The sequence below is a fragment of the Nocardiopsis halotolerans DSM 44410 genome (assembly GCF_000341065.1).
Taxonomy (GTDB): domain Bacteria; phylum Actinomycetota; class Actinomycetes; order Streptosporangiales; family Streptosporangiaceae; genus Nocardiopsis; species Nocardiopsis halotolerans.
Map to the genome: position 1 here is coordinate 1 of NZ_ANAX01000160.1, position 57671 is coordinate 57671.

The 57671-nt window shown below is 71.6% G+C and carries 45 protein-coding genes (1 of these 45 running past the window's edge); 28 read left to right on the top strand and 17 right to left on the bottom strand.

All coding sequences use genetic code 11. The annotated features are described in order from the left end of the window. Positions 1-35 precede the first annotated feature (35 nt). Together D455_RS0111870 and cofD are read right to left on the bottom strand one after the other, a co-directional pair. Positions 36-1331 carry a coenzyme F420-0:L-glutamate ligase gene (locus D455_RS0111870; protein WP_017570943.1) on the bottom strand — a complete coding sequence of 432 codons (1296 nt, stop codon included), beginning with the start codon at positions 1329-1331 and terminating at the stop codon, positions 36-38. After that, positions 1328-2317 (bottom strand): 2-phospho-L-lactate transferase, encoded by a 990-nt coding sequence (gene cofD / locus D455_RS0111875; protein WP_017570944.1) that lies wholly within the window; start codon positions 2315-2317, stop codon positions 1328-1330. The genes D455_RS0111870 and cofD overlap by 4 nt, the downstream gene beginning before the upstream one ends. A 244-nt stretch (positions 2318-2561) precedes the next feature. Between cofD and D455_RS35895 the strand changes: the two genes are divergently transcribed. The 4 genes from D455_RS35895 to D455_RS0111895 all read left to right on the top strand — a co-directional run bounded on the left by D455_RS35895 (position 2562) and on the right by D455_RS0111895 (position 9730). Next, complete coding sequence (locus D455_RS35895; protein ID WP_017570945.1) at positions 2562-3875, top strand: hypothetical protein; 1314 nt, start codon at positions 2562-2564, stop codon at positions 3873-3875. Between the two features lie 239 nt (positions 3876-4114). Continuing rightward, positions 4115-4402: a WhiB family transcriptional regulator gene (locus D455_RS0111885; RefSeq protein ID WP_013154770.1), complete on the top strand. Its 288-nt coding sequence runs from the start codon at positions 4115-4117 to the stop codon at positions 4400-4402. Positions 4403-4702: 300 nt separating this feature from the next. Next, on the top strand, positions 4703-8098 hold the full coding sequence (locus D455_RS30145) for a glycosyltransferase family 2 protein (protein WP_051064626.1): 3396 nt from the start codon (positions 4703-4705) through the stop codon (positions 8096-8098). Positions 8099-8101: 3 nt separating this feature from the next. Beyond that, the gene (locus tag D455_RS0111895; protein WP_017570946.1) at positions 8102-9730 is read left to right on the top strand and encodes a DUF5719 family protein; all 1629 of its coding nucleotides are present in this window, start codon (positions 8102-8104) and stop codon (positions 9728-9730) included. 56 nt (positions 9731-9786) lie between these two features. Here D455_RS0111895 and D455_RS0111900 read toward each other — a convergent pair whose 3' ends face one another. Continuing rightward, positions 9787-10182, bottom strand: a complete 396-nt coding sequence (locus D455_RS0111900; protein WP_026122546.1) for a metallopeptidase family protein — start codon at positions 10180-10182, stop codon at positions 9787-9789. Positions 10183-10419: 237 nt separating this feature from the next. On the opposite strand from D455_RS0111900, the gene D455_RS0111905 reads away from it, so the two are divergent. The 4 genes from D455_RS0111905 (at position 10420) to D455_RS0111920 (ending at position 14081) form a co-directional block, all read left to right on the top strand. Continuing rightward, on the top strand, positions 10420-10815 hold the full coding sequence (locus D455_RS0111905; protein WP_026122547.1) for a DUF3499 domain-containing protein: 396 nt from the start codon (positions 10420-10422) through the stop codon (positions 10813-10815). Positions 10816-10938: 123 nt separating this feature from the next. After that, positions 10939-12327 carry a phosphomannomutase/phosphoglucomutase gene (locus tag D455_RS0111910; protein WP_017570949.1) on the top strand — a complete coding sequence of 463 codons (1389 nt, stop codon included), beginning with the start codon at positions 10939-10941 and terminating at the stop codon, positions 12325-12327. 64 nt (positions 12328-12391) lie between these two features. Then, positions 12392-12568, top strand: a complete 177-nt coding sequence (locus tag D455_RS32845; RefSeq protein ID WP_017570950.1) for a Trm112 family protein — start codon at positions 12392-12394, stop codon at positions 12566-12568. A gap of 154 nt (positions 12569-12722) precedes the next feature. Then, positions 12723-14081 (top strand): protein kinase domain-containing protein, encoded by a 1359-nt coding sequence (locus D455_RS0111920; protein WP_026122548.1) that lies wholly within the window; start codon positions 12723-12725, stop codon positions 14079-14081. Between the two features lie 45 nt (positions 14082-14126). Here D455_RS0111920 and D455_RS0111925 read toward each other — a convergent pair whose 3' ends face one another. Both D455_RS0111925 and D455_RS0111930 read right to left on the bottom strand, forming a co-directional pair. Next, a complete protein-coding gene (locus D455_RS0111925; RefSeq protein ID WP_017570951.1) occupies positions 14127-15275 on the bottom strand; it encodes a hypothetical protein in 1149 nt (382 codons plus the stop codon). Positions 15276-15397: 122 nt separating this feature from the next. Beyond that, on the bottom strand, positions 15398-15808 hold the full coding sequence (locus D455_RS0111930; RefSeq protein ID WP_017570952.1) for a MerR family transcriptional regulator: 411 nt from the start codon (positions 15806-15808) through the stop codon (positions 15398-15400). A gap of 128 nt (positions 15809-15936) precedes the next feature. On the opposite strand from D455_RS0111930, the gene ahcY (D455_RS0111935) reads away from it, so the two are divergent. Then, positions 15937-17373 carry an adenosylhomocysteinase gene (gene ahcY / locus D455_RS0111935; RefSeq protein ID WP_017570953.1) on the top strand — a complete coding sequence of 479 codons (1437 nt, stop codon included), beginning with the start codon at positions 15937-15939 and terminating at the stop codon, positions 17371-17373. Between the two features lie 120 nt (positions 17374-17493). Continuing rightward, complete coding sequence (ahcY, locus tag D455_RS0111940) at positions 17494-18756, top strand: adenosylhomocysteinase (protein WP_017570954.1); 1263 nt, start codon at positions 17494-17496, stop codon at positions 18754-18756. A gap of 48 nt (positions 18757-18804) precedes the next feature. Here the strand turns inward: ahcY (D455_RS0111940) and D455_RS0111945 are convergent, their stop codons facing one another. Next, the gene (locus tag D455_RS0111945; RefSeq protein WP_017570955.1) at positions 18805-19662 is read right to left on the bottom strand and encodes an RDD family protein; all 858 of its coding nucleotides are present in this window, start codon (positions 19660-19662) and stop codon (positions 18805-18807) included. Between the two features lie 121 nt (positions 19663-19783). Between D455_RS0111945 and D455_RS0111950 the strand changes: the two genes are divergently transcribed. Further along, entirely contained in the window at positions 19784-20788 is a 1005-nt protein-coding gene (locus D455_RS0111950) for a stage II sporulation protein M (RefSeq protein WP_017570956.1), read from the top strand. 45 nt (positions 20789-20833) lie between these two features. Beyond that, positions 20834-21097 (top strand): DUF397 domain-containing protein, encoded by a 264-nt coding sequence (locus D455_RS0111955; RefSeq protein WP_017570957.1) that lies wholly within the window; start codon positions 20834-20836, stop codon positions 21095-21097. A 128-nt stretch (positions 21098-21225) separates the two neighbouring features. On the opposite strand, the gene D455_RS0111960 is transcribed toward D455_RS0111955, so the two are convergent. The 6 genes from D455_RS0111960 to D455_RS0111985 all read right to left on the bottom strand — a co-directional run bounded on the left by D455_RS0111960 (position 21226) and on the right by D455_RS0111985 (position 29016). Further along, on the bottom strand, positions 21226-23280 hold the full coding sequence (locus D455_RS0111960; protein WP_017570958.1) for a tetratricopeptide repeat protein: 2055 nt from the start codon (positions 23278-23280) through the stop codon (positions 21226-21228). Positions 23281-23363: 83 nt separating this feature from the next. Further along, on the bottom strand, positions 23364-24665 hold the full coding sequence (locus D455_RS0111965) for a DUF58 domain-containing protein (protein WP_017570959.1): 1302 nt from the start codon (positions 24663-24665) through the stop codon (positions 23364-23366). After that, positions 24665-25648 carry an AAA family ATPase gene (locus D455_RS0111970; protein WP_017570960.1) on the bottom strand — a complete coding sequence of 328 codons (984 nt, stop codon included), beginning with the start codon at positions 25646-25648 and terminating at the stop codon, positions 24665-24667. The genes D455_RS0111965 and D455_RS0111970 overlap by 1 nt, the downstream gene beginning before the upstream one ends. Positions 25649-25706: 58 nt before the next feature. Further along, positions 25707-26927, bottom strand: coding sequence for a DUF4350 domain-containing protein (locus tag D455_RS0111975; RefSeq protein ID WP_017570961.1), 1221 nt, complete (start codon positions 26925-26927; stop codon positions 25707-25709). Next, complete coding sequence (locus D455_RS0111980) at positions 26924-27553, bottom strand: DUF4129 domain-containing protein (RefSeq protein ID WP_017570962.1); 630 nt, start codon at positions 27551-27553, stop codon at positions 26924-26926. Before D455_RS0111980 ends, D455_RS0111975 begins: the two co-directional genes overlap by 4 nt. Then, positions 27550-29016 carry a glycerophosphoryl diester phosphodiesterase membrane domain-containing protein gene (locus D455_RS0111985; protein WP_026122549.1) on the bottom strand — a complete coding sequence of 489 codons (1467 nt, stop codon included), beginning with the start codon at positions 29014-29016 and terminating at the stop codon, positions 27550-27552. The genes D455_RS0111980 and D455_RS0111985 overlap by 4 nt, the downstream gene beginning before the upstream one ends. Before the next feature lie 415 nt (positions 29017-29431). Between D455_RS0111985 and mtrA the strand changes: the two genes are divergently transcribed. From mtrA to hpf, 5 genes are all read left to right on the top strand, one after another. Further along, positions 29432-30109, top strand: a complete 678-nt coding sequence (gene mtrA, locus D455_RS0111990; protein WP_017570965.1) for an MtrAB system response regulator MtrA — start codon at positions 29432-29434, stop codon at positions 30107-30109. 16 nt (positions 30110-30125) lie between these two features. Then, positions 30126-31943: an MtrAB system histidine kinase MtrB gene (gene mtrB, locus D455_RS0111995; protein WP_017570966.1), complete on the top strand. Its 1818-nt coding sequence runs from the start codon at positions 30126-30128 to the stop codon at positions 31941-31943. Further along, complete coding sequence (locus tag D455_RS0112000; RefSeq protein ID WP_017570967.1) at positions 31940-33814, top strand: LpqB family beta-propeller domain-containing protein; 1875 nt, start codon at positions 31940-31942, stop codon at positions 33812-33814. Before mtrB ends, D455_RS0112000 begins: the two co-directional genes overlap by 4 nt. Positions 33815-33955: 141 nt before the next feature. Then, entirely contained in the window at positions 33956-34744 is a 789-nt protein-coding gene (locus D455_RS0112005; protein ID WP_017570968.1) for a ComF family protein, read from the top strand. 746 nt (positions 34745-35490) lie between these two features. Then, a complete protein-coding gene (hpf, locus tag D455_RS0112010; RefSeq protein WP_017570969.1) occupies positions 35491-36159 on the top strand; it encodes a ribosome hibernation-promoting factor, HPF/YfiA family in 669 nt (222 codons plus the stop codon). 298 nt (positions 36160-36457) lie between these two features. Here hpf and D455_RS30150 read toward each other — a convergent pair whose 3' ends face one another. Next, positions 36458-36880, bottom strand: a complete 423-nt coding sequence (locus D455_RS30150; RefSeq protein ID WP_152487052.1) for a hypothetical protein — start codon at positions 36878-36880, stop codon at positions 36458-36460. Between the two features lie 603 nt (positions 36881-37483). Here D455_RS30150 and secA point away from each other — a divergent pair. Continuing rightward, entirely contained in the window at positions 37484-40330 is a 2847-nt protein-coding gene (gene secA, locus D455_RS0112020) for a preprotein translocase subunit SecA (protein ID WP_017570971.1), read from the top strand. Between the two features lie 159 nt (positions 40331-40489). Here the strand turns inward: secA and D455_RS0112025 are convergent, their stop codons facing one another. The 3 genes from D455_RS0112025 to D455_RS0112035 form a co-directional block, all read right to left on the bottom strand. Then, the gene (locus tag D455_RS0112025; protein ID WP_017570972.1) at positions 40490-41230 is read right to left on the bottom strand and encodes an MBL fold metallo-hydrolase; all 741 of its coding nucleotides are present in this window, start codon (positions 41228-41230) and stop codon (positions 40490-40492) included. A gap of 342 nt (positions 41231-41572) precedes the next feature. After that, positions 41573-43036, bottom strand: coding sequence for a PTS transporter subunit EIIC (locus D455_RS0112030; protein WP_017570973.1), 1464 nt, complete (start codon positions 43034-43036; stop codon positions 41573-41575). Between the two features lie 45 nt (positions 43037-43081). After that, complete coding sequence (locus D455_RS0112035; protein ID WP_017570974.1) at positions 43082-43819, bottom strand: GntR family transcriptional regulator; 738 nt, start codon at positions 43817-43819, stop codon at positions 43082-43084. A gap of 267 nt (positions 43820-44086) precedes the next feature. Here D455_RS0112035 and D455_RS0112040 point away from each other — a divergent pair, with 267 nt between their 5' ends. The 8 genes from D455_RS0112040 (at position 44087) to D455_RS0112075 (ending at position 55098) form a co-directional block, all read left to right on the top strand. Then, the gene (locus D455_RS0112040) at positions 44087-45127 is read left to right on the top strand and encodes an SIS domain-containing protein (RefSeq protein ID WP_017570975.1); all 1041 of its coding nucleotides are present in this window, start codon (positions 44087-44089) and stop codon (positions 45125-45127) included. A 37-nt stretch (positions 45128-45164) separates the two neighbouring features. Then, positions 45165-45476, top strand: coding sequence for a glucose PTS transporter subunit EIIB (locus D455_RS0112045; RefSeq protein WP_083922212.1), 312 nt, complete (start codon positions 45165-45167; stop codon positions 45474-45476). Between the two features lie 36 nt (positions 45477-45512). After that, entirely contained in the window at positions 45513-46001 is a 489-nt protein-coding gene (locus tag D455_RS0112050; RefSeq protein WP_017570977.1) for a PTS sugar transporter subunit IIA, read from the top strand. 121 nt (positions 46002-46122) lie between these two features. After that, complete coding sequence (locus tag D455_RS0112055) at positions 46123-47793, top strand: glycoside hydrolase family 3 protein (RefSeq protein WP_017570978.1); 1671 nt, start codon at positions 46123-46125, stop codon at positions 47791-47793. Between the two features lie 85 nt (positions 47794-47878). Further along, positions 47879-48535: an HAD family hydrolase gene (locus D455_RS0112060; RefSeq protein ID WP_017570979.1), complete on the top strand. Its 657-nt coding sequence runs from the start codon at positions 47879-47881 to the stop codon at positions 48533-48535. 52 nt (positions 48536-48587) lie between these two features. Then, positions 48588-49040: a DUF6912 family protein gene (locus D455_RS0112065; protein ID WP_017570980.1), complete on the top strand. Its 453-nt coding sequence runs from the start codon at positions 48588-48590 to the stop codon at positions 49038-49040. A gap of 77 nt (positions 49041-49117) precedes the next feature. After that, on the top strand, positions 49118-49867 hold the full coding sequence (locus D455_RS0112070) for an HAD family hydrolase (protein WP_017570981.1): 750 nt from the start codon (positions 49118-49120) through the stop codon (positions 49865-49867). A gap of 362 nt (positions 49868-50229) precedes the next feature. After that, positions 50230-55098, top strand: coding sequence for an NAD-glutamate dehydrogenase (locus tag D455_RS0112075; RefSeq protein ID WP_017570982.1), 4869 nt, complete (start codon positions 50230-50232; stop codon positions 55096-55098). Between the two features lie 320 nt (positions 55099-55418). Here D455_RS0112075 and D455_RS0112080 read toward each other — a convergent pair whose 3' ends face one another. Then, positions 55419-56201, bottom strand: coding sequence for an alpha/beta fold hydrolase (locus D455_RS0112080; protein WP_017570983.1), 783 nt, complete (start codon positions 56199-56201; stop codon positions 55419-55421). A 162-nt stretch (positions 56202-56363) separates the two neighbouring features. Here D455_RS0112080 and D455_RS32195 point away from each other — a divergent pair, with 162 nt between their 5' ends. Continuing rightward, positions 56364-57017 carry a TetR/AcrR family transcriptional regulator gene (locus D455_RS32195; protein ID WP_017570984.1) on the top strand — a complete coding sequence of 218 codons (654 nt, stop codon included), beginning with the start codon at positions 56364-56366 and terminating at the stop codon, positions 57015-57017. Positions 57018-57087: 70 nt separating this feature from the next. Beyond that, positions 57088-57671, top strand: partial view of a peptide chain release factor 2 gene (gene prfB, locus D455_RS0112090; protein WP_026122552.1) — the 5' portion only. 535 nt of this gene lie beyond the right edge of the window; only the first 584 of its 1119 coding nucleotides appear in the window; its start codon is at positions 57088-57090; its stop codon lies off the right edge, out of view.

Consider the following 57671-nt stretch of genomic DNA (forward strand, 5'->3'; position numbering starts at 1 on the left):
GGCGATGACGGGCCGAGGCAGAGCCCGCGTTCCGCCTACCGCACGGTGACGAAGTCCTCCGGGTCGCGCGGCGGCCTCTCCCCGGGCGCCTCGGCCGGGTGGCCCACGGCCACCGCGCCCATCGGCCGCCAGTCCCCGGGTACCTCCAGCACCTCGCGCACCACGTCCGCGCAGAACATGGTCGAGGAGACCCAGGCCGACCCCAACCCCTCCACGGCCAGTGCCACCAGCAGGTTCTGCACCCCCGCGCCCATCGCCACCAGGAACATCGACCGCTCGGCGTCGGCCCGGCGCTCGTCCGGGTAGGGGTGTGCGCCGTCGGCCACCAGGAACGGCACCACCAGGTACGGCGCGCCGCGCAGCACGTCCCCGCGCCTGGTGCGCCGGGCGATCTGCTCCTCGGTGAACCCGTCACCGCGCAGGTCCGCCACCCACGCCTGGAGCATCGCGTCCAGCAGCCGCTTCCTCGTGCGCGCCGACTCCACCAGCACGAACCGCCACGGTGTGGTGTGGTGCGGCGCGGGCGCCGTCACCGCCGCGGCCACCGCGCGGCGTACGAGCTCCCCGTCCACCGGGTCGTCGGTGAACGACCGCACCGTGCGCCGGGCCGGGACCACGTCCCGCGACCCGTAGCGGAACAGGTCGGCGTCGGCCGGGCGGACCAGTGCGGCGGCGCCCGGCCCGTCCTCCCCGGTGACCAGTCCGTCCAGGCCGCTGACGACCGCGACCGGTACCCCGCTCGTCTTGCCCTTGACCAGTTCGCCCGCCCCGGCGATCTCGTCGGCCACCGCGTTGACGGTCGCCTCCATGAGGTTGCCGTGGGCGTCGGTGGTGCCCCGCAGGTCCTGCACGGCGGACAGCCCGGCCACGCCGATGGCCACGTCGGTCTGCCCGACCCGCCACGGCCGCCCGAAGGTGTCGGAGACGATCACCCCGACGTTCACGCCCAGGCGCTCGCGCAGCCCCGCGCGCAGTGCGCGCGCGGAGGCGTCGGAGTCCTCGGGCAGCAGCAGCACGGTTCCGGGTTCGACGTTGGAGGCGTCCACGCCGGCGGCGGCCATGACCAGTCCCTGCCGGTTCTGCACGATCCGCGTCCTGCCCGCCCGGGCCACCACCCGCACGGTCTCGGAGGCGACGGCCTCCTCTCGGTCCATGCGCCGGGCACGGCCCTCGGCCTTGCTGACGATCTTGGAGGTGACGACGAGCACGTCGCCGTCGACCAGGGGGACTCCGGAGGCGGCCACGGCGTCGGCGACCAGGGAGGTCAGGTCGTCGCCCGAGCGCACCTCGGGAACGCCGTCGAGTCCGCGCACACGCAGTTCGGCGCTCAACCCCGCTCACCCCTCCGCTCCGCCAGTTCCACCGCCAGGTCCACGGCGGCCCGCGCGATCGCCTCGGTGGCGGCGGGGTCACTCATGTAGAGGGGGCGCGAACGCACCTCGACGCCCTCCACCTCGGTGCCCGCGTCGGCCTCGTCCACCAGCCAGCCGTCCAGCAGGTCGGCGCCCAGGTGCTCGGCGACCGGGCCCGCGCCGGTCTCCACCCCGATCGCGGTCAGGCAGGCGTCGGCCATGCCGCGTACGGGCGCGCCGCCGATGATGGGGGAGACGCCCACGACGGTCCTGTCCACCATGGCCTCGCGGATGCCGGGGACGCCCAGGATGGAGCCCACGCTGACCACCGGGTTGGACGGGGGCAGGATCACGGCGTCGGCCTCGGCGATCGCGTCCAGCACACCGGGGGCGGGTTCGGCCTTCTCGGCTCCGACGCCGACGATCTGTTCGGCGGGCAGGGCCGCCCGGTGTTTGATCCACCACTCCTGGAAGTGGATGGCCCGGCGGCCCTCGTCACCGTTGACGACCACGTGCGTCTCGACCTGGTCGTCGGTCATCGGCAGCAGCCGCACGCCCGGCCGCCAGCGGTCGCACAGCGCCTCGGTGACCGCGGAGAGGGGGTATCCGGCCGCGAGCATCTGCGTCCGCACGATGTGGGTGGCGGTGTCCCGGTCGCCCAGGCCGAACCAGGTGGGCTTCATCCCGTAGGCGAGGAGCTCCTCCTTGACGGTGAACCCCTCGTCGGTCCTGCCCCAGCCCTGTTCCTCGTTGATGCCTCCGCCCAGGGTGTACATCACCGTGTCCAGATCCGGACAGATCCGTAGTCCGAACAGGGTGATGTCGTCACCCGTGTTGCCGATGACGGTGATGCTGTGGTCCGTGGTCTGCTCTTCTGTGGCCGCCGTGCCGGTTCCGAGCGCAGCCCTCAGGCCGCGGAGGAACCGCGCGCCGCCGATACCGCCAGCCGGTACGACTATCCGCATGCGTCCAAGTCTGGCAGGCTGGGGGCGTGTATGGGTCGTCTGCCCCGCCGCGGGCGCGGCCCACACGTGACCGTTTCGGTACCGGGAGTCCGTGAACTCCGGTGCGTCGGTCGCCATCCCACACCTCGGCCCCGCCCGGTGTCCCCACACTCCGCCCCGGACGCGGCCGATTCACCTGACAGTCTGACGACATGCCGAGCCTCCGCCGAAGCGACGGCGAAGCAGCAGTAGAGGGGACCCTCTCTTGAAAAACGAAACTCTAGAGCGCCTGCGCCTCCCCGGGGCCTGGGTCCTGATCGGGGCGGTGGGCGCGTCCATGCTCTCCGGTCTGATCGGGCTGATCTCGGGGTCGAGCTACCCGGGTTCCTTCTCCTCGGCGATGACCGGGGCGGGAGGCGACTTCTTCGGCCTCGGCGTCGTGGTGCCCCTGGCCGCGGCGGTGGCCCTGGTGCTGACCAGCGAGCGCACGCGCCCCTCGGCGCAGCCGGTCGTCCTCGTCGCCATGGTCATGAGCGGCGTGGGCCTGCTGTTCGCCCTGATCAACCTCATCACCGTGTTCGTGTGGGCGTCCGAGATCGACAGCATGGGTTCGGGCTTCGCGGGCTTCGTGGACACGCTCGGCTCCGGCGCCGTGCTCGGGATCCTCGGCTTCGCCCTGCTGAAGGTCTTCACCGACCCCACCCTCATCCCCAGGGCCGCGCCCCAGCCGGGCGTCTACCCCCAGCAGTACCCGCCCGCCACCGGCGCCCAGCAGTCCTTCGCCCAGCCCGCCTACCCGGCGCAGGACGCCTACGGGCAGCCGGTGGTCGACCCGAACCAGACCGGTTCCGGTCAGCAGTACGGTGCGGACGCGGCGGCGCAGCAGCAGGCGGTCTACGGTCAGCAGGCCTACGACCCGTCGCAGCAGCAGTACGGCACGGGTGCCCAGCAGGCGTACGGGGCGACCTACGGGACGGACGCCGCCCAGCAGCAGTACGCGGACCCGAACCAGACCGGCTCTGGTCAGCAGTACGGTGCGGACGCGGCGGCGCAGCAGCAGGCGGTCTACGGTCAGCAGGCCTACGACCCGTCGCAGCAGCAGTACGGCACGGGTGCCCAGCAGGCGTACGGGGCGACCTACGGGACGGACGCCGCCCAGCAGCAGTACGGCACCGGTGCCCAGCAGGGCTACGGCCAGCAGTACGGCACCGACGCGTCCGGTCAGCAGGCCGCCTACGGCCAGCAGGGCGAGTACGCCTACGACCCCTCCCAGTACGCTCCGCAGGGCGCCGAGCAGCAGGTCGCCGGTGAGCAGGCGGCCCAGGACGCGATCCAGTACGGCTGGTACCAGGGTTCCGACCAGGGGCAGCAGGCCCAGCAGGCGCAGAACACCCCGTCCGAGAGCAATCTTGATCCTTTCTTTAACTCGGGCGAGAACACCGGTACCCAGACGCCCGGACAGGGTGGGGGAACCTACGGGGACCAGTACGGAACCGGTGCCGGATACGGCTCTGACCAGCAGGGACAGGGCGGAACTGGTGGACAGCAGGGCTGGTACGGCAGTGAGGACCAGCGCTGATCCGGTTCCGGGAGCTCACGCTCTCCACCACCTTGGAAGGTCGTGAATTGCGTGGTAATCCACAGAACGGACATCACTGGACTGCCGTTGGCGGGCCGTCGCATGATATTCAGTGGATTACCACGCAGGGCGCTTGACTCTCAGCAAGCGACCCACGTGTCATTTCAAGGTGGGATTGCCTCCGGCCCGGGGGACGAAAAGGGCCGGGGAGCATCTATGGGGGGCAACAGGAGGTGCGCATGAGCGAGGTCATCCCGCTGGCGCACGGCTCGGATGAGGATCTGGGCTGGCAGGAACGTGCCCTGTGCGCGCAGACCGACCCGGAGGCGTTCTTCCCCGAGAAGGGCGGCTCGACACGGGAGGCCAAGAAGGTCTGCCAGTCGTGCGAGGTACGTGCGGAGTGCCTGGAATACGCGCTTGAGCACGATGAGCGCTTCGGTATCTGGGGGGGACTCTCCGAACGCGAGCGCCGGAGGCTGAAGAAAGCCGCCGGGGGGGATTTCGATTTCCTGGCGGAGATGCTCTAGGGCCGCGTGAGTACGCGCGTCCGGGCCGAGGGCCCGGGCGCGCGTTTTTTCGTGTCCGCCGTCCTTCCCGGACACGCGGTGATTGCGCCGGGCACGATCGTGGTCGGGAATGCTCCGATATGGCCGGAGCACGTGACCTGTGACGAATAGGCACGCAATGGTGCCGGGTGGCGTATCGTGATGTCCCGCGCCCGCGAGCCGCACCGGCGCGCGGAAGGCGCCCTCCGGCCCCACGCGGCCGGACCCGCGGCGGACCCGAACGGGACCGCGCCCCTTTCCCGGAGAGAACCCACCACAGCCGTGCATGACCAGGATTTCGCCCGCCACGTCGTCACCGCGGTCATCGTGTCCCACGACGGCGCCCGCTGGCTTCCCGAGACGCTGGAGGCGCTCCGCGCCCAGTCCAGGCCCGTGCAGCGTGTGGTCGCCGCCGACACCGGAAGCACCGACGGCAGCGCCGACGTCCTGACCGGGTTCCTGCCCTCGGGGGCCGTCGTCGACCTGCCCGCGCGCACCGGGTACGGCGACGCCGTCCGCGCGGCCCTGGATCTGCCGCGCTCCACCAGCGCCGTACGCGGCTTCGACGAGGACGCCACCGAGTGGATCTGGCTGATCCACGACGACCTCACCCCCGAGCGGGACACCCTCTCCCACCTGCTGGCCGCCGCCGACCAGGATCCCAGGGCCGCGGTCCTGGGGCCCAAGCTGCGCGACTGGTTCGACCGGCGCCTCCTGGTGGAGGCGGGCGTGACCATCGACGGCGCGGGCCGCCGCGAGACCGGTCTGGAGCAGCGCGAGTTCGACCACGGCCAGCACGACGGCACCCGCCAGGTCCTCGCGGTGTCCAGCGCGGGCATGCTCGTCCGCCGCGACGTGTGGGACCGCCTCGGCGGCTTCGACCACTCCCTGCCCCTGTTCCGCGACGACATCGACTTCTGCTGGCGGGTGGGCGGAGCCGGGCTGCGCGCCATCCTCGTCACCGACGCGGTCGCCTACCACGCCGAGGCCTCCGCGCGACGCCGCCGCCCCATCACCGCCACCCGCAACCACCCGCGCCGCGTGGACCGCCGCCACGCCGTCTTCGTGCTGCTGGCCAACCTGCCCCTGGGCGGCATGGTGGCCGCCCTGCTCCGCAACTCCGTGGCCTCGCTCCTGCGCGTGGTGATGTACCTGCTCATCAAGCAGCCCGCCAACGCCCTGGACGAGGCCGCCGCGATCACCCTGGTGTACCTGCGGCCCTTCCGGCTGGTGCGCGCCCGCTTCCGGCGCCGCCGTGACCGCCGCCGCACCTACAGCGCCATCCGGCCCTTCCTCGCGCGCGGCGTGGCCCTGCGCCAGTTCCACGACGCGGTCACCGGCGTCCTGTCCGGCGAACCCGTCGGCAACACCCCCGGCCGCCACCAGGCCGTCACCGCCCCTCCCACCACCGAGGACGACGAGGCACCCACCGACACCACGAGTTTCGTGCGCAGAGTGCTCCTCAAGCCCGGATCTCTCCTGGTCATCGGGTTGACCCTGGTCACCCTCGTCGCCGAGCGCTCCCTCCTCCTGGGCGACCTCCTCGCGGGCGGCGCCCTGCCCCCGGTCGCGGGCACCGCGGGGGACCTGTGGGACCTCTACCTCTCCGGCGGCCCCGACAACGGCCTGGGCTCCGCGGGGCCCGTCCCGCCCTACGTCGGCCTGCTCGCCCTGCTGTCCACCGTCACCCTGGGCAAGCCCTGGCTGGCCGTCGCGATCGCCCTGCTGGGCTCCGTGCCCCTGTCCGGGCTGACCTCCTACCTGCTCGCACGCGAGGTGCTCGGCTTTCGCCCCGCGCGCCTGTGGATGGCCGCGACCTACGCCCTGCTCCCGGTGGCGACCGGCGCCATCGCCCAGGGGCGCCTGGGCACCGCCCTGGTCCACGTGCTGCTGCCGGTCATGGGACTGCTGCTGGTGCGGCTGGTGTCGATGCCGCCCAAGCCCTCCCGCAGGGCGGCCTGGGGGCTGGGGCTGGTCCTGGCGGTGACCACCGCGTTCGTTCCCATGGTGTGGTTGCTGTCCCTGGTCACCGGTCTGCTGGTGGCGGTGTCCTTCGGCCACCTGGGACGCCGGATCTACGTCAGCGTCACCCTGAGCCTGGCCGTCCCCGTCGTGCTCCTGATGCCGTGGACGCTCGAACTGCTCCTACACCCCAGCCTGTGGCTGCTGGAGGCCGGACTGCACCGCCCCGAACTGTCGGAGCCGGGCGCCACGGCACGCGAACTGCTCCTGCTCTCGCCGGGCGGCCCCGGGACCCCGCCCTTCTGGGTCACCGCCGGGTTCGCCGCCGCGGCCCTGTGCTCCCTGCTGCTCCTGCGCAACCGCATGTTGGCCGCCGCCGGATGGTCGCTCGCCCTGTTCGGCGTCCTCGTCGCCATTCTGACCAGCCGCGTCGTCATCGAGCCCTACTACGGGGGACCCCCGGCGCCGGTCTGGCCCGGCGCGGCCCTGGCCTTCGCCGCCACGGCGATCCTGCTGTCGGCGGCGACCGCCGCGCGCTCCTTCGGTGAGATGGTGCGGCTGGGAGGACTCCGGCGGATCTTCGCCCTGGCAGTGGGACTGCTCGCCCTGACCACCCCCGTCTGCGCCGCCGCCCTGTGGATGTGGAACGGCGTCCAGGGGCCCCTCACGGCCCACGCCGAGCCCGTCGTTCCCGGCGCGCTGACCGGGGCCAACGCGGACGGGACACGGCCGCGCACCCTCGTCGTCACCTCCGACGGGGCTGGTGCCGTGGACTACCTGGTGGTACGTGGACGCGAGCCGCACCTGGGCGAGGAGCACATCGTGTCCGAGCCCGGGATCCGGGAGGCGACGGATCGTGCCGTGGCCGAACTCTCCGCGGGCCAGGGCGGCGACCAGAGCCACGTCCTGGCCGACCTCGGCATCCAGTACGTGCTCTCCCCCCACCCGAACCTCAGCGGTCCCGCCGACGTCACCATGATCGACACCCTGGACGGCGCTCCGGGACTCGAACGGCAGTCGCTGTCGCGGCACTACGCCCTGTGGCGGCTGACCGTCCCGACCGGCGCCCTGCGCGTGGTCGCCGAGGACGGCGTCGACTCCGAGGCCCTCACGCTGGAGGGTTCCGGGGACGACATGACCGCCGAGCTCCCCGACGGCGACACCGGGCGGCGGCTCGCCCTGGCCGAGGCCGCCGACAACGGTTGGCGGGCCACCCTGGACGGCGTCGAGCTGCCCCCCGTCACCACCGAGACGGGCACCCAGGCCTGGACGCTGCCGGTGGACGGCGGCCAGCTGCGCGTCTGGCACACCGACCACGTCCGCGCGGCCTGGCTGCTCACACAGGGAGTCCTGCTCGCCGTGGTCGCCGTCCTGGCCGCCCCGGGGGTGCGCACCGAGGAGGAGGCGCGGCTGATCGGGTCCACGCCCGCGCCCCGGCCACGGCGTCCGGAGCGGCTGCGCGTCACCTCGCGGCGGGGTTCACGGGCCCCGACCCGCCGCTCCGGCGGCGACGGCCCGGACGAGGGCGGCGAGAGACCCGGGGAGGGCGGCGGCGGATCCGCCGCCGGGGTCGGGGACACCGGGGCCCTGCCCACCACCCGGGGCGGAGGCCGCCGCAGGGGTACGCGTGGTACGAGGCGCGCCCGGGGGCGGCGACGCGCGGACGGTGGGTCCGGCAGGGGCGCCGGGGCGTCCGGGAACGAGCGGGAGGACTAGGCGGTGCGACTGATCGTGGAGAACCGGTTCGCCCTGTTCGGGCTCGTCTCGCTCGCCCTGGCCGCGCTGTTCGGCGTCGCCTTCGTGACCGGACCGGTCACCGCCGAACTGGGCGTCACCGAGCCGGGCACCGTGCGTCCCGACCACACGGTGCGGGTCTGTCCCGTCCCGCACGAGTCGGGGGAGAGTTCCGTGGCCGCGTTCGCCCCGAGGGTGAGTCGCGACGACGAGGGCGAGCTGTGGGCCGAGCCGGTTCCCCCGGTCCCGGGGGAGAGCGACACAGAGGAGGGCACGGAGGGGAGCACCGGGGCCGCGGAGGGCGGTGAGGACGGCACGGACACCGAGGACGGCGGGGCCGCGGAGGGCGGTGAGGCCGCCGAGGGGGAGGCCGTCGGAGAGGACCTGACCGAACCGGGGCGCGTGTGGGGCGCCGACACCGACGGCGCCGACGAGCCCACCGCCATCCGCGCTCGGGGTTCCCTGGCCTCGGGTCTGGACGCCGCCCAGACCACCCTCTCGGACGGATCCGCCACCGAGGTGCGCTGCCTCGAACCCTCCATCGGAACCTGGTTCGCCCTGCCCGGTGGGGACGACACCGAGGGCATGCGGCTCGACTCGGTCACCGTCCACCTCACCAACCCCGAGGACTCCCGGGCCACCGTCAGCGTGGACGTCCACACCGAGGGCGGTCCCTCCCACTCCCCTGAGAGCCGGGGGATCTCCCTGCCCGCCGGGTCGTCCACCGAACTGGACCTGACCGAACTGGTCCGGGGTACGAGCGCCGTCGGGCTCCACGTACGCACCAGCACCGGCCGCGTCGCGGCCTCCCTGCTCGCCGAGCACTCCTCGGGCTCCGCCGACTGGGTGCCCCCCACGGCCGGACCCGCCCGGGAACACGTGATCCCCGGCGTCCCCGGCGGCGGGGGCCGCCGGAGGCTGTTCGTGACCGCTCCGGGCGACGCGCCCGTCGAGGTGCGCGTCCACACCGTCGCCTCCGTCCCCGAGGACGGTGAAGGAGAGGACGGCGAGGCCCGGGGAACGGCCGGGGACCCGGTGGCCCTCAACGTGCCCCCGGCGGCCTCGGCCTGGCTCACCCTGGAGAGCCTCCTGGGAGAGGAACCCGGCACGGTCGTGGTGGAGGCGGACGCGCCCGTGGTCGCCGGTGTCGCCGCGGAGGCGGTCGCCGGTGAGGGCGAGGACGTCGAGGTGGTCGAGACCGCCTACACGTCCGCCGTGCCGCCGCTCAGCTTCCCGCTGGACACCACGGCGGTCCTGCCCGACATCCCCGGGGGCGCCGACACCGAACTCCTGCTGGGCGCCGCCGGAGGAGACGCCACGCTGATGGCCACCAGGATCGGTGCCGACGGCACGCAGGGGGACGCCGTGCGCATGGAGGTCGCCGCGGGGACCACCGCCGTGGTCGGGGCCCGGGACGGGGGCTGGGGGGAGCCCCCGGGCAACGCCGAGGGCGGATACGCGGTCCGTCTGGAGATCCTGGACGGTTCCGCCCCCGTCCACGTCGCACGCGTGCTGCGCGACGGTGACGCGCTGAGCGTGCTGCCGGTGCGGCCCGCGCCGGTGCGGACCGCGCTCCCGGTGGTGCGCGACAGCATGGTCGGGGTGGTTCCCTGAGCAGCGTCGTCCGGCCGCCGGGCGTCACGGGCCGGGCGGGAGGGAGGAGCCGGCGGTCAGCCCTCGGGGTCGACCGACTCCGGTTCCACGCCGAGCAGGTTGGCGACCTCCTCGACCACCGTCTCGTGGACGAGGAGGGCCATCTCCTCGGGATCCTTCGTCCGGATCTCCACCGGACGCCGGTACACCACGATGCGGGCCCGGCCCGAGGGATCGTTCTCCAGCCGGGAGAACGGGATCGTCTCGGTCAGGGTCCCGTGGGGCGGGATCGGAGGAACGTCCTCCACGAGGAAGTCGACATTCGCCAGCTCGCGTGCCCACAGGCGTTCGAGGCGTTCGACGGCGTCCAGGACAAGGTCGTCGAAGGCCTGTGCCCGGCTGCGGAACACCGGCAGGTCAGAGGGCACGAGAGGACCGCGGATGCCTCGGCCGCGGCGGTCCCGGCGCCGCACTCGGTCTGGTTGGCCACTGGAAAGGCGCACTCGTCGCACACTTCGAGACTAAGCCATCACGGGCCTCGCGCGTAGCCCCGGTGACGGGGAAAGCGCCCAGGGGGCCGACACGGCTCCCGCGGGGCCGCCGGGCGCCGGTGGCGGGACGGCACGCTGGGGACGCCGGAGGAGCACAAACGGACCAGCTCATGGAACGATGCTGGCGTGTCCCTCAGTAAAGGCATACAGTCGAACGCTGTGAGCCCTGTTCGACGCTGCTCCCGTACCGCCTGTAGGCAGCCTGCCGTCTTCACGCTCACGTACGTCTACGCGGACTCAACGGCCGTCCTCGGCCCACTCGCCGCCTACGTGGAACCGCACTGCTACGACCTCTGCGCCGTGCACGCCGACCGACTGACGGCACCGCGCGGTTGGGAGGTCGTCCGGCTCCCGGTCGAGACGGCGGGCGGCGGCCCGGGCAGCGACGACCTGGAGGCCCTCGCCGACGCCGTACGTGAGGCGGCCCGCCCGCCTGCCCGCCAGGACCCCTCCGAGGACGTCGGAGAGGGCACCGAGACACTGCGCCGCAAGCACCTGCGCGTGGTCAGGTCCGACCTGGGCGAGCAGCAGTCCCCCCGCCACCCCGGAGGCTAGGCGGTGTCCTCGCCCTCCGGACGGGTGCCGGACCCCACGGGGACGGCTTGCTAGTTTTGTACCGCGCGCGGCCCGGCCGCGCGGGACCGAACGTGGAGCAGGACCGATCTGGCCGGAGAAGACGTGGCTGACCTCGCAAGCATCTTCAAGGCATACGACGTACGCGGAGTGATCCCCGACACCTTCAACGCGGACATCGCCCGGGCGATCGGGGCGGCCTTCGCCCGTGTGGTCGGCGGCGACGCCGTCGTGGTGGCCCACGACATGCGCCCCTCCTCACCCGAACTGGCCACCGCCTTCGGCGAGGGCGTCACCAGCCAGGGCCTCGACGTGGTGTTCGCCGGACTCGGCTCCACCGACCTGCTCTACTACGGGTCGGGCCACCTGGACCTGCCCGGCGCGATGTTCACCGCCAGCCACAATCCGGCCGAATACAACGGCATCAAGATGTGCCGAGCCGGGGCGGCCCCCATCAGCGGCGACACCGGCCTGGACGAGATCCGCCACCTGGCCGAGGAGAGCATGGCCGCCCCGGAGGCCCCCGGTGAGGCCGGTGGCCCGCTCGCCCACGACGGCCCCGCCGGGACCGTCACGCGACGGGACCTCCTGCCCGGCTACGCGGACTACCTGCGCGAGCTGGTCGACCTGTCGGGCATCCGACCGCTCAGGGTGGCCGTGGACGCGGGCAACGGCATGGGCGGCCACACCGTCCCCGCCGTCCTGGACAAGGGCCTGCCGCTGGAGGTCGTCCCGCTCTACTTCGAGCTGGACGGCACCTTCCCCAACCACCCGGCCAACCCCCTGGACCCCGACAACCTGGTCGACCTCCAGGCGAAGGTCCGCGAGACCGGCGCCGACATCGGTCTGGCCTTCGACGGCGACGCCGACCGCTGCTTCGTCGTGGACGAGAACGGCGACGCGGTCCCGCCCTCGGCCATCACCGCGCTGGTCGCCGCCCAGGAGCTGGAGCGCGAGCCGGGCGCCACCGTCATCCACAACCTCATCACCTCCAAGGCCGTCGCCGAGATCGTGCGCGAGAAGGGCGGCGAGCCCGTGCGCACGCGCGTCGGCCACTCCTTCATCAAGGCCACCATGGCCGAGACCGGCGCGATCTTCGGCGGAGAGCACTCCGCCCACTACTACTTCCGCGACTTCTGGCGGGCCGACACCGGTATGCTCGCGGCGATGCACGTCCTGCGGGTCCTGGGCACCGACGACCGGCCGCTCTCGCGGATCGCCGAGGCCTACTCGCGCTACGCCGGGTCCGGCGAGGTCAACTCCGAGGTCGCCGACGCCCCCGGGCGCATGGCCGCGGTACGCGAGGCGTTCGAGGGCCGGGACGGCGTCACCGTCGACGAACTCGACGGCCTGACCGTCTCCCTCTCCGACGGGGCGTGGTTCAACGTCCGCGCCTCCAACACCGAACCGCTGCTGCGGCTCAACGTCGAGGCCCCCGACGAGGCGTCCATGGCGGCTCTGCGCGACGAGGTCCTGGCCATCGTCCGCGCCTGACCGGGCATCATGGGTGGGGGAGGGCCCGGCTCCCTCCCCCACCCACCACACGAGGAACGAGAACATGAGCACGAAGATCGAGGACTGGCTGCTGGAGATCCTGGCCTGCCCGCAGAGCCAGGCCCCGCTGCGCCACGACCCCGAGACCGACGAGCTGGTCTGCGACGAGAGCGGTCTGGCCTACCCGATCCGGGACGGCATCCCGGTCCTGCTGGTCGACGAGGCGCGGAAAATCGGATGAGGCCGGAGGGAACGCCGCGGGCGTTCCATCAGTCATAACGATCGTGGCGGGGTGCGAGAGGTCCCCCGGGACGTGAGGGGACGCACCACCGCGTTCCCCGCAACCCGTACCCTGGTCATGCGCGCCCTCTCACCCGACCTCCCGGAGGACACCGATGCCCGGTCCCGAGACGCTACAGCCGAGCGACCCCTCCTCGTTCGGCGAGTACAGCGTGACAGGACGGCTGGGCAAGGGAGGCCAGGGCATCGTCTACCTGGCGGAGGACGCCGACGGCGAGCAGTACGCGGTCAAGGTCCTCAACGACCAGTGGTCACACGACAGTGACCTGCGCAGGCGCTTCGAGAAGGAGGTCCGCGCGGCGCAGAAGGTCGCCTCCTTCTGCACCGCCGCGATCATCGACGCCCAGCTCGACAACGACCCGCCCTACGTGGTCAGCGAGTTCGTGCAGGGCAAGGACCTCCAGGAGACCATCGCCAAGGGCAGCACGCAGAAGGGATCCACCCTCCAGCGGCTCGCGGTCTCCACCGCCACCGCCCTGGTCGCCATCCACAAGGCGGGCATCGTCCACCGCGACTTCAAACCCGGCAACGTGCTGCTCGGTCCGGACGGCCCCCGGGTCATCGACTTCGGTATCGCCCGCATGGACGACGGCACCGCCACCATGACCAACTCGATCGTGGGCACGCCCTCCTACATGGCGCCCGAGCAGATCGAGGGCCGCGGGGTCACCGACAAGTGCGACATCTTCGCCTGGGGTTGCGTCATCGCGTTCGCCTCCACCGGTCACGCCCCGTTCGGCGCCGACACCGTCCCGGCGGTGGTCCACCGCGTGGTCAGCGCGCCCCCGGAACTGACCGGCATGGACGAGACCCTGCGGCCGATCGTGGAGTCCTGCCTGGACAAGAACCCGGACAACCGGCCCAACGCCCAGACGCTCCTCATGCGCCTCCTGGGCCACGACGGGCCGGACACCTCCGGGCCCTCCACCGACGACGCCGTCAAGCAGGGTGAGCAGATCGCCCAGACCGGCCTCGTCACCGGTGGCCAGATGCCCTTCCACCCCCAGCAGCCGCCCACGGGGCCGCAGGCGGGCGCCGGGTACATGCGGCCCAACGCCCCAACGCCCCCTCCCGGGATGCCCGGCCACCCGGTCAGCTCCGATCCCCGCCACGGGTTCGGCCACCCCGGTGTCTCCAACCCCAGGCCAGGGATGCCGGGCCACCCGGGCGTCTCGAACCCGCAGCCGGGCATGCCCGGCCATCCGGGCACCTCCAACCCGCGTCCGGGCGCGCCCGCGTATCCGCCCCCGCCCCCCGGCATGCCCCCCGGCCCCGGGAACCCCATGGCCACGGGGGGAATGAACCCGAACCAGACCTACGCCCGGCCGCAGCAGCCCATGCGGGGCCCGGCCCAGCAGGAATCGGTGCTCCAGCAGAGCTGGGTGATCCCGGCGGTGCTCATCACCATCGTGATCCTGCTGCTGGTGCTGCTCCTGCTCGCCCTGAGCAACTGACCGCCCCGAGCGACCGGCCCCCGCTCCTCGGCCGACCCCGGGCCCTCAGACCCGGGTGAGCGCGTTCATGGCGCGGGACACGGCCTCGTCCACCAGGTCGCGCACCTGCGGCCAGCGGTCGTCCACGCAGTCCGTGGGCATCACCGTCACGCTGTCGGTGCCGGACATGCCCAGCGGGTCGCTCACCCCCTCCGGGGTGGCCAGCCGCGCGTCCGCCGTGACCGCCAGCACGCCCGTCCGGGGGCGGCCCACCTCCTGCACCACCACGAACAGGCTCAGCGACGCGTCGCCGACCGTCAGTTCCAGCGCCGTCCACCAGTGCGCGGCACCCGGTGTGAGCAACGTTCCGGACACGGCGTCGGCCGTGGTGCCGGGCTCGGCGTCGTCCGATCCGCCCGAGTACACCGAGGTGCGCGCCTCCGGGTCCAGCGCCCTCAGGATGAGGGCGACCGAGTCCCGGCGCGAGCGCACGTAGTCCAGGACGCGGCGCCGTGTCACCGCGGCCAGCGGCGACACGGGGGAGCGGGGCTCGGGAACGTGCTCGGGGGTCCAGCTCAGCTCGTCGAGCAGGGCCCCGGTCACCAGTCTCGCGAAGTGGCGGACCACCCCGGCGAGGCGTTCCTCGGTGTCCCGGCCGGTCCACGGCGGCGGCGAGAGGGGATCGGGCAGCAGCGGGGGGAAGTCCGCACGCCGCAGTACCAGGGACGCCAGTACCCAGGGCAGCGCCCACGCGTGCGTGTCGGTGGTGCGGTCCGGATCCAGTTCGCCCAGCACCGCCACGCACTCGGCGTAGGTCTGCGCGGCGCGCACCACCGGGTGGGCGGGCACCGACGCGGCCCGCGCCAGCCGTAACGCCTGTTCGGAGCCGACACGGCGCTCGGGGGAGCGCGAGGGGGAGTCCGCGGGCAGGTTCCGGGCGCGCTCGGCCAGTTCCGAGACGAACGCGGCGGTGATCGGCTGACCGGAGGTCCCGTCCACCGCGGTGGACACCAGCAGCTCCTCCAGGGCGGGGCCGCCGCCCAGAACCCGGACACGGCGGCGCGTCAGCTCCCGGCGCGCCGCCGCGCGCGCCTCCCGGGGCTGGTTCTGGCGGTGCTGTGCCCAGATCACCCGCAGCCGGTCGACGTCCATGAGCTCCTCGCGTACCAGGGCCGGGAGCCGGTCCAGGTCCGCACCGCAACGTAGGGTATCCACGCTGTCTCCGTAGCCAGCGGACAGTTGGCCAAAACCTGTCGGGGGACCCGAAACCGTGGCCGCTCCCGGACGCGGCCGCGTGTGAACCCCGGGGCCCGTGCGGACCAGGCGGACCCCGGCGTTCAGGGACGGTGGCCGTGCAGCAGCCGCATCGCCTTCTCCTTCTCGAAGTCCAGCGCGCGCGTGGGCGCGGCGGCGAGCCTGCCCAGCCGTTCCCCGTGCGCGCGCACCCGGGCCAGGACCTCGGGCTCGGCCAGGACGCGCAGGGCGAAGGCCAGCGCCGCGGGCGGGATGTCGAACTCGCGCTCCAACTCCAGGCCCACCGCGATCGTGCGCAGGTCCTCCTCGGTGAACCGGCGGTGGCGGTGGCCGCGCCCGGTCGGCTGCTCCTGGGTGCGGGGCAGCAGGCCCAGCCCCTCGCGGTAGCGGAGCATCCGGGCGGTGGTGCCCACCCGTTCGGCGGCGGTGGAGATCGGTACGGGACCGCCCGTGGAACGTTCGGGCGTGGTCGGGGCGTCGTCGAGGGCGGCCATGAACGCGACCCTAACCGAACTCCGCCACCGATGAGGGCAAACCTGACAATCGAATGTCAGCTTCGTGCCGTGGCCGGGCCGGCGGCCCTAGAATCGGGTGCGCCACGACCATCACGAGTGAGGAACGCATGGCTTTCGACTTCAAGGTCGCCGATCTCTCCCTGGCCTCCTTCGGGCGCGACGAGATCCGGCTCGCCGAGCACGAGATGCCCGGTCTCATGGCCACCCGCGCCGAGTACGGGGACAGCAAGCCGCTCCGCGGCGCCCGCATCATGGGTTCGCTGCACATGACCGTCCAGACCGCGGTCCTCATCGAGACCCTGGTCGCCCTGGGCGCCGAGGTGCGCTGGGTCAGCTGCAACATCTTCTCCACCCAGGACCACGCGGCCGCCGCGGTCGTCGTCGGTCCCGACGGCACCCCGGAGGACCCCAGGGGCGTGCCGGTCTTCGCCTGGAAGGGCGAGACCCTGGAGGAGTACTGGTGGTGCACCGAGCAGGCGCTGACCTGGCCGGGCGCCGAGGGTCCCAACATGATCCTGGACGACGGCGGCGACGCCACCATGCTCGTCCACAAGGGCGTCGAGTACGAGAAGGCGGGCGCGGTCCCCGACCCCGACAGCGCCGACAGCGAGGAGCTGAAGGTCGTGCTGCGCCTGCTCCGCGCCAGCCTCGACCGCGACGCCACCAAGTGGACCGAGATCGCCAAGGGCATCCAGGGCGTCACCGAGGAGACCACCACCGGCGTGCTGCGCCTGTACGAGATGCGCCGCGAGGGCACCCTGGAGTTCCCGGCGATCAACGTCAACGACTCGGTCACCAAGAGCAAGTTCGACAACAAGTACGGCATCCGCCACTCGCTGCCGGACGGCATCATGCGCGCCACCGACGTGCTCATCGGCGGCAAGGTCGCCGTGGTGTGCGGTTACGGCGACGTCGGCAAGGGAGCGGCCGAGGCCCTGCGCGGCCAGGGCGCCCGCGTGATCGTCACCGAGATCGACCCGATCAACGCCCTCCAGGCGGCCATGGACGGCTACCAGGTCACGCTCCTGGACGACGTCCTGGAGACCGGTGACATCTTCATCACCACCACCGGCAACTTCAACGTCATCATGGCCGACCAGATCGCCCGCATGAAGCACCAGGCGATCGTCGGCAACGTCGGCCACTTCGACAACGAGATCGACATGGCGGGCCTGGCGAGGATCCCCGGCATCACCAAGAAGGAGATCAAGCCGCAGGTCCACGAGTGGACCCTCCCCGACGGCAAGTCCGTCCTGGTGCTCTCCGAGGGCCGCCTGCTCAACCTGGGCAACGCCACCGGCCACCCCAGCTTCGTGATGTCCAACAGCTTCACCAACCAGGTCATCGCGCAGATCGAGCTGTTCACCAAGCCCGACGAGTACCCGACCGACGTGTACACGCTGCCCAAGATCCTCGACGAGAAGGTCGCCCGGCTGCACCTGGACGCGCTCGGCGTCAAGCTGACCCCGCTCACCAAGGAGCAGGCCGCCTACATCGGCGTGGACGTCGCGGGCCCGTACAAGCCCGACCACTACCGCTACTAGACGGTCCCTCCCCGGGGCTCCGTCCCCTCCGGGCGCCGACGGCTCTCCGTCCGCGCCCGGGCGGGGCCCGGTCCGGGGCTCCCACTCCACAAGGCATGACATGACGAATCCGGGTGGTACATGACACTCCCCCCGCACGAGGTGGCGGACCTCGACCTCGCGAGGGCCGGGGTCCGCCGCGTGGACTGGGCCGAGCGCTCCATGCCGGTGCTGCGCAGCGTGCGCGAGCGCTTCGCCGCCGAACGCCCCCTGGACGGACTGCGCGTGGCCTCGTGCCTGCACGTGACCGCCGAGACCGCCAACCTGCTGCGGGTCCTGCGCGCGGGCGGGGCACGGGTGTGGCTGGCGGCGTCCAACCCGTTGTCCACCCAGGACGACACCGCCGCCGCCCTGGTCGCCGAGTACGGGGTCTCGGTCCACGCGTGGGCCGGAATGGACCCGGCCGCCTATGACCGGAACCTGGTCACGGTCCTGGAGTCGCGCCCGCACCTGCTGCTCGACGACGGGTGCGACCTGGTCAACACGGTCCACCTGGCCCGCCCCGACCTGCTCGACGGGGTGCTGGGCGGCTGCGAGCAGACCACCACCGGCGTGATCCGCCTGCGCCGGATGAGCGCCGAGGGCGAGCTGCGGCTGCCCATGGTCGCGGTCAACGACACCGCCACCAAGCGCATGTTCGACAACCGGTACGGCACCGGTCAGTCCACCATCGACGGCATCCTGCGGGCCACCAACGCGATGCTCGCCGGACGCACCGTCGTGGTCGCCGGGTTCGGCTACTGCGGGCGGGGCCTGGCCGAGCGCGCGCGTGGCATGGGCGCCCGCGTGGTCGTCACCGAGGTCGACCCGGTCAAGGCCCTGGACGCGGTCATGCAGGGCTACACCGTCACCACCATGGACGAGGCGGCCTCCGAGGGGGACGTGTTCGTCACCGTCACCGGCAACCGCGACGTCGTCCGCGCCGAACACCTCGACCGCATGAGGGACGGCGCGATCCTGGCCAACTCGGGCCACTTCGACCTGGAGATCGACCTGAACGCCCTGGAGAGCCGGGCCGTGGAGGTCAACCGGGGCGTGCGCGAGCAGGCCGACGAGTACGTGTTCGCGGACGGGCGCCGCGTACTGCTGCTGGCGGAGGGGCGCCTGGTCAACCTGGGCGCCGCCGAGGGCCATCCGGCCGCGGTGATGGACATGTCGTTCGCCGTGCAGGCCCTGACCACGCGGTGGTTGGCCCTCCACGCGGCCGGTCTGGAACCGGGCGTGTTCGAGGTGCCCGCCGAGACCGACACCGAGGTGGCCCGGCTCGAACTGGCCGCCCTGGGGGTGCGCATCGACGCCCTGTCCCCCGAGCAGGAGGCCTACCTGAGCTCCTGGCACCTCTGACGGAGGACGTCAGGCCGGTGCGCCCGGAGTGCCCACCGCCCTTCGGGCTCACTGCTGGGGAGGAGCGCCGTACCACCGCTGCTGCGCACCACCGTGGGGACGGTCCTGCTGGGACTGCTGCGCGGCGGCCTCGTGGCGGCGGCGCCGCTCGGCGAGCACCGCGGACAGGAAGTAGGGCGGAGTGGTGCCGGGCGGCGGGGGCGGGCTGACCTGCGCGGCCACCGCGTTGGCCAGCCGGATGCCCATCTCGTGGCGGGTGTGCTCGGCCAGCTCCCCGTACCGGAGCACGTACTGTCGTGCCGCCGCCGCGTTCTCCGGGGACAGGCGCGACAGTTCGACGCCCGACGCCCAACCGGCCAGCTGCGGGGGCATCGGGATGACCTCCTCGCGGGGCCTGCCGCCGCGCTCCTCCACGACCATGGTCCCCGCGACGAAGTCGCCCACGCGGCGCCCGTCCCGGTTGATCATCGACGTGATCAGGGCGATCACGCCGCTCGTGGCCCAGATCTCCACGAACGCCGCCAGCGCCCTGCCCAGCGCCTGCCGGAACCTCTCCGGCGAGCCGTCGGTGCCGACCACGCGCAGACCCAGCGCCATCTTGCCCAGGGAGCGCCCGCGGGAGACGGTCTCGAAGACGGTCGGGTAGCCGACCAGGATCAGGATCGTGCTCGCCAGGGAGACGGCGGCGGTGAGCGCGGGGTCCAGCCCCCTGCCGATCCAGGTGACCAGGACGCCGAACGCGATCGTGGCGATGATCTGGACGAGGGCGTCGATGGCCAGGGCCGCGGCCCTGGTGGCGAAACCGGCCGGACGCAGGTCGAGGACCACCGCGTCACCCGTGACCAGCGGTGTCGCGCCGTAGACGTCGGCGCGTGCGTCGCCGTTGCCGGGATAGGACACCAGCACTCGCTCCCTCGGGCTGTCTGAAACCGTCATCCCGACATTACCCGGCACGTCGGGCGGGTGTTCGCGGAGTCCGAACCGAGCGCACGAACCGACCCCCGCGCGAAACGGTAGGGTCCCATGCGTGGATATCGACGTGTTCGCCGCGGTGCACGCCCCGGAGTGGAAACGGCTGGAAGAGCTGGCGCGCAGACGCCGTTCGCTGGACGGTGAGGAGATCGACGAACTCGTCGAGCTCTACCAGCGGGTGTCCACCCACCTGTCGGTGGTGCGCTCCTCGGGCCAGGACCCGGTGCTGGTGGGCAGGCTGTCGGCGCTGGTGGCGCGGGCCCGCTCGGCGGTGACCGGCGCGCACGCGTCCGCGTGGCGCGACGTCGGCGGGTTCTTCACCCGGGTGTTCCCCGGAGTGCTGTACCGGCTGCGGTGGTGGTGGATCGGTACCACCGCGGGCATGGTCGCGATCGCCGCGGTCACCGCCACCTGGATCGCGACCAGCCCCGACGTGCTGCACGCCCTGGGTACACCGGACTTCGTCGCGCAGTACGTCGACTACGAGTTCGCGAACTACTACATGGAGAACCCCCGGGGTTCGTTCGCCGCCCAGGTGTGGACCAACAACGCGTGGGTGTCGGCGCAGGCGATCATCTACGGGGTGGCCCTGGGGCTGCCGACCCTGGCGGTGCTGCTGCTCAACGCGGTCAACGTGGGCGTCGGGGCCGGGATCATGTTCGCCCACGGCCGGGGCGACGTGTTCCTCGGCCTGATCCTGCCGCACGGCATGCTGGAGCTGACCGCCGTCTTCATCGCGGGCGGGGTGGGCCTCAAGATCGGCTGGACGATCATCTCGCCCGGGGACCGCACCCGCATGCGTGCCCTGGGGGAGGAGGCGCGCGCGGCCATCGCGGTGGCCCTGGGGCTGGTGGTGGTGCTGTTCGTCTCCGGGCTCATCGAGGGGCTGGTGACCGGTAACGCGGCGGCCGGAGTCATCCCGATCCCGGTGGCGCTGGGCATCGGAGCGCTGGCGGAGGTGTTGTTCCTGGTCTACGTGTTCACGGTGGGGAGGAAGGCCTACCAGGAGGGCGAGACCGGAGACATCGAGAACGCCCCGGAGGCCGTGCCGGTGGCCTGAGGTCTCCGCCCCGGCCCGGCGCTTCTCCGTGGCATCATCCGGGATATGGAGACCGACACCCTCCGGTGGTTCAGGAGTTCCCACAGCGGCTTCGCATCCTACTGTCCGGAGGCCGCGTTCAGCCGCTCTGGCTGGTTCAAGAGCAGCCACAGCTCAGCGGAGAGCCACAACTGCCTGGAGGTGGCGTTCGAACGCACGGAGAACTGCGTGCGGGTGCGTGACTCCTTGGCGCCCCGGGCCGGGAACCTGGCGGTCAGCCGGGAAGAGTGGTCCTCTCTGATCCGGTCACTGAAGGCCGTGGTGGACTGACCCGTCCCGGGACGGTTGCCGGGGCAGCACGAGATCAGCGGTCGTGCGGGACCCCCTTACTTCAACAATAGGTCGGGAAGAGCCGCCGACGGCAGTCCCTCTCGACCCCTGTGGAAAACCCGGGGCCGTCAGCGATCCGGCTGCTCGCCCCGCGCGGCCCGGTCCCGCCATTCCCGGGTGCGCTCGGTGTCGGGGTGGTCCCTGCCCAGCGCCTGCTCACGTACCTTCAGGCAGGCCTCGAACCAGCCCCGGGCGGCTTCGGGGTCGCCGCTCTCGAAAGCGGCTCGCCCCAGGTAGTAGTCGGCCTGGGCGGTCAACGGGTGCCGTTCTCCCATGGTGCGCGCCCGGATCGTCCGTACCTCGTGGAACTCCCGTCCGGCGCTGACCGGGTCCCCCCTGCGCATCGCGGCGTATGCCAGGTTCTCCCACGCTGCCAGGGCTCTGGGGTCCTCCGGTCCGGACAGGTGGCGCCAGCGGTCGCGTACGGCACGGAACTCCTCCGACGCGGTGTCCCAATCCTCGCGCCGGATCGCTATCAGGGCGAGCTGGAACCGCGAGTCCAGGGTGTTCTCGTGGTCGGGTCCGTGGTGGGTCTCGTTGAGTTCGAGGAGGGCCAGGTACTCGGCCTCGGCTTCATCGACGAGCCCCTGGTTCAACCGGGCCTCGGCACGGTGGTGTCTCGCCCTGAGGGTGAGCGGGTGTGCGGGCCCGTAGCTCTCCTCAGCCGCTCCCCACAGTTGCGTGGCCTGTTCGTGGGCCCACTCCGTGAACCCCAGATGGATGAGCTGGCGATTGATCCGCCCGGAGTTCTCCATGAGCGATCGCACCAAGGATCCGGCGTTGGCGTCGATCGTCGGGAGACCATCCGGGCGGAGCTGTGTGCGCACCCCCAGGATGTTGATGTGTGCGCCCACCTCGACCAGGGGGTCGTGGTCCTGTTGCCAGGTGAGCAGCTCCTCCGCCTCCTCCAGCAGCGGAAGGTCGGCGGTGGTGAACCCGGCGCGGACCGTCTCCGAGACCAGCGGGTGGATGCGCAGGGCGGTCTCCCCGTTGGCCGTCACCACCGTGACCAGGCCCTGCACGACGAGGGAGTTCACGGCGCGCGCCAGCTCCGCCTCTTCCGTGAAGCCGAGGGGATCACCGCCCATCCTGGACACGGGCAGCCGACGCAGGGGGATCTCCCGGCCGTCCCCGCTGAGGACCGACAGCAGTCGCAGCAGCGGCACGGCCCCGGGCTCGCGCTCCTCCACCAGGCGCAGGGACAGCTCCCACACCCCCGACAGCAGCCTGCGCTCGACGTCGCCACCGGTGACGAAGGGCGCCGCCAACGCGTCCAGCGCGCCGATGCCCCCGCCCAGCCTGTCCAGCAGCGCGTGCGCGTCCGGGAACAGTACCCGGTGCGTGGCCAGGATGCGCCCGGCCAGCGACAGCGCCAGCGGCACCCCGCCCAGCCTCCCGGCCAGCTCCTCCGCGCCCGCGAGCTCAGCGACCACGCCCGTTCCCGCGTGATCGGCCAGGGCCTCGGCCGCCGCCGGGCCCTCCAGCTCTCCGATCCGGTGCACCCGCGCGGGCGCCCACTGCGCGGTGTCGTCCACCCGGCTGGTCACCAGCACGAACCCGCCCGGACTCGCCCGCATCCACCCCAGCTGGTCCCCGGGCCGGTTCTCCGGGTCCAGCTCCTCGGGCCGGTCGGCGTTGTCGATCACCAGCAGCCACGGCCGGGGAGCGGCGTCCAGGTGCCGCCACACCCACCGCGCCGCCTGGTGCCGCGTGCCCTTGACCTGCTCGGCCTCCTGACGGGAGCCGCCCAGCTCCACCGCGGCCTCGACCATGCTCGACGCCACGCTCCCGGGCCGCACCCAGAACACCGTCCACCCGTCGCGCCGCGCCCGCTCGGCCAGCGCCGCCGCCACCGTGGTCTTGCCGAACCCGCCCGGCCCGGTCAGCACGTACGGAACCGGCGCACCGGCCTCCATCGCCCCGCTGAGGGCCTCCAGGAGCTCCTCACGGCCGCGCACGGCGGTCGCCAGCCGGGGCGGGTCCAGGGACACGTCCGCGGGCGGGGGAGGCGCCGCCGGGGGCGCGTGGAGGGTCACGCCGCCGTGGATGTCGCGCACCTGGAGCAGCTGGCCGTGGACGGCACCGGAGGAGGTGTTGTCATGGGCGTCGGGGGGAGGGGCCATGTCCCCATACTGCACGACCGCGACGCCCCGCTGCCGAGGGAGGCCGGGGCCGTCCCGCCCACGGGACGGCCCCGGCCGCGTTCCTACAGCCGTCCCTGCGCCTTGAGGTTGATGTAGGCGTCCGCCAGCGCGGGCGCGATGTGCTCGGGGTCGGCGTCGACCACCTCCACACCCATCCGGCGCAGCTCGGCGGTCACCCGACGCCGTTCGCCCAGCGTCCGCTCCGCCGCGGCGGCCCGGTACAGCGCGTCCGCGCTGCCCCGCTCGGCGGCCATCCGGTCCACCGCCGGGTCGTTGACCGCCGCGACCATCAACAGGTGCCGGGAGGTCAGCGCGGGCAGCTTCGGCAGGAGCCCCTCCTCCAACGCGGTCGCGTTCAGATCGGTCAGCAGCACCACCAGCCGCCGGGCCCGCCCCTGCGTGCCCAGGATGGTCCCCACCAGCCCCGCCGGGTCGGACTCCACCAGCTCCGCCTCCAGCGGCGCCATGGCCTCCACGATCCGGTTCACCTGGCTGCCCTTGCCCGACGACCGCACCTGCGCGCGCGTGCGCCGGTCGTAGGCCATGAAGTCCACCCGGTCGCCCGCCCTGCCCGCCAGCGCGGCCAGCAGCAGGGCGGCGTCCATGGCGTGGTCCAGCCGCGGGGTGTCGCCCACCCGCCCGGCCGACGTGCGCCCGGTGTCCAGCACGATGAGGATGCGCCGGTCCCGTTCGGGCCGCCACGTCCGCACCACCACACCGTCGCCCCGCGCGGTGGCCCGCCAGTCGATCGACCGAACGTCGTCGCCGGGCACGTAGTCGCGCAGGGAGTCGAACTCGCTGCCCTGCCCGCGCACCATCGCCGTGTGCTGGCCCTCCAGCTCACGCAGCCGCGACAGCTTGCCCGGCAGGTGGCGCCTGCTGTGGAAGGGCGGCAGCGTGCGCACGGTCCACGGAGCGGGCAGCGTCCGCTGCCTGCCCGCCAGACCCATCGGCCCCACGCTGCGCACGGTCACCCCGGCGGCACGTGCGTCGCCACGCCGGGTCGGGGTCAGCGCGGTCGTCACCCGCCGCCGCTCCCCGGCCGGTACCCGCAGCGGCTGACCGCGCGGCACGGCGTGCGCGCTCGGCGGCCACGCGTCGCGCACCGATCCCCGCAGGCGCCGCCGCGTGGGGTTGGTGACGGTCACGTACACCGTCGCCGAGTCGCCCAGGCGCAGCGACGTGTCGCCGTCCCGGGACAGGCGCATCGCCTTCGGGCTCGCCGCCAACACGATGTCCAGGGCGAGCAGCAGCACCAGCACGGTCAGGGCGACCGCGGTCGCCTCCGCGCCGACCAGGCCGGAGAGCGCCACCGCGACCGTCGCGACCAGGGCCAGCAGTACCGCCCGGCCGGTGACCACCATCAGCGCGGCACCGGGACGGAGGCGAGCACACCGTCCAGGATTCCGTCGGTGGTGGCCCCCTCCAGCTCGGCCTCGGGGCGCAGCCCGATCCGGTGCCGAAGCGTGCCCTTGGCCAGCGCCTTCACGTCATCGGGGGTGACGTAGTCGCGGCCCGACAGCCACGCCCACGCCCGGCTGGTGCGCAGCAGCGCCGTCGCACCGCGCGGAGAGGCGCCCAGCTGGAGGGACGGCGACTGCCGTGTGGCCCGGCACAGGTCCACGATGTAACCGAGGACCTCGGGGGCCACCCGCACCCCCTCCGCGGCCAGCCGCGCGGCGTGCAGCTCGGCGGCGCCCGCCACCGCGGTCACCCCGGCCGCCTCCAGGTCACCCGGGTCGAAACCGTCCGCGTGGCGTCCCAGCATCTCCACCTCGGCCGCGCGCTCGGGCAGCGGGATGGTCACCTTGAGCAGGAACCGGTCCAGCTGCGCCTCGGGCAGCGGGTAGGTGCCCTCGTACTCCACCGGGTTCTGGGTGGCGGCCACCATGAAGGGGTCGGGCAGCGCGGTCGGCCTGCCCTCCACGGTCACCTGGCGCTCCTCCATGGCCTCCAACAGCGACGCCTGGGTCTTGGGCGGGGTCCGGTTGATCTCGTCCGCGAGCAGCAGGTTGGTGAAGACCGGCCCCTCCATGAACTCGAACTTCGCGGTGTGCTGGTCGTAGACCAGCGAACCGGTCACGTCACCCGGCATCAGGTCCGGGGTGAACTGCACCCGCTTGTGGTCCAGGGACAGCGCCGCCGACACCGTGCGCACCAGCAGTGTCTTGGCGACACCGGGCACGCCCTCCATCAGCACGTGGCCACGGCACAGCAGCGCCACGACCATCGCGGTCACCGTCTCGTCCTGGCCCACGACCGCCTTGGCCACCTCGCGGCGCAGGGCGACCAACGCCGCGCGCGCCTCGTCGGCTGATGGCAGTGCCTCGGGTGTGAAGGCGCTCACGTGCCGTCTACCTCTCTCGATACCTCAGTGGTCGTTCGCTGGTCCGCGCGGACCCGGTTCACCGGAGCCTCCGGGCGCGCTCGTCGAGTTCGTCGGCGAGCTTCACCAGCATGTCGTCGTTGCCCGCGTACGGGTCGGGGGGCTCAGGGTAGAGCAGACTCCGCAGGTGGGCGGGGTCGTCACCGGTCCGCTCCGCGACGGTCGCCACGACCGCTCCGGGCACGGCGTCCGCACTCAGCCCCAGTTTGGGCGTGACCCTGTCCAGGAACCCGGCGCGCAGTGCGGTCGCCGCCCGGTCCCGGGCCTTGCGCGACTGGTACAGCCCCGCACGGCCCTCGGTGGTCTCCGAGGCACGCACCGCCACGGGCAGCGACTCGGGCACCAGGGCGCCCATCCGGCGCCCCCGCCACAGGGCCAGAAGCGCCAGCATGGCCACCAGCGGAACCAGCGACCAGCGCAGGCCCAGCGGCAGCAGCTCCCAGAGCCCGGAGCTCCCCTCCTGCTGGGGCGGGTCCGGCCGCAGCCACACCACGTCCTCGGCGGCCAGGAGGTTCAGCGCCAGAGCCGCGTTGCCCCCGGAGTCGAGTTCGGCGTTGGTCAGCGGTCCGCCGGTGCCCAGCACGGTGGTGGTCGTCCCGTCGTCGTGCCGCACCCGGACCAGGGCGTCGCCGCTGCCGCCGGGGTAGCAGCCCACGGCGTCGACGCCGGAGCCCGCCGTGTACAGTTCGCCGCCGACGTAGGCCTCGCCCGCGGCCTCGGCGGCGGACAGGTCGCATTCGGGGGAGTAGGCGACGTCCGGCTCGGGGAACCCCTCGGGTTCCTCCCGGCCGGTCATCTCGACGCCCGGTACGAACGCCTCCAGCGACGGCGTGGACGGCCGCACCAGGACGGTGTCCACGTCGAGCGCCGCGAGGGACTCCAGCTCCTCGGGCAGCAGGCGGTGGTCCAGGAAGACCACCAGCACGGTGTCGTCCCCCGCCTCGGACACGGCCTCCTCGGCGGCGGGGGAGGAGCGCACCACGTGTACGTCGCGGTCCTCCTCCAGCACGTTCACGAGGGCACGCGTGCCGTCCGGGGAGATGGAGCCAGGCTCCAGATGGCCGGTGGGGAACTGCTCCGTGCCGAGTGACAGCAGCACCACCACCGTGACGAACGCGGTGATCAGGGCGGCCGGGACCCGGACCGAGCGCCACGCGCGAAGGGCGCGCGAACCCTCCTTCGGCGGCGTGCGGTGGGGCGCGGAGTCCCGGGGCGGCGCCGGGGGAGCGGCGGCGGTCATCCCCCCACCTCCTCGGCGGGACGGGCGGCGCGCAGCCGGGTGTCCAGTTCGCGCAGGATCCGGGCGGAGTCGGCGGTCGCCTCGCGGTCGCCGTACACCACGTCGTTGAAGACCCGGGCGCCCTCACGCAGCCCCTCGGCCTCTCCAGGGAGCACGGTCGAGGCCTCCGCGGCCAGCTCTGTCGCGGTGCGCCCCGCGCGCGGCGTGATGATCGCCCGGTCCTCCAGGTCCACGCTGACGGCCCTCAGCCTCTCGGTGACGGCGGCGGCGAACTCGCCCGCGGCCTCGTGCCGGTCGGCGGCGGCGCGGTGGTCGGTGGCGGACAGCGGCGTGCCCTCGTGCACGGGCGCACCGGCCGCGCGGCTCCGGGACGGTCGCAGCCAGACGATCAGCCAGACCACCAGGACCGCGACGATCACCAGCAGCGGTCCCAGGACGACCCAGCCGCTGAGGGCGTCCGGCGCGTTGGCCGTGAGTTCAGCGAGGAGTTCCTGGAGCCAGGTGAGGACGCGGTCGAGCAGGGAGGGCTCCTGGCTCCCGTAGAGGGGGTCGCTCAGTTCCTCGACGGCCCGTCTGCGCCCCTCGTCCTGGGTCACCTCGCCGACGGCCGCCAGGTGTGCGCTCACGTCCGCGGCTCCGGCAGGTAGATCTCCGGTCCCGCCTCGTGGCCCGCCTGGGCGGCCTCGTGCAGCCTCAGGTCGAGGCCCTCACGCCGCATCCTCAGGTCCACGTAGAGCAGCGTGGTCACGCCCACGGTGAAGGGGGCGGTGATCGCCGAGGCCAGGACAGTGCCTATGTAGATGATGGCCCCCGCCACGACGGCGGCCCAGACCGCTCCGGGGGCGAGGACGGTGGGGATGACCGAGAGGACGCTGAAGGGCGTGCTCAGCAGGCCGCTGACGAAGCTCATGAGGACGGTCGCCAGCAACGCGATGCCGAAGATCCGCCACCAACTGCCCTGGGTGAGGCGCCAGGAACGGGCCAGGGCCGCGCCCGGACCGAGGCGTTCGAGCACCACGATCGGCATGGCGAAGTAGATGCGGACGTAGATCCAGGCGCTCAGTACGAGGCCGCCGCCGAATCCCAGCACCACGGAGGCGATGGCGATGATCGTTCCGACGACCTGGTCGGCCGAGACGGCCACGAAGATGCCGACGAACAGGCCGACGAGCCCGATCACCATGATGACCAGGGTGAGGCCGAAGAAGATCAGCAGTTGCAGCAGAGCCAGGCCGATGACGGCCCCGATCCGTTCCCTGACGATGGCCCAGGCCTGCGACGGGCTGAGCTTGCGGCCCAGGGCGGCCATGCCGACCACGGCGGTGAGCAGGCCGGTGACGAGGATGATCCCGGCCTGGGAGAGGAGTCCGCCGCCGTAGAGGGCGATGAGCGACCAGGCGCTGAACGGCAGTGGGTCGCTGGCGTTGATGCTCGCCGGATCTGTCGCCACCTGGTCGAGGAACGTCCCGTAGTCGGACATGTATCCGCTGAAGCCGATCGAGCTGACGATGCTCGCGATCGCCATGACGATCAGTGAGAGCCCGACGGTGGTCTTCGGGTTGTGGCGGATGAGGCTGAACGCGCCGTTGAGGATGTCCCCGAGCGTCATCGGCCGGAGCGAGACGACACCGGGTTTGGGCGCGCGCGGCCCACCGGGCGGCATCGGAGCTCCGTAGCCCGGTTGTCCGCCGTACGGGGGCTGCTGGCCGTGTCCGGGAGGGGGACCCGGGGGAGTGCCGTACCCGGGCTGCCGCCACTGCGCCTGCTGGCCGTACCCGGCGTCCGGCTGCTCCGGGGGCCGCGGCCCGTAGCCCGCTCCGGGCGGCTGCTGCCCGTGCTGCTGGGGATCCTGCCCTGGAGGCGCGAAACCCGGCTGCCCCTGCTCGGGCGGCGCGAACTCCGGCCGTCCTCCGGTCGGTGCGGCGGGGGCGGACGGGTCCTGTCCGGACCGGTCCCGCTCTGACGGATTCTGGCCGGGCGCGGCCCAGCCGCCGGACTCGGGCGGGGGACCGGCCTCGGGAGTCCCACCGTTGTCCGGCTCCCCCGGGGAATTCCCCGACGTGTCCCGGTGGTTGTCCTCCTGGGTCATCTGCCACGCCCTCCATGGGGTTCGGTTACGCTGCGCGAGCGGGCTCACGCGATTCCCGTCGCCTGGTAAACCAACCTACCCGCCGGTTCCACCGCTGCCCGCGCCGTTCGAGGGTATGCAGGGGCAACCGACCCACTTCATTCCTTTTGTATGCTTTCTGTTACCAACGGGCCAAGTCGTGAAGGTTCGCGGGCCAGCTCAGCAGGGCCGACGCGCTGGTAGCCGAAAAGGCCCAGAGGCCGAAAAACACCGACCACACTCCCCGCCCCGCCCGAAGCTGGCAAGGTGGGGAGGACAAGCAGTTTTCCGCGTCTTGGCGCACCGAACGTTTATGCCGCCTGAGTGTTTCCAGAGAGAGGAGTAGGCGCCGCCGTACCCGCCCGCGCGGGTCCGACGCCCGGCGCCGGACACACCGATGAAGGGACGTGTACTGGTCGTCGACGACGACCTCGCCCTCGCCGAGATGCTCGGCATCGTGCTTCGGGGTGAGGGGTTCGAGCCCTCGTTCGTGCATGACGGGGACAAGGCACTGGAGGCCTTCCGAGAGACCAAGCCCGACCTGGTCCTCCTCGACCTGATGCTGCCCGGAGCCGACGGAATCGACGTGTGCCGTCAGATCCGCGCCGAGTCCGGCGTGCCCATCGTGATGCTCACGGCCAAGAGCGACACCATCGACGTCGTCCTGGGACTGGAGTCCGGCGCCGACGACTACATCGTCAAGCCCTTCAAGCCCAAGGAGCTCGTGGCCCGCGTCCGCGTGCGGCTGCGCCGCACCGAGGAGCCCGCGCCCGAGGTCCTCCAGATCGGGGACATCACCATCGACGTCGCCGGGCACGCCGTGCGCCGCGACGGCGAGCAGATCAGCCTCACCCCGCTGGAGTTCGACCTGCTGGTCGCCCTGGCCCGCAAGCCGCGCCAGGTCTTCACCCGCGAGGTCCTGCTGGAGCAGGTCTGGGGTTACCGGCACGCCGCCGACACCCGCCTGGTCAACGTCCACGTGCAGCGCCTGCGCGCCAAGATCGAGAAGGACCCGGAACACCCCGAGGTCGTCGTGACCGTCCGCGGCGTCGGCTACAAGGCCGGTACCGCCTGATTCCGTCGAGTCGCACATGACCGCAGCCACACCCGAGGAGGACCGGAAGGCCGCCTCCGAAACGGAGGGGCCGTCCTCCGGGCTTCCCGGAAACGCGAGGCGCTGGCGCGACGGCGGCACGGGGTTCACCCGTGCCTACCTGCTCGCCCAGCGCGCCGCCCGTGCCCTGGTGCGCGGCGTCCACACCAACTGGCGCCGCTCCCTGCACCTGCGCGTCATCTCCACCACCCTGGTGCTGTCACTGGTGGTGATGCTGGGCCTGGGATACGTGCTCATCTCCCAGGTCCGCAGCGGCCTGCTCGACGCCAAGATCACCACGGCCGTCACCGACCACCGCGCCGGGCTCAACTACGCGGTCGTCGAACTCCAGGAGAACCAGGCGGGCGACCGCAACCGCCTCCTGTCCAACCTCGCCAGCGAACTCACCAGCCGCAGCGGCGACACCGGTCTGTACAGCGTGGTCATCCTGCCCTCGGTGGGCGGTGAGGTCGGCTGGGCCACCGGTGGGGGCAAGGTCCCCAAGCGGCTCAGCGACCAGGTCAGCCAGGCCGAGGTGGAGGACCAGCAGTACCACACGTACACGCGCATCACGACAGAGCAGGGCGAGCAGCCCGCACTGGTGGTCGGCGCCCAGCTCACGCACGCCTACGAGCTGTACTACGTCTTCCCCCTCCAGCACGAGCAGGAGATCCTGGACCTGGTCCAGAGCACGGTCATCCTGGTGGGCGTGCTGCTGGTCATCCTCCTCGGGCTGATCGCGTTCGTCGTCACCCGGCAGGTGGTCAGCCCGGTCAGGTCGGCGGCCCAGTCCGCCGAGCGGCTGTCCTCGGGCGACCTCAGCGAGCGCATGACCGTCCAGGGGGAGGACGACCTCGCCCGGCTGGCCCTGTCCTTCAACGACATGGCGGGCAACCTCCAGGAGAAGATCCAGGAACTGGAGGAGCTGTCCAAGCTCCAGCGGCAGTTCGTCTCCGACGTCTCCCACGAGCTGCGCACGCCGCTCACCACCATCAAGATGGCCGGTGACGTGCTCTTCGACGACCGCGAGGAGTTCGACCCCACCACACGCCGCTCGGTGGAGCTGTTGCAGAGCCAGGTGGACCGGTTCGAGGAGCTGCTCGGGGACCTGCTGGAGATCAGCCGCCACGACGCCGGGGCGGCCACCCTGGGCACCGAGTCGCTGGACATCCGCGACGCGGTGATGAAGGCCGTCGGCGACGCCGAGCAGATCGCCGAGCGGCGCGGCATCAAGGTCGTGCTGCGCCTGCCCACCGAGCCCTGCACCGCCGAGTACGACTCCCGCCGGATCAACCGCATCCTGCGCAACCTGGTGGTCAACGCCATCGAGCACAGCGAGGGCCGCGACGTGGTGGTCACCGCCGCGTGCGACCGCGACGCGGTCGCCGTGGCCGTGCGCGACTACGGTGTGGGCCTCAAGGAGGGCGAGGAGCACCTGTGCTTCGACCGCTTCTGGCGCGCCGACCCGGCCCGGGTGCGCACCACCGGCGGTACCGGCCTCGGGCTGTCCATCGCCAAGGAGGACGCCACCCTGCACGGAGGTTGGCTCCAGGCGTGGGGCCAGCCCGGCCAGGGTTCCCAGTTCCGACTGTCCCTCCCGCGCCGCTCCGGCAGTGAGCTGCGCGGCTCCCCCCTGCCACTGGTGCCGACGGAGTTCGCGCTGGGACGCACCTACAACGCCTTCTCCGACAAGGGCGAGGGCGGCAACGGGGCCGCGCGCGCGGAGAGGGTCTCCGCCAGGGGCGGTGCCACGGAGTCCGCCGAGGAGGACACCGCGACCGGAGAACAGCGCGAGGGTGAGGAGAAGCTGGCATGAGCGCACCGCACCGTTTCGGCCGTGGCACGCGCGCCCTCCTGGCCGCGGCCCTGGTGTGCGTGTCCCTGGCGGCCTGCGCGTCCGTCCCCACGACGGGGCCGATCGTGGCCAGCGACGGCAACGGCTCCGAGGAGGACCCCTACGACGGCTACGTGCGCCTGCTGCCCGCGGGTCCCCAGGAGGGCGTGGGCCCGGAGGGGCTGGTGAGCGGCTTCCTCCAGGACGTGGGCAGCTTCGAGCAGGACTACGAGGCCGCCCGCAGCTACATGCTGCCCCAGACGGACGAGGCGTGGTCCCCCGACGGCACGGTCAGGATCTTCCCGAGCCACGACACGGTCGCCCTGGAGACCGAGATCAGCGACGACGGGCTCACGGCCACCGTCCGGATGCGCAGTTCGCTGGTGGCCACGATCGACGAGGACGGCAGGTACGTCCCCGGCGACTCCGGTCGGTTGCTCAACGAGACCTTCGTCCTGGCCAGGGAGGGCGGCGACCCCGAGGGCGAGTGGCGCATCCAGAGCCTTCCCGACGAGCTCGTCCTCAGCCAGCTCGACGTGGAGCGCACCCACCGGCCGTTCAACCTGTACTACTTCAACCCGGCGGAGAGCTCCCTGGTCCCGGACCCGGTCTACCTGCCGGTGAGCAACGAGGACCTGTCCAAACGCCTGCTGAACAGGCTCATCGAGGGTCCCAGCGACTGGCTGGACCCCGCGGTCCACTCCTCCTTCTCCGAGGAGGCGGACCCCGAGGTGGAGGTGGACGAGGACCGGGTGACCGTCAGCGTGACCGGTACCGGGGAGGCCGACGAGTTCGGCATGGGCGCGCAGATCGCCTGGACCCTGCGCCAGCTGCCGGAGATCCAGGAGTTCACCCTCCAGGTGAACGACACGGAGGTGGACTTCCCCGGGGCCGAGGGCGAGAGCGCCGACCGGCCGCGGCCGGGCAGCACCTACTGGTCCGACGTGAGCCCCGGCGCCTCCCCGGCCGACGTCAACGTCTACTACTCGCACGAGGGCCAGCTGTGGTCGGCCTCGGACTGGGACAACGAGACCTTCGGCGCGGGCGAGCCGGTCCCCGGCCCCCTGGGCGCGGGCGAGGTGCCGCTGGAACGGTTCGCGGTGTCCCTGGACGAGCGGACCATCGCCGGGATCACCACGGGCGGCGCGGAGGTCGTCACGAGCCAGGCCACGTCGGGCGCCGCGGTCCAACAGGTCCTGACGGACGGGGTCTTCACCGACCTGTCCTGGGACGTCGACGGCGACCTGTGGGTGGTCGAGGAGCTCCGCGAGGAGGACGACGCCGAGGACGAGGAGTCCGAGGAGGACGCCGACGGCGAGAGTCCGAACCTCAACGGTCCGCCCCCGTCCTCGGGGCCCACCGCCCTGTGGCTGCTGCGTGACGGACACGAGGTGGTCCGGGTGGACGTGTCCGGGCTGCGTGGCAGCCCGCTGGCGCAGTTCCAGATCTCCCGGGACGGCACCCGCGCCGCGGTGGTGACCGAGGTGGACGGGCGGCGTTCGCTCCAGGTGGGCCGTGTGGTGGAGAACGGTGAGGGGCAGGTCTCCGTGGAGTCGTTCGTCCCCCTGGCCAGCGAGCTGGAGGACGTCACCGACGTCTCCTGGCGCTCGGGCGACCAGCTGGTCGTGCTCGGCAGCCGCGAGGGGGGAACGAGCCAGGCACTCCTGGTGTCGTTGGTCGGCGGCACGCCGCCCGCCAGCGCGGGGACCCCGGTCGCGAGCATGGTGAGCGTCTCGGGCGCCCCCGGACAGCCACTGGTCGCCGGTTCCGACGACGGCAACATCTGGGTCTCCAGCGACCCGCTCAACTGGCAGAACGTGGTGGAGGGCGGCTCGCCCGCGTTCCCGGGCTAGCTCCCCCGCCGGGGCCCGGCCACCGACCGCGTTCGGGGCCACGCGCGATGGCCGGGCCACGGGCGTTGACGGGGTCCCGGGGTCGTCCACAGGTCCGGGAAGGGGCTGGCGGCGGCTGGCCCGGGCACTGATGCTGGACGTATGGATGATCGGACACACCTCGCGGACGTGTTGCGAGGGGTACTCGGCGCGCTGCTCGACCTGCTCCTCCCGCAGCCCTGCGCGGGGTGTGAGGGCCCCTCGGGGCCGCTGTGTACGGACTGCCTCACCGCGCTGTGGTGTCGTCCCCACCGGTGCGCGCCGCGTCCTGGCTGTCCGCCCGTCTGGGCGGCCGGTCCCTACGCCGGGCGCCACCGCGGGATCCTGCTCGCCTACAAGGAGGGCGGTGCGGACGCCCTGGCGGCGCCCCTGGGCGGTCGGCTGGCCGCCGCCTACACCGCGTCGGGCCTGGCCTCCCCGGACACCCTGCTCGTCCCCGTGCCCGGACGCGGACCGCCGCGTGATCCCCGGGCGCCGGTCACCCGGCTGGCACGCGCCTGTCTGGCGGAGGCGGGCGGCGCGAACGCCGGAAGGGTGGCGCCGCTGCTGCGCTACCGGGGGCGCCCCCGGCGCCAGGCCGGTCTGGGACGCGCCGCACGCCTGGCCAACCGGACGGGTGTCCTCGTCGCCGACCGCGCGCCCGCGGGGGTTCCCGGCACGGCGCGCGGAGCGGCGGTCGTGGTGGACGACGTCCTCACCACGGGAGCCACGGTGGCCGAGGCGACCCGGGCGCTGAGGGCCGGTGGGTTCGGGGTGGCGGGCGCGATCGTCCTCCTGGAGAGCCTTTCCGGAGGCGCCGCCACCCGGACGGCCGGTACCGGGGCGGCGGGTGCCGGACCACCGCGCATCAGGGTGCCGAGCCGGGCAAGAAGGTTTTACGAACCCTCCTGAACAGGCGAAAAGTCCACGTGCGCAAGGATTTGCGACTGTTACCAACGAGTTGGGAAGGTGGTCGCCACCTGACATCCTCGCCGGGACAGGTTACGGTCACGGTATGGCACCCGTCCGGGTCCGTGGTTGCGTCGGAGATTGTGAGCCCCCGGGAACACCGGGGCGCCGCTCCGGCAAGCCGATGCCAGGCGCAGGCGAAACGGCCCACGTAAGGCGACTTTTCGTCGACCGATCACGGTGCGCCTTAGAGGTAAGTCCTGCCCCGCGGAGGGTCCAGATGTCCCTCATGACAGGGAGAAGAGCAGTAGTCGCGGACAAGAGCGGCGACACTCTCAGCAGGCGGATGTGGGGACGAAGACCAGGTCGGCCGGACGGGTGGCATCCCATCGCCCGGGGGTCCGCCAACGGCGGACTCCCGGAGACGGCTCCCTCACACCCCGCCCGTGGGGGCCGCCACACCGCGGTCCCGAGCGGCCGGTGGGTGCCCGAGGGATGCCTTGTCCCCATCGTTCCCGACGTCCTTTCCCCCAGTTCGGCGGCTGTCGGCAATCGTGCCCGTGGGGCGCGTGATGACACCGCTGCTGGTGGGTATACGCATCTCCAACCGAGCCGTGCCTCCGACAGGACGGGGGCACCAGCGGAAGGGGGCTAGCGCGCGACACCCCTTCCGCCCCCCTGGCGGCGGAAGGGACGCAGAGCCAGCCTGGCCGTCGCCTTCACGACGGCCACGCGATGAAGGGGGTCCTATGGACATCATCGTCAAGGGTCGACGCACCGGTGTGAGTGACAAGTTCCGACAGCACGTCGACGACAAGCTCGGCAGGCTCTCCAAGTGGGAGAAGAAGGGCATGACCGTCGACGTGGAGGTGTCCAGAGAGCGCAACCCCAAGCTCGCCGACGTCTGCGAGCGGGTTGAGCTGACCATCCGGACCAACGGCCCGGTCATCCGCAGCGAGGCCGCCTCCTCCGACCGGTACGGCGCCCTCGACATGGCGGTCGACAAGATCGAGGCCCGTCTCCGTAAGGCCGCGGACCGCCGTAAGGTCCACCGCGGCAACCACGCTCCCGTCTCCGTCTCGGCCGCGACCGCCGACCTCCCCGGAGACCTGCCCCCGGTCGCCACCGCCACGCAGGCTCCCCCGGCCCAGCGCAGCGGAGAGGAGGTGAGCGGCGGCCCCGAGACGGTTGAGAGGTTCTCCGACGAGTTCGTCGAGCTCGACACGCAAGGGGACGTCCCCGTCATCGTCAGGGAGAAGTTCCACAGGGCCAAGCCCATGAGCATCGACCAGGCGCTGATGGAGATGGAACTCGTGGGCCACGACTTCTACCTCTTCCACGACGAGGTCAAGGACGCCCCGAGCGTCGTCTACCGGCGCAAGGGCTTCAACTACGGAGTCCTCCGGCTCGTCGACTAGGTTCCGTTCCCCGCACGGACGGCCGCCGGGACGGGGCGTCGCCGACGGCGCGTGTGGGACCCGGGCCTCCTCCCCGCGCCCGGGACGCCCCGGAGGCGCCCCTCCCCGGGCTCCCGGGTCGGGGCCGACCACGTCCCGGGCCCCGTCGCACACGCGGCGGGAGCCGTGTCCCGGCGGTTTCGCGGGCCCTCTCCCACAGGCACGCCCCTCCGTCCGGCCACCACGGGCACGACGCTGCGGCGGGTCCCACGNGCCCTCCGCCGATGTGCGTCCCCGGCGGGCCCTCCGAGGCCCGCGTCTACCCGGGCCGCTTCTTGGGGCTCTCGGTCTTGATCCGGTGCAGCGGGGTGCCGTGCGGCTCCTCCGACTCCAACCGCGGCGAGTCGAGGACGACGTCGCTCATCATGTCGAAGACCAGGGCCACCACGGCCGCCGTCACCAGGAGGACGCCGCCGATCACCAGGAGCACCACGGACATCCCCATGGCGACGCCGACGCCGCCCACGATGAACCCCGCGCAGGCCAGCAGTACCGCCACCCAGGAGGAGAGACGCCCCCGGTGGTTGTTGGTGGGCGCGATGCTGCCGCCCTGGCGTTGGAACCCCCGGATGCGGCCGAAGCGCCTCTCGTCATCCAGGTCCGGACGATGCCGCTCCCACGCCAGACCCGGGTCATCCTTGTCGTTCGACTGCGGAGTGGTGTGCCTTCTGCGCGAGATCATGTCGTCGAACACCTCGACCGGGGTGCGTGGAGCCGGTGTTGTCTGCTGATTGGTCTCGGTCGCCCCTGTCGTCTCGTGAGCTCCTGTGGTCTCATCAGTTCCAAGGGCCTCAGCGGACTCAGGGTCCTTCTTGTGTTTGTGTGCTCGCATGGTGATCCCCCCTGGGAACACGTCGCGTTCGGCGGTCAGCACCCGCCAGGTCACGGTGTGACCTCCTACGAAGTGCCTACCCAGGAAACCGGGGAGCCATCAGCGGACGCGGGAGGAGGGGGCGTCGGCGTCCGTGCCGTCCGCGTTCGGCCGGGCATTCGTCCGGTACCGGGTTCCCCGGGGCGTCGGGATATCCGAAAAGTTCTCCACCCCCGTCACAGGCCGTGTGACATGCGGGAACATATCGCCTGGTTTTATTCGTTGCGCAGGGGGAAACGTGCGGGCGGACCCCTCTTCCGAGAGGGCGGGCGTATGGTTCGTGTCCTCTAGGATGTAGGCCCGAGGGCCCGGGAACCCCGCCGTCCTCCGCGGCCACGGGAAAGCGGTCAGCGGGCCTAGATCTGATCTCCACATGTGTGGAGCCAACCGCGATCTGCGAGGAGCGCATAGGAAGTGCCAGGGATACTCAGCAAGCTCCTGCGCGCGGGTGAGGGAAAGATCCTGCGCCGGCTCAACAAGTTGAAGGACCAGGTCAACTCGCTCGAGGAAGACTACGTCGAACTCACCGACGAGGAGCTGCGCGACCTCACCCAGGAGTACAGGGAACGTTACGAGGACGGTGAGTCCCTGGACGACCTGCTGCCCGAGGCCTTCGCGACCGTCCGCGAGGCGGCCAAGCGCACCCTGGGCCAGCGTCACTTCGACGTCCAGATCATGGGCGGCGCCGCGCTCCACCTCGGCAACATCGCCGAGATGAAGACCGGTGAGGGCAAGACCCTGACCGGTACCCTCGCGGTCTACCTCAACGCGCTCGCGGGCAAGGGCGTCCACGTCATCACGACCAACGACTACCTGGCCAGGCGCGACGCCCAGAACATGGGCCGCGTCTACCAGTTCCTCGGCCTCGAGGTCGGCGTCATCGGCCCGCAGATGACCGCGGCGGACCGCCGCAAGGCCTACCAGGCCGACATCACCTACGGGACGAACAACGAGTTCGGCTTCGACTACCTGCGCGACAACATGGCGCTCTCGCTCAAGGACACCGTCCAGCGCGGGCACTTCTTCGCCCTGGTCGACGAGGTCGACTCCATCCTCATCGACGAGGCCCGTACCCCGCTGATCATCAGCGGCCCCTCCGAGCAGAACTCCCGCTGGTACTCCGAGTTCGCCAAGATCGCTCCGCGCCTCAAGCGCGAGGAGGACTACGAGGTCGACGAGAAGAAGCGCACCGTCGGCATCACCGAGTCCGGTGTGGCCAAGGTCGAGGACTGGCTGGGCATCGACAACCTCTACGAGGCCGTCAACACCCCGCTCATCAGCTTCCTCAACAACTCGCTCAAGGCCAAGGAGCTGTACAAGCGGGACAAGGAGTACATCGTCAAGGACGGTGAGGTCCTCATCGTCGACGAGTTCACCGGCCGCGTCCTGGCGGGGCGCCGCTACAACGAGGGCATGCACCAGGCCATCGAGGCCAAGGAACGCGTCAAGATCAAGGACGAGAACCAGACGCTCGCCAAGGTCACCCTCCAGAACTACTTCCGCCTCTACGAGAAGCTCGCCGGTATGACCGGTACCGCCCAGACCGAGGCGGCGGAGTTCAACCAGACCTACTCCGTCGGCGTGGTGCCCATCCCCACCAACAAGCCGATGATCCGCGAGGACGTCAAGGACGTCGTCTACAAGCACGAGGACGCCAAGTTCCAGGCGCTCGCCGAGGACATCGCCGAGCGGCACGAGGCGGGACAGCCCGTCCTGGTCGGTACGACCAGCGTCGAGAAGTCCGAGCTGCTCTCCCGGATGCTCAAGCGCGAGGGCGTGCCGCACGAGGTCCTCAACGCCAAGAACCACGCCCGTGAGGCCTCGATCATCGCCCGCGCGGGCAGGCTCGGCGCGGTCACCGTCGCCACCAACATGGCCGGTCGCGGTACCGACATCATGCTGGGCGGCAACCCCGACTTCCTCGCCGACGAGGAGCTCCAGAACCGCGGTCTGAGCCCGCTGGAGACCCCGGAGGAGTACGAGGAGGCCTGGCCCGAGGCGCTGGAGAAGGCCAAGGCCGACTACGAGGCGGAGCACGAGAAGGTCGTCGAGGCCGGCGGCCTGTACGTGCTCGGCACCGAGCGGCACGAGTCCCGGCGCATCGACAACCAGCTGCGCGGCCGTTCCGGCCGTCAGGGTGACCCCGGCATCTCCCGCTTCTACCTGTCCCTCCAGGACGACCTGCTGCGCCTGTTCAACAGCAGCCGTCTGGAGGCGTTCATGGGCCAGCTGAACATCCCGGACGACCAGCCCATCGAGTCCGGCATGGTCAGCAAGGCGATCGCCTCCGCGCAGGGCCAGGTCGAGACGCAGAACTTCGAGGTCCGCAAGAACGTCCTCAAGTACGACGAGGTCCTCAACCGGCAGCGCAAGGTCATCTACGCCGAGCGCCGCAAGGTCCTGGAGGGCCAGGATCTGCGCGAGCAGGTCATCAGCATGCTGGAGGAGGTCCTGCGCGGCTACGTCGTGGAGGAGACCGCCAACGGCGACCCCGGCGACTGGGACCTCGACAGGCTCTGGCGGGCCTTCAAGCAGGTCTACCCGATCAGCGTCACCGTCGACGAGTTCATCGAGGAGAACGGTGACCTGCACACGCTGACGCCCGAGCTGATCGCCGACCGCGTCGTGGAGGACGCCAACGCCGCCTACGAGGCCCGTGAGGCGGACCTGGGCGAGGAGGCCATGCGCGAGGTCGAGCGCAGGGTCATCCTCCAGGTCATGGACCGCAAGTGGCGCGAGCACCTCTACGAGATGGACTACCTCCAGGAGGGCATCGGACTGCGCGCCATGGCGCAGCGCAACCCGCTGATCGAGTTCCAGCGCGAGGGATTCGACATGTTCCAGCAGATGCTGGAGGCCATCAAGGAGGAGTCCGTCGGCTACCTCTTCAACGTCGAGGTGCAGGTCCGCAAGAAGGAGGAGCCCGCCCTCACGTCCGCCGCGGCGGCGCAGACCGCCACCGCCGTCGGTGGCGGGTCCGCCGGTGCGACGGCCGTCGCGACCGCCGTGGACGAGGACGAGGAGGCCGAGGACGCCGCCTCGCCCGTGGATGAGGCCGAGGCCCCCGAGGACGTGGTCGTTCCCGGGTTCGGTGAGGACCAGCCCGACAGGCTCCAGTACTCCGCGCCGAGTGAGGACGGCACCGTCGAGCAGCACAGCGAGGCGACCGACGAGTACGCCGGTACGGCGCGCAACGCGCCCTGCCCGTGCGGCTCCGGCAAGAAGTACAAGAAGTGCCACGGGACCCCGGCCGCCAAGTAGGGCGACGGCGACCGTGACGCGCGTGGGCGCGGCCCCCTTCCGGGCCGCGCCCACGCGCGTTCACGTGTCCGGTCGTGCCGTGGCCCGGCCGTCTGGTCGTGGTCCTCCCGTGCGCCGTGGCCGTTCCTGAGGTCGGCGGGGCCCACGGGGCACGACGTCTCAGGAGGGGCCGTTCCGGAGGGCGAGGTCGGCCAGTCTCTCCGCGCCGTCGGTCCACGCCTCTCCGTGCCCGACGAGCACGGTCCGCGCGCCCGTGTCCGCGATCGCGTCCAACGACGCCAGCGCACGCTCCTCGTCCACGGTCGCCGCGCCGGACACGATCTGCGGCCCGTGCGTGCCGCGGTACGGGTTGAGGGTCACGACGGCGTCACCGGCGATGAGCGCGCCACGGTCCGGGAAGTGCAGGGCGCAGTGGCCCAGGGTGTGGCCCGGTGTGGGCACGACCCGCGGCGCACCGGGCACCGGCAGCTCGCCGTCCCGGAAGCGGTGCACCTCCTCGATCGGTTTCGGCCACCACGCCCGCCGCACCAGGAACGACGCGACCATGGGGGCGGCCCTCACCTGCGTCAGGAAATAGGGCGTGCGCGCACGCGCGTGACCGTACTGGCGGGGGTGCCGCGTGAGGGGGACGTCGTTCTCGTGGACGTGGACGGGGACGCCCAACCGGGAACGGAGCTGCTCGGCGAAACCGAGGTGGTCGAAGTGTCCGTGTGTCAGCACCAGGGCGCGGATGTCCCCGGGGCGCCGGCCGAGCGAGAGCACCGCCCGCTTCAGGGAGTCCCAGGAGCCTCCCACCCCGGCGTCGACGATCGTCAGCCGTCCCTCGTCCTCGACGATGAACCAGTTGACGTAGCCGTCCTGTACGCAGTGGATGCCCTCCGCCACGTTCTTCCTGAACATCGCACACCTCCGAGAGGTCAACGGGCCCGCCCTGCCTCGGGACTGCCCGATCCGTGAGCTACGAAACCGGAGGGCTGGTCGGGGACTGCTCCGAACGGCGCACCGCCCAGGAGCCGGACCGGTGCGCCACCCTGCTCCGGTTCACGGCCGACAGCCGGATCCGGACGAGCCGACCGCACGAAACGCGGAACCAGCTGGCCGAAGGGCTCCCCGCCCCTCTCGGCTCCGGTGACCGGGCGGAACCCCACCGCGTGCCCACCCTGCTCAAGGGCGCCGCCACGCACGTCGGGGCGCCCCTCACGGAGCGCCCCGACGAAATGTCTGTCCGAGAGGAGGCCCGGGTCAGCCGGAGGAGCCCGATCCGCCCTTCGCGTCCGGCGGTTCCTCGCCCGTGTTGGTCTCGGTGTGCACCCTCACGGTCTCGCCCTGGTCCTCCGGATCGCGCTCGCGTCCCGGCGTGGGCAGGTTGAGCCGGGTGATGAGCAGGTAGAAGATCCCGAAGTAGAGCACGAAGTACACCAGCCCGAGCAACAGGATCAGCCCGAGCCCCTGGGTGTTGTCCTTGGTGGCGTTCAACAGCATGTCGATCAGGCCCGCCGAGAACCCGAAGCCCAACTGGGCGTCCAGCGCGCTCAGGATCGCCATCGAGGCACCGGTCAGCACCACGTGCACCCCGAACAGCACCGGGGCCACGAAGATGAACGCGAACTCCACCGGCTCGGTGATACCCGTCGCGAACGCGGTCAGCGCCGCCGGGATCATGATCGATCCGATCTGGGTCCTCCGGGCCTTCGGCGCCGCCAGCCACATCGCCAGCGCCGCGCCGGGCAGGCCGAACATCAGTACCGGGAAGAACCCGGCGAGCAGGCTGCCCGCCTCCGGGTCACCGGCGAAGTACCGGGTGATCTCACCGTGCGACACGGTGCCGTCCGGAGCGGTGTGGGTGCCCGACACGAACCAGATGAACGAGTTCACCACGTGGTGCAGGCCCATCGGCAGCAGGAGGCGGTTGATCACCCCGTAGGCGCCCGCGCCCAGTGCGCCCGCGCCGATGATGGCCTCGCCCAGGTTCTGGATCCATCCGCCCACGATCGGCCAGACCAGACCGAGCGCGACACCCATCAGCAGACCGGCCAGCGCCGTCACGATCGGCACGAACCGGCGACCACCGAAGAAGCCCAGCCAGGTCGGCAGCTTGATCCGGTGGTAGCGCTGCCACAGCAGGGCCGCGACCAGGCCCACCGCGATACCGCCGAGCACGTCGGTCGGGTTCTTCACCGCGTGGTTGATGACCGGCGCGACCGCGTCCACGGCCGCGGGGTCCGTCAGGGGTTCCCGTGTCGTGGGATCGACCGGCAGCGGATACGTGACCAGCCGTGACCCCAGGTCCCCGGTGGGGCTGTCGAAGGTCACCATCGTCCAGGAGGCCACCCGGTCGAACACCAGGTAGCCGACCACCGCCGCCAGCGCGGTCGACCCGTCGGCGCGCTTGGCGAAGCCGATCGCCACACCGATCGCGAACAGCAGGGGCAGGGCCTCGAACACCGCGCTGCCCGCCGTTCCGACGGCGCCCGCGACCGGAACCATCCAGCCCATTCCGGGGAGTCCGGCCAGGCCTTCGGCACCGAGCAGGTCGGGCTGCCCCAGGCGGAGCAGGATCGCCGCGGCGGGCAGGACCGCGATCGGCATCATCAGGCTGCGGCCGAGCCTCTGGAGGACGGCGAGCGTGGAGGAGGGGCGTTTGGTTCCGGCGGCCCCGCCGGGAGGCTGTGACTCCGCTCGTGCGGGTGTCTGGTCCGAACTCATGGTGGGGGGTCCTCCTTCGGACACGCGCCTTGTGGACGCGGGACGTCAGTCGCCGTGCCGCCGGGGGTCCAGCCGGGAATGCAGCTGGTAGCGGTCGGCCCGATAGGTGGACAGTGCCAGTTCCACGCACTGTCCGTTGGCGAAGCTCCGGCGCTGCATCACCAGCACCGGGCTCCCAGCTGGCAGACCAAGGAGTCGGGAGTCGGCCGAGTCGCAGATCCCGGCCTCGATGGTCTGTTCCCCGGAATCCAACAGGATGTCGAACTCGTTTTCCAGTACCTCGTAGAGGGACCTTTCGGCGAGGTCGTAGTCCTCCAGGCCCGGGACCATGGCGGCGGGGATGTTGGAGCGCTCCACGGCCATGGGCTCGTCGTCGGCGGTACGCATGCGCTCGATGTGGTGCACCAGGGTGCCCGGTGCGATGTCGAGCATGCGCGCGGTGTGCCCGCTCGCCGGGATGACCTGGCGGATCAGCTCACGCGCGCCGGGCTCGAAGCCGCGTGCGCGCATGTCCTCGCTGAACGAGGCCAGGACCAGGGACATCTCGATCTTGGGGCGGGCGATGAAGGTGCCCTTGCCGGGAACCCGGTACAGCCGTCCCTCGGCCACCAACAGGTCGATGGTCTGGCGGACGGTCATCCGGGAGAGCCCGTAGGTGGCGCTGAGTTCGCGCTCGGACGGGACCATGTCGTCCACGCCCAGGCCCGCCTCGGTGATCCAGTCCAGGAGCAGGTCACGCAGTTGGCTGTACTTGGGGAGCGGGTTGCTGGGGTCGATCGACATGGGACGGGCGGCCTTCTCGGTCGGCGGATGGAGTCGGCGTCAGACCTTAGCGCGGACGGTCCGCGCGCTGCCGGTCGCCTCCGGCCCCGGGGCTCCCGGGACAAGCCGGACATGACTGGTATAGTCCGGACTAGACCACAGCTCCGTCCGCGTGTCAATCCGCCCAACGGCAGGTGACGCGCACCGTCGCCGGGGCGGATCGGAGGGCGCCGCCTCCGCGCCGACCGCGTGACGCCCCCGACCGCCACACACAGGGGAAGGCCCTCCATGAACACCACGAGCATGATGCGCTCCGAGATCGCCGAGCAGCCCGAGGCGCTGCGCCGTACCTTCGCCGAGCTCCTGCCACTGCGCTCCGAGATCGAGGCCCTGGGCCGCCGCACCAGGCACGTGCTGTTCATCGCACGCGGTTCCTCCGACAACGCGGCCGTCTACGGCAGCTACCTGCTCCAGGCGCACACCGGGCGCCTCGCCACCCTGGGGTCGCCCTCCATCGCCACCACCTACGGGGCCCGGATCGACCTGTCCGACGTCCTGGCCGTGGCCATCTCCCAGTCCGGGAAGACCGAGGAGATCGTCGAGACCATGCGCTGGGCCGCCGACTGCGGAGCCCGCACCGTCGGTGTCACCAACGGCGCGGACTCCCCGCTGGCCGAGGAGGCCGACGTCGCCCTGGTCACCCAGGCGGGGAACGAGGTCGCCGTGCCCGCCACCAAGACCTACAACACCCAGCTGGCCGCCCTCGCCGTCCTGGCCCTGGGCCTGGGCGCCGACCTGGACCCCGGGGACCTGTCCCGTGTCCCGGAAGGCATCGAGGAGACCCTGGCGGCGCCCTCGGAGGCCCTGGAGGAGATCGTCGAGCGGATGGTCGCCGTCCAGGGAGCGGTCATCTCCGGGCGCGGCATGGCCTTCTCCACCGCCCTGGAGGCCGCCCTCAAGCTCAAGGAGGCCTGCTACCTGCACGCCATGGGCCTGTCCTACGCCGACCTCCTGCACGGGCCCATCGCCGTCGTGGACCCGCGCACCCCCGCCCTGCTGGTGGCCGCGCCCACCGGTCCCACCCTCCGGGGCACGGTCGCCCTCGCCGAGCGCGCCCGTTCCGCCGGGGCCCCGGTCTTCGGGTTCGGCGGGGGCGGGTCCCTGGCCGCCGCCAGCGACCTGTCCGTCCCCGTCCCCGACGTGCCCGAGTGGGTGTCCCCGATGAACCTCATCGTCCCCGCCCAGCTGCTCACCGAGCGCCTGGCCCGCCGCCTGGGCTACGACCCCGACGTCCCGCGCGGCCTGAACAAGGTCACCCAGACCTCCTGACGGATCTCCCGACCACCCGTTCGGCCCGGGCCCTGGTGTGTGCGCCACGCCACCCCTAAGCTCGCCCTCAGGTTGCGGGACACCCCGTTCCACGGCAGAACACGGAGGAAGCATGGCGGACAAGGCAGCGGCGATCGTCGCCGGTCTGGGTGGCGCGGACAACATCGAGGACATCGAGGCCTGCATCACCCGGTTGCGCACCGAGGTGGCCGACGCCGGACTCGTGGACGAGGAGGCCCTCAAGGCGTCGGGCGCCCACGGCGTTCTGGTCTCGGGCAACGTCGTGCAGGTGGTGGTGGGCCCCGAGGCCGACACCCTCACCGACGACATCAGGGACCTGATCGAATAGGCGGATCAACCACCTCCGGGAGGGAAGACATCCCCCATGTCAGACGTGATCGGTACGCTCCGCGTGCTCTCCCCCGTACCAGGAACGGCACTGTCCCTCACGACGGTGCCCGATCCCGTGTTCTCCCAGTCCATGGTCGGTCCCGGAGTCGCCGTCCACCCCGAGCCCGGTCAGGAGGGCGGGCAGGAGGGAACCCAGGACGCCGTGTCCCCCCTCGTGGGGACCCTGGTGAAACTGCATCCCCACGCGTTCGTGGTGATGGCTCCCGACCACCGTCGGGGCGTGCTCGTCCACCTGGGCATCGACACCGTCCAACTGGCGGGGGAGGGGTTCACCCTCCTGGCCGCCGAGGGCGACGAGGTCGAGGCGGGCACCCCGGTGGTCCGCTGGTCACCGGGCATGGTCGCCGCGCAGGGGCGCCCCTCGGTCGTTCCGGTGGTCGCCCTGGACGCCTCGCCCGACGCGCTCGGCGATCTCGCCAGCGGCGCGGTCGGCCCGGGGGACCCGCTCTTCACCTGGGACTGAGACGGCGAACGGCCCGACCCGCCGCCACGCGCACCCACGTGGCGGCGGTTCGGCGTCTTGACCTCCGAAAAGAGGTATTCTCCGGCGGCGAACCCACGATTCGCCGGAGATGAACACCGACATGAGACTGTCCGTTCCACACGCCCTGGCCCCGGCCTGCGTGGGACTCGCGCTGATCGCCACCGCATGCACCACCGAGGAGGTGGGTTCCTCGCCCGAGGACCGCGAACCCCAGCCGTCTGCCGACGCCGAGCCCTTCGAGCCCGTGCTCGCGCCGCAACTGCTCTCCGAGATGGACCTGGACGAGAAGATCGGTCAGCTCCTCGTCCTGACCGCCCAGGGCTCCACGGCCGCCGACAACGCCGCCCAGATCGAGGCCCACCAACCCGGCGGCATCATCTACTTCGACGCCAACCTCGACGACGCCGAGCAGATCGCCGGCATGTCGGCGGGCGTGCAGGAGCTCGCCGCCGAACAGGGGCGGGGAATCCCGATGTTCATCGGCATCGACGAGGAACAGGGCCTCGTCTCCCGGCTGCCCGTGGGCACCAGCTTCCCCGACGCGATGGCCGTCGGCGCCACCCGCGACACCGAACTGGCCGAGCTGCGCGCCGCCACCACCGCCGAGGAGCTCACCGCCCTGGGCATCAACCTCAACTACGCGCCCGTCGCCGACGTCAACACCGATCCGAACAACCCGGTCATCGGCATCCGCTCCTTCGGCTCCCAACCCGACCTGGTCGCGGAGATGGCCGTCGCCGAGTCGGGCGCCTACTCGTCCAACGGCGTGGTGCCGGTGGCCAAGCACTTCCCCGGACACGGTGACACCGACGTGGACAGCCACACCGGCCTTCCCGTCATCGACATGCCGCGCGAGGAGTGGGAGGCCGAGCACCTGCCGCCGTTCAGGGCGGCCGTCGACGCGGGCGTGGACGCCATCATGACCGCGCACGTGCTCATGCCCCAGCTGAGCGAGGGCGACGAGCCCGCCACCATCTCCCCGGAGATCATCGACGGCATCCTGCGCGACGAGCTGGGCTACGACGGCGTGGTCACCACCGACGCCCTCAACATGGAGGGTGTGCGCCAGCGCCACTCCGACGGTGAGATCGCCGTGCGCGTGCTGGAGGCGGGCGTGGACCAGCTGCTCATGCCGCCGGACCCGGCCGCCGCCGTGTCCGCGATCCGCGAGGCCGTCGAACAGGGCCGCCTGACCGAGGAGCGCATCGACGAGTCCGTGCTGCGCGTCCTGACGCTCAAGGAGAAGCGCGGAATCCTGGAGGCCGAACCGGCGGACCCGGCCGCCGCCGCGGAGGTCCTGGAGGACCCCGCGCACGCCGAGGCCGCCCAGCGCGTGGCGGACGCCTCCGCGACCCTGCTGCGCAACGAGGGCGGCCTGCTGCCGCTGGCCGAGGGCAGCAGGGTCCGGGTCCAGGGCGTGGGCGCGGAGGAGATCGCCGCCACGCTCACCGAGGCCGGGACGAACGTGGTGGAGGGCGGCGCCGACGCCGTGGTCGTGGGCACCGGCGGCGGAAGCGGGGCCTCGGCCCAGGCCGGTCTGGTCCGGTCCGCGCGCGCCCAGGGCCTCCCGGTCGTCGTGGTGTCCCAGGGCACGCCCTACGACCTGGCGGCCTTCCCCGAGGCGGAGGCGTTCCTGGCGGTCTACTCGTCCGTGGACGTGTCCAGGGCCGCCGCCGCACGGGTCATCGCGGGTCTGGTGAAGCCCTCCGGCGAGCTGCCGGTGGACATCCCCGAGGCGGACGTCGAGGTCGGAACCGGGCTCACCACCTGATCAGCGGTGGTTGAAACGGGCGGGGAACGGGAAGAACGCTTCCCCGCCCGCTCGGTTGCGGGCGGTGACCGGAGGAGGGGATCGGATGGACAGCAGCCGACGAGAGGTCAGGGGAGTCATCTGTGACTGGGGCGGTGTCCTCACACCTCCGCTGCCCGACGGCATCCGGGCCTGGCTGACCGCCGACTGCATCGACGTCGAGCACTACTACGAGGTCATGCGTCCCTATTTCGACGGCAGCTTCAACGGGGACAACCCCGTGCACGCGCTGGAGCGGGGTGAGATCGACACCTGCGAGTTCGAGCGTGAACTGGCGGCCCGGCTGCGCTGCACACACGGCGGCCCGCTGGTGGCCGAAGGGCTGATCGACCGCATGTTCGGCAACTTCGATCCGGTGCACGACATGTACGAGGCCCTGCGCGAGGCTCGGAGCGGCGGTGCCAGCACCGCCCTGCTGTCGAACTCCTGGGGCAACTGCTACCCCCGTGAGCACTTCGACACCACCTTCGACGCGGTGGTGATCTCGGGCGAGGTGGGGATGCGCAAGCCCGAGCAGCGCATCTACCTGCACACCTGCGAGCAGATCGGCCTGGACCCCGAGGACTGCGTGTTCATCGACGACCTGGAGCACAACGTCCGCATCGCCGAGGAACTCGGTATGACCGGCATCCTGCACACCGATCCTGCCACGACCCGGCTGGAACTGGAGCGGCTCCTGACCGCCGACCAGCAGGTGGCCTGAGCCGGGGTGGCACACTTGGGGTGTCCAGACCACGTCCCGGAGAGTCGCTCACATGTACGTCTTCCTGCCCAGCACCATCCCCGCCCTGGCCCGCATGCTGGAGGAGGGACGGCTGGAGGGAGCGCCGCTGACCGCGTTCGCGGCCGATCCGGGGCCGGGGGAGGACACCGAGGAGGCCGAGTACGAGGCCATGTACGCCGCCGCTGAGGAATCGTTGGCGCTGCTGGCGGCCGACCCCGACGCACCCCGGCGCCGGGTGGTCCTGGCCGCGAACATGCCCGACCACGTCGTCGAGCGCGAGGGCCGAGCCGAGGAAGGCGTGGCCCGGGTGAGGGTCACCGGAACCGTTCCGTACAAGAAGCTGGCCTCGGCGCACGTGGACGACGCCGCGGCGGCGGAGGACGTGGCGGACGCCGTCCGGGACCCGTCCTCCGACGCGGTCGAGGACCACGAGCTGATGTGGTTCGCGGTGCAGGAGCTGCGCTACCTCGTCCGGGAAGCCTGAGCCACGCACCATTCGGGGCCGTCCCCCGTGGCCGGACCCGGACGGAGGTTTCCGCCTTTCCCGACCCATGCGGCAAGATGGACCCGTCCCTGCCCGGTCCGTCCAGCGAGGAGTCAGCCATCAGCCGCCTGGTGCTCTGGAACATCGACCTCACCCTCCTCGACGTGGGGCGAGTGACGAGGGCCGCCTACGCCGAGGCCTTCGAGAGGGTCACGGGTGAGCCGCTGGTCTACCTGACCTCCTCGGCGGGCCGCACCGACTCGGAGATGTTCTTCGAGTTCTGCGCCCGCAACTACGTCGACGTCGAACCCGACACGAACTCCCTCGCCGCGTTCCTCGACGCCCTGGAGGAGTCCTTCGGCAGGCGCTCCGAGGAACTGCTCTCCAAGGGCCGCGTCATGCCCGGTGCCGCGGCCTCGCTGGCGGCGGTCGCCTCCATGCCCGAGACGGTCCAGACCGTGGTCAGCGGCAGCACCCGCGCCAACGCCACGGCCAAACTGGTCGCCTTCGGGCTGGACACCTACCTCAACCTGGCGATCGGCGGCTACGGGTCGGTCAACTACCCCAAGTCCAGCCTGATCCAGTCCATCCGCCTGCACGCGGCGGGAGACGGAGGCCGGACCTACGGCGAGGACGAGACGGTCCTCATCACCGACTCGGCCCCGGACGTGCGCGCCGCGATGATCGGCGGCGCGGCCCCGGTCGCCGTGCTCAACGGATCGACCACGGAGGGCCAGCTCCGCGACGCGGGCGCGTCCGTCGTCCTGCCCGACCTGACCGACCCCAGGGCCGTGATGACCGCGATCCAGCAGGTAACGAATAAGTAACGACATGTTCGCCGCCGCCGGAGGGTAGGTGCCGCTTCGTGTACGCAGTCACCGATCACCGCAATGTGTCCCCAACGGTCAGCAACCACCATGTAACGGTGTTGGTCCTGTCCTCGGGGTCGAATACCAGTAGCCTTGGCAGGGGACGGGGCTGGGACAACGGCGTCCGGAGCCCCGTTCACCCACCGCCTGTGCGCACAGGCCCAGTACCAGACCCAACCTCGACCGACATGCTCGTGGGTTCCTTGCGGCCCAAGGGGCTCACGCGAAATCACACGGCGGCACAGAAGTTCACAGGTCACATGACCGGTCGTTCTGCCGGCGCTCGTGCGACGTTGCTCACAAAGGAGTGAGAGATCCCTATGTCCGGGCAATCCGACGTCCATCTCCAGAAGCTGCTCAGCGAGGCGGCCTCCAAGTGGTCCCCGGGGGCGCGCATCAGCCCCGAGGAGGCCGACGCCGTCCGCCGTTTCCTCCCCGTGTACTACCGCCACACGGACCCCGAGGAGATCAGCGGCCGCTCCCCGGAGCAGATCTGCGGCCCCGCCGAGGCCCACCGCTCCTTCGGCGCCCAACGCGTCCCCGGACGCGCCAAGGTCCGCGTCTACACCCCCGACGCCGAGCGCGACGGCTGGGAACAGCAGACCAGCGTCGTGGAGGTCGTCACCGACAACGCCCCCTTCCTCGTCTCCTCCGTCACCATGGCGCTCAGCGACCTCGGTGCCGGGATCCGGCTGATCGTCCACCCCCAGATGACCGTCGGCCGCGACCTGGAGGGGCGCCTGCGCCAGGTGGACCCGGAGATCGGCGGCGACGGCCTGCTGCCCACCGACGAGTCCTGGATGCACATCGAGATCGACCCGCAGCTCGACCCCGGGCGCGTCGAGGAGATCACCGCCCGCGTGGAGAGCGTCCTGGCCGACGTGCGCTACGTGGACGAGGACGCCGCCAAGATGAGCGACCGGGCCATCCGGATCGCCGACGAGCTGGCCGCCTACCCCGACCGCCTCGTGGCCGGGGGAGTGGATCCGAGCGAGATCGGCGAGAGCGTCGACTTCCTGCGCTGGACCTCCGGGCGCAACTTCACCTTCATGGGCTACCGCGAGTACGCCCTGGTCACGGACGAGGACGGCAACGACTCCCTGCGTCCCGAGCCGGGGTCAGGGCTGGGCATCCTGCGGATGGACTCGCCCGCCTCCACCAGCTTCGCCGCCCTGCCCCCCGAGATCCGCGCCAAGGCCCGCGAGCCCTACATCCTCGTCCTGACCAAGGCCAACTCCCGGGCCACCGTCCACCGGCCCAAGTACCTGGACTACATCGGCGTCAAGAAGTTCGACGCCCAGGGCAACATCGTGGGCGAGCGCCGGTTCCTCGGCCTGTTCACCTCGCAGGCCAACACCACCAGCATCTCCCAGATCCCCATCATGCGCCGCAAGCAGGCCGAGGTGCTCTCCCTGGCGGGCTTCGAGGCCGACAGCTACGACGGCAAGGACCTCACCGAGCTGCTGGAGACCTTCCCCCGGGAGGAGCTCCTCCAGATCCCCGTGGGCGAGCTGTACAACATCGTCCGCGGCGTCCTGCGCCTGCGCGACCGGCGCGGCACCAAGCTGTTCATGCGCCGCGACCCCTACGGCGGCCGGTACATGTCCTGCTTCGTGTACATGCCGCGCGACCAGTACAGCACCCGGGTGCGCCTGGACATCCAGAACGTCCTGGCCGACGCCTTCCACGGCGCCACCATGGACCACAACGTGCTCATCGGCTCCGCCCCGCTGGCCCGCCTGTACCTGGTGGCCCGCGCCCAGCACGGGCAGACCCTGGCCGACATCGACCAGGTCGCCCTGGAGGAGAAGGTCCGCGACGCCGCGCGCTCCTGGGACCTGGACCTCGACGACGCCCTCGCCGAGGCGTTCGGCCCCGTGCGCGCCACCGAGCTCAAGGAGCGCTACGCGAGCGGGCTGACCGAGGCCTACAAGGTCGACAACACCCCCGTCACCGCGGCGGCCGACATCTGCGAGTTGGAGAAGCTCCTCTCCCGTACCGCGCCCGAGAAGCGGCACGGCGAGTTCTCCGCGGTCCTGTACCAGCGCGAGGACGCCGAAGCCGGCTGCTGGCGGTTCCGCCTCTACCGGATCGGCGACCCCATCTCGCTCTCGCACGTCCTGCCCGTCCTGGAGAACCTGGGCGTGGAGGTCGTCGACGAGTGGCCCTACGACGTCACCGTCCGGGACGTGGGCCGGGTGTGGGTCTACGACTTCGGCCTCGGCCCGATCCCCGACTCCGACCTGGCGCCGGAACGCCTCAAGTGCCTGTTCGAGGAGGCCTTCGACGCCTCCTGGCGCGACCTGGGCGAGAGCGACCGGTTCAACGCCCTGGTCGTGCGCGCCGGACTCGACTGGCGCCAGCTCACCGTGCTGCGCGCCTACGCCAAGTACCTGCGTCAGACGGGTTCCACGTTCACCCCCGAGTACCTGGCCGACGTCCTGGTCGCCAACGTGGGCATCGCCAACCTGCTGGTCGAGCTCTTCGAGACCCGCTTCGACCCCGACCAGCCCGGCGAGGGACGCGACGAGCGCGCCGAGGTCATCGTCCGCAAGGTCGAGGGCGAACTGGAGTCCGTGGCCAGCCTGGACCACGACCGCATCCTGCGCTCGTTCCTGGCGGTCATCCGCGCCACGCTGCGCACCAACCACTACCAGGGCCACCCCTACCTGGTGCTCAAGCTCAACCCGCAGGAGATCCCGGACCTGCCCAACCCGCGGCCCCGGTTCGAGATGTACGTCTACTCCCCGCGTGTGGAGGGCGTACACCTGCGCTTCGGCGCGGTCGCGCGGGGCGGGCTGCGCTGGTCGGACCGCTTCGAGGACTTCCGCACCGAGATCCTCGGCCTGGTCAAGGCCCAGATGGTGAAGAACTCCGTCATCGTCCCCACCGGCGCCAAGGGCGGCTTCGTGTGCAAGCGCCTGCCCCGGGGCGGCAGCCGTGAGGAGGTGATGGCCGAGGTCGTGGCCTGCTACGAGCAGTTCATCAGCGGCCTGCTCGACGTCACCGACAACCTCGTGGACGGCGAGACCGTCCACCCCGAGCGCACCGTCCTGCACGACGGCGACGACTCCTACCTGGTGGTCGCCGCGGACAAGGGCACCGCGACCTTCTCCGACACCGCCAACGCCATCTCCGTCGCGCGCGACTTCTGGCTCGGCGACGCCTTCGCCTCCGGCGGCTCGGTCGGCTACGACCACAAGGCCATGGGCATCACCGCCCGGGGCGCGTGGGAGTCGGTCCGGTTCCACTTCCGCGAGATGGGCGTGAACGTCCAGGAGGAACCGTTCACGGTCGTCGGTATCGGCGACATGTCCGGCGACGTGTTCGGCAACGGGATGCTGCTGTCCCAGCAGATCCGGCTGGTCGCCGCCTTCGACCACCGCCACGTCTTCCTCGACCCGGACCCGGACCCGCACACCTCCTGGGTGGAGCGCAAGCGGATCTTCGACCTGCCCCGCAGCACGTGGGAGGACTACGACACCAAGCTGATCTCCGAGGGCGGCGGGGTGCACCCGCGCACCGCCAAGTCCGTGCCGATCACCCCGCAGGTGCGCGAGGCCCTCGGGATCGAGGACGGCGTCGAGTCCCTCACCCCCGACGAGCTGATCCAGTGCGTGCTCACGGCCCCCGCCGACCTGCTGTGGAACGGCGGCATCGGCACCTACGTCAAGGCCAGCACCGAGACGCACGCCGACGCGGGCGACAAGGCCAACGACCAGGTGCGCGTGGACGCCGCCGAGCTGCGGGTCAAGGTGATCGGCGAGGGCGGAAACCTGGGCCTGACCCAGGACGCGCGGATCGAGTTCGCCCGCGAGGGCGGCCGGGTCAACACCGACTTCATCGACAACTCCGCCGGTGTGGACACCTCCGACCACGAGGTCAACATCAAGATCATGCTCGACCGCGAGGTGCGGGCGGGCACACTGGACAAGGCCGACCGCGACCAGCTGTTCATCGACATGACCGACGAGGTCGCGGAGCTGGTCCTGGACAACAACGACGCGCAGAACACCGTGCTGGCCGCCTCACGCAAGCAGGACAGCCAGATGCTGCACGTCCACGGCCGGTACATGCGGTACCTGGAGCGCACCAAGGTCCTCAAGCGCAAGCAGGAGGACCTGCCCTCCGACAAGGCCATCGCGGAACGGCGCGCGGCGGGCCGGGGCCTGACCAGCCCCGAGTTCGCGACCCTGCTGTCGTACACCAAGATCAGCCTCAAGGACCAGATCGGTGTGTCCGACCTGGCCGACGACCCCTACCTGGCCGACATCCTGACCGCGTACTTCCCGACGCCGCTGCGGTCGGAGCGCTTCGCCGAGGGCGTGGCCTCGCACCCGCTGCGCCAGGAGATCATCGTCAACCAGGTCGTCAACCAGATGGTCAACCGCTCGGGGCTGACCTTCGCGTTCCGGCTCAACGAGGAACTGGGCTCCAGCCCCGCGGACATCGCCCGCGCCTACCTCGTGGTCCAGGACGTACTGGGGCTGCGCCGGTTCTGGACCCGTGTGGAGGAGCTGGACCACAAGATCCCGATGGACAGCCAGCTCGTCCTGCTGCTGGAGACCCGCAAGCTCGTCGAGCGTTCCGCCCGGTGGCTGCTGCGCAACCGCACGTTCCCGTTCGACATCAGCAGCGAGATCGGCTACTTCGCCGACAGCGTGGGCGAGGTGATGCCGCAGCTGGTCGAGCTGCTGCGGGGCCGCGACCGCGAGGCGTTCGTCGAGCGTCGCGACCGCTACACGTCGATGGGCGTGCCGACCGAGCTGGCCGAGCAGGTGGCCGTGATGGTGCCCGCCTACTCCACTCTGGACCTGGTGGAGATCTCCCAGCGCACCGGTCGTCCGGTGGAGAAGGTCGCCGAGCTCTACTTCGAGCTGGCCGACCGGCTCAACATCAGCTGGTGGCGTGAGCGCATCATCGACCTGCCGCGCGACGACCGGTGGGCCACGACGGCGCGGGCCTCCCTGCGTGACGACCTGTACGCGGCGCACGCCGACCTGACCGCGCGGGTCCTGGAGAGCGGTCCGGCGGAGGGGACGTCGGAGCTGATCGCCGCCTGGGTCGACCAGAACCGCGACCGGGTGGACCGCGCCGGGATCACGCTCTCGGAGATCCAGGAGAACGAGCGGTTCGACCTGGCCACGCTGTCCGTGGCGCTGCGGTCCTTCCGCAGCCTGGTGGACTAGCGGACCAGGGAGGACCAGTGGTCCGAGGGGGCCGGCCGGAGCGGTCGGTCCCCTTTCCGCGTCCGGGGCGCCGAGCGGCCGGGAGCCGGGGAGTGTCTTTCTGGATGCTCTCGTGCCTGTCGGCGGAGCCGGCACCCCGCGAGCGGCCCTCGCCCCTGCCGTGCCCTGCCTCGCGGGCTCGGCGGCACCGCGCAGCGGGGGTCCGACCGTCTCTCGCGGGACGTGGCGCGCGGCGCTGCCCGGTTGGCCGTGCGGGCGTCGCCGGCGCGGCGGTAGGCGGTCCGTGGGCCGCGGGCACGGAACGGTCCGAGGAACACGACCTAGAGGCCGGTCTCGCGCAGGAAGTCACCCAGGACCTCGTCGAAGCGCTCGGGGCGGCACAGGTTCGACGGGTCGAACGAGTCCTCGATGACCGTCAGGCGCCCGCGGGGAAGCGCGTCGGCGATACGGCGGGACATCGGCAGCAACCACGGTGAGTCGGACGTGACCACCAACGCTGGACCGTCGAACCGCGGCAGCTGGGACGTGTGGGAGACACGGTTGAGCGCGTAGCGGATACGGACGGTCTCCGGTCCGCGCATTCTCTCCAGCCCGGCCTCCATGTACCGGCGCGCCAGCGGCCACCGGGCGTACTGGCGGCTGATGGCGGGGCGCAACAGGCGCGGGAACAGCCACAGCCAGCCGGTCAGCTCCAGGAGGACCCGGTTGACCGCCTCCGCGAACGAGCGGGGCCGCGTGTCGCTGAAGGAGTCGACCGTCACCAGGGCCGCCACACGTTCCGGATGGTCCAGTGCGAACCTCTGCGCGAGCACGCCACCGTAACTCACGCCGCACACCACGGCCCGGTCGATCCCGAGCCGGTCCAGCACGACGGCGATGTCGGCCGCCTGCGCGGCCAGGATCCCGCTCCGGACGTGCAGCCGCGACGACCCGCCCACGCCACGCGGGTCGAGCGCGAGCACGCGGTGGTCACCGGACCACCGCTCGATCTGCGGCTCCCAGAGCGAGTGGTCGTATCCGAGTCCCGGAAGGAGCACCAGCACGGGTCCCGAACCCCGGTCCACGTAGTGGATCGTGCCGTCCTCCAGCTCCTGCGTGGCCATCCCGACCCTCCATTTTGACTTGGCAGTCATCTTTGACCCGTCAGTCATAAATGTACTCTGTGGCGGAGTCGGAGCGAACGGCGGACGGCGGCTTCCCGAACCACCAGGCCTTTCACCCGTTGACGCCGGGGTCGGACACCGAAGCCGCGAGGGAAGGACCACATGGGCGGGAGAGCACAGGAGACACGGGACCCGGCGGTGGCCCCCACGCGGCGCGACCGACGCCGTGCCCGCAACCGGTCGGCCCTGTTGGAGGCGGCCCGGGAGAGCTTCCGCAGCGGGGGATTCACGGGAACCACGGTCAGTGACATCACCGAGCGCGCGGATGTGGCCCACGGGACCTTCTACAGCTACTTCCCGTCCAAGGACGAGGTCTTCACGGAGATCGTCGACGCGGTCCTGCGCGACATGCTCGCCAGCCTCCACGAGGTGGGCGGGGCCGCGAGCATCAGACAGCGCCTGAGCGCCGGGATCGGCTCCCTGCTGCGCCTGTGCGAGAGGGAGCGGGAGATCATCCTGGCCCTGCACCAGGCCAGTCAGTTGCGTGGTGAGTACCGCGGGAAGTGGGACGGTTTCCGGGAACGGCTGCGTCGGACCGTCGAGCAGGACCTCGGGTGGCTGTACCGCAACGGCAGTACCAGGCCCATCCGGGTCGACCTCGTGGCCACGGTCGTCACCCGCATGGTCGAGGGCGTGGCGCTGGAGGTGATCACCTCTCCCGGGACGGACGTCGACGCGCTGTTGGCCACCACCGTCGACCTCTACTACGACGCGGTCTTCCGGCCCCTGACGGGAGAGGACGACATCGCCGTGTGAGCTCCGGCACGGGACCCCACCCTGTTCGGCCGGGCGACCCGCCCGCTCCTTGGGCCCTACACTGGGGTCCGTGGCAGAACTGGACCCAGCAGAGAAGATCAAGGACCTCGCGGCGACCCTGGCGAGTGTCACCGCCGTGTTGGACCTGGAGGCCATGCACACCCAGATCGCCGAACTGCGCGAGCAGTCCGCCGACCCCGAGCTGTGGGCCGACCAGGACAACGCGCAGAAGGTGACGCGCCAGCTCTCCGGCCTGGAGTCCATGGTCAACAAGGTCAACGGCATCGGTCAGCGGCTCGACGACCTCGGCGTGCTCTACGAGCTGGCCGAGGCCGAGGACGACCCCGACACCCGTGCGGAGGCCGACCGCGAGCTCGACCAGCTGCGCAAGGACATCGGTGAGCTGGAGGTGCGCACCCTCCTCAACGGGCCGCACGACGAGCGCGAGGCCATCGTGACCATCAACTCCCAGGCGGGCGGTGTGGACGCCGCCGACTGGGCGCAGATGCTCCAGCGCATGTACCTGCGCTGGGCCGAGCGGCACGGCTACCCCACGGAGATCTACGAGACCTCCTACGCCGAGGAGGCGGGCATCAAGTCCACCTCCTTCGCGGTCAAGGCCCAGTTCGCCTACGGCACCCTGCGCGGTGAGCA

Excerpts from the sequence above, each read along its gene's own strand:
- D455_RS0111985 (WP_026122549.1), bottom strand. The coding sequence starts at position 29,016 with ATGACCCAGGAGGACAACCACCGGGACACGTCGGGGAATTCCCCGGGG.
- mtrA (WP_017570965.1), top strand. The coding sequence starts at position 29,432 with ATGAAGGGACGTGTACTGGTCGTCGACGACGACCTCGCCCTCGCCGAG.
- D455_RS0111955 (WP_017570957.1), top strand. The coding sequence starts at position 20,834 with ATGGAGACCGACACCCTCCGGTGGTTCAGGAGTTCCCACAGCGGCTTC.
- D455_RS0112055 (WP_017570978.1), top strand. The coding sequence starts at position 46,123 with ATGAGACTGTCCGTTCCACACGCCCTGGCCCCGGCCTGCGTGGGACTC.
- D455_RS0111960 (WP_017570958.1), bottom strand. The coding sequence starts at position 23,280 with ATGGCCCCTCCCCCCGACGCCCATGACAACACCTCCTCCGGTGCCGTC.
- ahcY (WP_017570954.1), top strand. The coding sequence starts at position 17,494 with ATGACACTCCCCCCGCACGAGGTGGCGGACCTCGACCTCGCGAGGGCC.
- D455_RS0112035 (WP_017570974.1), bottom strand. The coding sequence starts at position 43,819 with ATGTCGATCGACCCCAGCAACCCGCTCCCCAAGTACAGCCAACTGCGT.
- D455_RS0111885 (WP_013154770.1), top strand. The coding sequence starts at position 4,115 with ATGAGCGAGGTCATCCCGCTGGCGCACGGCTCGGATGAGGATCTGGGC.
- D455_RS0112080 (WP_017570983.1), bottom strand. The coding sequence starts at position 56,201 with ATGGCCACGCAGGAGCTGGAGGACGGCACGATCCACTACGTGGACCGG.
- cofD (WP_017570944.1), bottom strand. The coding sequence starts at position 2,317 with ATGCGGATAGTCGTACCGGCTGGCGGTATCGGCGGCGCGCGGTTCCTC.
- mtrB (WP_017570966.1), top strand. The coding sequence starts at position 30,126 with ATGACCGCAGCCACACCCGAGGAGGACCGGAAGGCCGCCTCCGAAACG.
- D455_RS0112005 (WP_017570968.1), top strand. The coding sequence starts at position 33,956 with ATGGATGATCGGACACACCTCGCGGACGTGTTGCGAGGGGTACTCGGC.
- D455_RS0111920 (WP_026122548.1), top strand. The coding sequence starts at position 12,723 with ATGCCCGGTCCCGAGACGCTACAGCCGAGCGACCCCTCCTCGTTCGGC.
- D455_RS0111965 (WP_017570959.1), bottom strand. The coding sequence starts at position 24,665 with ATGGTGGTCACCGGCCGGGCGGTACTGCTGGCCCTGGTCGCGACGGTC.
- D455_RS0112050 (WP_017570977.1), top strand. The coding sequence starts at position 45,513 with ATGTCAGACGTGATCGGTACGCTCCGCGTGCTCTCCCCCGTACCAGGA.
- D455_RS0112025 (WP_017570972.1), bottom strand. The coding sequence starts at position 41,230 with ATGTTCAGGAAGAACGTGGCGGAGGGCATCCACTGCGTACAGGACGGC.
- hpf (WP_017570969.1), top strand. The coding sequence starts at position 35,491 with ATGGACATCATCGTCAAGGGTCGACGCACCGGTGTGAGTGACAAGTTC.
- D455_RS0111930 (WP_017570952.1), bottom strand. The coding sequence starts at position 15,808 with ATGGCCGCCCTCGACGACGCCCCGACCACGCCCGAACGTTCCACGGGC.
- D455_RS0112000 (WP_017570967.1), top strand. The coding sequence starts at position 31,940 with ATGAGCGCACCGCACCGTTTCGGCCGTGGCACGCGCGCCCTCCTGGCC.
- D455_RS0111975 (WP_017570961.1), bottom strand. The coding sequence starts at position 26,927 with ATGACCGCCGCCGCTCCCCCGGCGCCGCCCCGGGACTCCGCGCCCCAC.
- D455_RS0112065 (WP_017570980.1), top strand. The coding sequence starts at position 48,588 with ATGTACGTCTTCCTGCCCAGCACCATCCCCGCCCTGGCCCGCATGCTG.
- D455_RS0112040 (WP_017570975.1), top strand. The coding sequence starts at position 44,087 with ATGAACACCACGAGCATGATGCGCTCCGAGATCGCCGAGCAGCCCGAG.
- ahcY (WP_017570953.1), top strand. The coding sequence starts at position 15,937 with ATGGCTTTCGACTTCAAGGTCGCCGATCTCTCCCTGGCCTCCTTCGGG.
- D455_RS32195 (WP_017570984.1), top strand. The coding sequence starts at position 56,364 with ATGGGCGGGAGAGCACAGGAGACACGGGACCCGGCGGTGGCCCCCACG.
- D455_RS32845 (WP_017570950.1), top strand. The coding sequence starts at position 12,392 with ATGAGCACGAAGATCGAGGACTGGCTGCTGGAGATCCTGGCCTGCCCG.
- D455_RS0112070 (WP_017570981.1), top strand. The coding sequence starts at position 49,118 with ATGGACCCGTCCCTGCCCGGTCCGTCCAGCGAGGAGTCAGCCATCAGC.
- D455_RS0112030 (WP_017570973.1), bottom strand. The coding sequence starts at position 43,036 with ATGAGTTCGGACCAGACACCCGCACGAGCGGAGTCACAGCCTCCCGGC.
- D455_RS0112060 (WP_017570979.1), top strand. The coding sequence starts at position 47,879 with ATGGACAGCAGCCGACGAGAGGTCAGGGGAGTCATCTGTGACTGGGGC.
- D455_RS30150 (WP_152487052.1), bottom strand. The coding sequence starts at position 36,880 with ATGATCTCGCGCAGAAGGCACACCACTCCGCAGTCGAACGACAAGGAT.
- D455_RS0112075 (WP_017570982.1), top strand. The coding sequence starts at position 50,230 with ATGTCCGGGCAATCCGACGTCCATCTCCAGAAGCTGCTCAGCGAGGCG.